The organism is Psychrobacillus sp. NPDC096426 (assembly GCF_044762745.1).
Taxonomy (GTDB): Bacteria; Bacillota; Bacilli; order Bacillales_A; family Planococcaceae; genus Psychrobacillus.
On record NZ_JBIWEX010000014.1, the window covers coordinates 57,672 to 115,342 of the forward strand.

The following is a 57,671-nucleotide window of genomic DNA, read 5'->3' on the forward strand; positions in this document are numbered from 1 at the left end:
CAGACTTCACTAGTCCCTCTTGGTCTCTCATGTGAAGCGCATATGCATAAGGACTTTTTGGAAATAAACCTACCATTTCCTCTGCCGTATGTACAAAGCCGCCTCCATTATTTCGTAGATCTACGATAAATGAAGTTGCTCCTTGCTTTTGGAGAGTCTCTTTTGCTTTCTGCACAAGTGTTGCCCCATCATCTGAAAATGAATTGAGGCCGATGTATCCAACGTTTCCATATAGAAGTTGCTTCGTTACAGCCGGAACAGTGAACTTATTGCGTGTTATCTTGTACGTTTTTGTTAGATTAGTAGTTTTTAACACTTCTAATTGTACCGTCGTTCCTTCTTGACCAGTGATGAGCGAGGATACCTGTTGAACCGACATACCTTTAGTCTTGGAACCATCAACTGATAAAATAATATCGCCAGGCTCTAACCCAGTAAGCGCTGCGGCTGCTCCTTCAAAAGTGCTCACTATTTGAATTCCTTTTTCATGTTCTTCAATTATGACTCCAATACCAGTCGTCGTATTGTTGATAGAGCCAGTGAACGCCTCAAATTCTTCTTTTGTAAAATAAGAAGAATACGGATCCAATTGTCCTATAATGGCATCAATCGAAGACATAGTTTGTAAATTGGAAGGAAGCTCACCCATATAATTTTCACTAACTATTTGTTTCACTTCATCTAACGGCGATGCTGCCGCTTTAAGAGGCATTCCTAACCAGCCAATCACCATTAGCGCTGTTACTAATGCAGTAATCCTCCTCATTCCAATTCCCCTTTCAATCCTATATAAACCTATATTACCTGAAAAACCCTCCATCTGCAGTAATTTCTCCCCACCCTACCAAAATATTGCGCTATTAGGTTTGAATAATTTGTTTGGTTTTAGGGGTAGTTGGTTGTAACTTTTTATTAATTTTCCTTCTTATTCATTAAATCGAGATATTTCCCGGGAAATTTACAGCAAAGGAGTCGAAGAATATGAAAATCGACAAATTTAAAATCATAAAAACACCTATCGTTTTTTTTCGTTAGGTGTTTTTATGTGTTCGTATTATTCAATTGGGAAACCTCCGTTAAATTCTTTGTACTGTTGTAGTTTGCTGAATAAGTTCTCGTCTTTATTAAGCAATGCATAGTCAATCATGCGTTCATAGTTTTTTTGTTCTAATTCTTGTATCACTTCGGCGGCGTTTTCCAAAGATGAAGAGCTCAAATTCATATGCACGTTCTTTTCAATAATCACTTGTAAATGCATATGAATATCTGAAACGAGTAAAAGTTGATAAAGCGGTAGTCGGATAAATCGATTTTCTTTTTGGAATACAAATATTTCTGATAGATTTTCCACTTGTAGCGTTTCAGCATGTACAATGATTTCTTTCCCTTCTACCGGTATGAAGTGAAACAATTCGTCATCTTTTCGAATTGAGAAGTATTGGTATGCGAAAACTAATTTTATCCGATTGCCTTCTCTCTTCGTGTAAAATGGCTTCATTAATTGTACGAGTAACATGTCATCCTCTCCTTATATCGGAATTTTCCGATTATTATTAGTTTATCATATTTTTCATTTTTCGTGTAGTGCATCTTAATGCTTATTCCAGGCTTCCCGCGGCTTACACTCGCTTTTTCTCGGGCAAAGAAAAAAGCAAATGCACATCACATTTGCTTTTTGAGTTTATCATTTTACTAAAATGGCAGTTGGTTCATTTCTTCCTTTCGAATTAGAGAAAAAACCAACCTTTCTTGGACCACATCTGACTGCAAATGTTTGGAGTACTTGTGGTAAAACTTCCGATTCTGTTAGTTCTCCTTTGCTTTCTAAATAGAACGAAAACGTTTCTGTTTCGAAATCTAACTCCAAATCATAAACTGTGAAATCTTCCGCTACAATTTGCTTTATACTTGTTTCTGCTTTTTCGGGATTGCTAATCAAATACTTTAAATTGCTTGTTTTCGCACCAACTAATTTTATTTCTTCTTGTTCCATCGTCGGTTGGTGATTTTGAATACCTAATAAATCAGGTATATGCAACTGTATTTTCTTTATTTTTTACACTTCCTTTCTATCAACTTTATCCCTAATTTTCACATCATTGTAGTAGTATACTAATACCTATATACTATAAAATCTAATGTGATGTATAAAAATCTCCATTTTAGCGATTTTTACTATCTTTCTCTCTTATTTCGATATTCTTGTTTCATTGTATAGGAGGGAATTGTATGGCCTTTTATGAGCGCATTCGCGAGTATCGGGAACAACTGGAAATTACACAAATCGAAGCCTCTAGAAGACTAGGCATTGACCATTCTGTCTTGTCGAAATATGAGCGGGGCGATCTTTCCATACCCATTGAGTTATTACATAAATTTATGGTCGAGTACGGTATACCGGAAAAAGAATTTTTGGAAATGCTGATTGGTACAAGATCAAAAAGGAATAATCCTGGACTTGAAGCTAGGGAAAGTAGAGAACGATATCTTGAGTCCTTTCAAGAAGAATACGTTTCACAGCTGATTCCTCTAAAAGAATTTAGAGAATTAGTAATCGATGTAATAACTGTTTCTCCTGATGAAAAAGAACGTAGACGTCTGCTTCAGCATAAACGGAAAAATCATTAATGCTATGCTTTTACTTGTACTGCCGTGAATGAATTTCACAGTGTTAGAACGAGTAAAAGCTTTTTCTTTTAAAAAATAGACGGTGCGGCTTTAATTCTTCTTCGATTGAACGTATAATGGAAGGAAAGCCTTTTTTCTTAGGAGAGATTCCCTTGACTCTGACTTCTTATCAAAAACTTACCGCGCATTATAAAAAGTATATTGACCAATCGATGGCTACGATTGAAAAGAAACTACATCCCGCTATTTTAGAGGATGAAGAACTTGTTCGACGTGCCGCTTTTTTTGTGCGTAATGGGGCAGTTTCTATTGCAAATTATTTACCGCAGGAACACAAAATCGATTTCACGATTCGTGACGTGAGCAATATTGAAGTATCTTATCACCTTTTACAAGATCATTTTTCCTGCCCTTGTCCGATGCAAAAACCTTGTCGACATATTGTCGCAGCTGTTTTTTATTTGTATCAACAAAATGATTCTTTGTCGACGTGGATTTCACAATGGCGTTCCAATGATGATTTGACACAATTAACGTTATTTAAAGATGAACGTAGTCCCAGAAGCTGGGAGCTGATTGTAGAAAACTTTTTCCGAAAGTTTATTTCCCAATACCCACCTACTAGCTTTTACTTGTTAGAGTTTGCCGTGCATGATCTGAAAGCGCAAATTCGAAAGTCTCGACCTTTTGAAAGGGAATGGCAGCCAATCTATGATGTATATGTGAACCTCTCTATATTAGTTAGAGTTTGGCCGTATTTAGAGCCATTTGCGGATTCTAATATGCGCAATCGTGTTTTTCATTTCCTACATGAGTATGTAGATGAACTCGATGAATATTTGGCACAACTTGCTTCCAAACCGAGAATGTTCGCGGCGGATCCCTTTTACGACGATATGATGAAACGTGTTCGCTCTTTTTATTTTGAAACGGAATCCCTTTTTCGTTTTCGAAAGCACGTGTATTTAGCTTGTTGGGACGCCCTTGTGACAGACAAAGCGACTCGCATTGATGAAGTAAAATATTTAGAGCAGTTAGATAAAACAGATGAAGATATCCCTTTAAATATTGTGTTACCTTATTTTTATCTTACGTTATCGATGACCGATGAGTTGCTTGCAGCAGCCGAGAAGATGGAAACAGAGCAACTACTTGAATGGCTAGAAGTGTGCGAAAAAGCGCTTCAAATGACTAACAAAGATATGGTGAATAACCTTGCAAGAAAGTTATTACCGCATATTTCTTACTATTTAAATGAAGCGATTACCAATCCATCACGTGTCATGCTCATTCGCAGGTTAGAATTATTATTCTCTACGATTCAGCTTGAACCAGAAGAACTGGAAAAGCTATATCAATCATTTGGGCTGTATGGGATACAGTCTTATTCGACTTTGTTGTTAAAAGAGAAGCGTTATCGTGATTGGATGGCGTTACATCAGTCTGCAAATTCATCGCTTGAATACGCAGAGGCTTGTGGACTACCTATTGTCAAAGAAGAAGCTCCAGAAGTATTACTTCCGCTTTATCATCATTATGCAATGCGATTTATCCAAGAAAAAAATCGGTATAGCTATAAACAGGCGGTCCGAATATGGAAAAAGATGAAACAAGTTGCAAAGAAATCGAATGACACGGATTACTGGAATGCATATGTAGATAACGTTCGTGAAAAATACAAAAGACTTCGTGCATTACAACAAGAAATAGAGAAAGGAAACCTGCCTTTATGACCCAGCCTTTATCTATTACAAAAGACTTTTCACTTAACATTCATGCCACTGAAAATGGGTATTTTCATTTAACAACAGCAAGCGCTCCAGCCGAACAATGGGTACCTTCTTTATATATAGACCATCGGGAAAGTTTTTTTGGACTTACCGCGCAATTTGAAGACAATGCACTTATTGCTTCGCCTGTTGAATTAGTTGAACTATTTTCTGGGAAAATACATCCTTTCGTCACTTTTTCCGGTGTAAATGAAGATTCTAACAATTGGTTGCAAACATTTAAAGAAGCAGCAAATGTTTGGGCAAGTCCTGACTTATGGGACCAGCTACAACTTAAAGACAATATATTTGAAGTAAAAGCGCCAATTGACGATCAAGCGAAAGCACTTATTTCGAATGCGGTGACGCAAAAACTTTATCAAGCAGGTCTTGCAATGGAGGATATACCTGCCCTTATCCCGTTTTTCCAGCAAGGCGGATGGCCAATTAAATCGCAAACTACACACCCGAATGTGCTTGTTGCATTACGATTATCAGAACCAGAAGCACTTGATGACACGTGGCTACTTGAGACAGTCGTTCGCGGGAAGAAAAGCAGTGTTTACTGGACACCAGCATATCGTAAAAAGTCACTACCGATCAAAGATGCGTTACCTGATAAATGGGGCGAATTTAGCAATTTTATAGAAGAAATGCAAACGAAAATGTTTTCGCTCATTTCTTCCATTGATCAACGAAATCCGGAAGCATTCTTCTCTTCGACATTATCAGATGAAGAAGTTCGCGTATTCCTCCGAGATGACTTAGTAAAATTACAAGCGCTCGGATTTGAAATTGTCCTTCCTACATGGCTTAAAGCAGTAAAAGAAACGAAAATGCGCGTCAAAACAATTGCGAAAACGGCTAATACGTATAAAACTACTGCCGGTCTAAATGAAATTTTGCAATTTAACTGGAGTTTCTCTTTAAACGGTCAAGAAATAACATCAGAAGATTTTCAGCAACTTGTAAACGAAAACCGTTCGTATATTCAAGCAGGAAATGAATGGTTTCGCATAGATGCCGCTTGGATGCATGAAATCCGCGAGCTAATGAAGAAATCAGAAGACGAAAATTGGACCGTAAAAGAGCTATTATTCCGTGAGATACCGGAAGAAATGGCGTTAATGCTAGATGATGACGAAGAGTCTAATGAGGATCCATTATTCCAGTTTGAAATGCAAAAATCCCTTCAAACGCTAATGGAACAGCTTTCAGAGAAAAAAGGATTTCCTGCAGTCGACGTTTCCGATAACTTATTGACAACGCTTCGTCCTTATCAGCAACTTGGTTTAGAGTGGCTTGTATTCATGCGAAACGAACAATTTGGTGCTTGTTTAGCAGATGATATGGGACTTGGAAAAACGGTACAATTAATTTCTTACTTATTGCATGTACATGAAAATGAAAAGCGAGAAACACCTTCCTTGATCATTTGTCCAACTTCCGTTTTAGGTAACTGGCAAAAAGAGTTGGCAAAGTTTGCGCCTTCTTTAAAAGTTCAAACGCATTATGGTTCTGCTCGTACGAAAGAAATAGATTTATCCGCAGATGTCGTTATTACAACATTCGGGACTGCGATGCAAGATGTGGAGTCACTTGAAGAAATTGTTTGGTCTAGCATTACCCTTGATGAGGCACAAAATATTAAAAACATGCATACGAAGCAGTCTCGCGCTATTCGAAAACTGACTGGTGCACATCATATTGCATTAACAGGTACACCGGTCGAAAACAGACTATCCGAGCTTTGGTCCATTTTCGATTTTATCCATAAAGGATATTTAGGTTCGTTCCGTAAGTTTCAGGAAAACTATATTGTACCGATTGAACGAGATAATTCCGATGCAACGAAACATAAGTTACGGATCAAAATTCAGCCGTTCTTATTAAGAAGAACAAAACAAGATCCAGAACTTCTGCTGAACTTACCCGAAAAACTAGAACAACGCGAATATTGTGCGTTAACTACTGAGCAAGCAGCTTTGTATGAATCGCTTATCCAAGAAACGGTGAGTAAGCTTGACACGCTCACTGGTTTCGAGAAAAAAGGACTCATTTTAAAAATGCTAAGTAAGTTAAAACAACTTTGTAATCATCCTGCACTGTATTTAAAAGAGCCGTTTGATGATGCGGAAGACATGCTCGAACGTTCTGAAAAGCTGGCACAAATCGTGACGCTTGCGGGAGAAATTGCAGCGAGAGGCGAACAATGTCTCATTTTCACTCAATATATTGGCATGGGACATTTATTGCAGCATTGCTTAACTGAATTATATGATGTGGATGCGCCATTTTTAACCGGAAGTATGCCGAAAAATCAGCGTGACCATTTAGTAGAGGCTTTCCAGGCGAAAGAATTTCCTGTTTTCTTACTATCATTAAAAGCTGGTGGAACTGGTTTAAATTTAACGGCTGCTAGCCATGTACTACATGCTGACCGGTGGTGGAATCCCGCTGTCGAAAATCAGGCAACCGACCGTGCCTATCGTATTGGTCAGACGAATTTCGTGCATGTGCATAAATTCATTACGATTGGGACGATTGAAGAAAAGATCGATAAATTACTAGTTGAAAAACAGGCACTATCTGAAGAACTGATCCATTCGAGCCAGTGGATTACAGAAATGTCTGACGCAGATTTAAAAGATTTGTTAACATTGTCGATTTGATTGTTTTCCTAATTAGTTTTTAAAAACCTGACCGTGCTTCTTTCGGTCAGGTTTTCCTCTCTGATTGTTCAAGCAAAGTTTTGCGGTCTTCGCTTTTTACACTGGAAGTTGATTGGATGGTGTAGACGGAAATTCAAAATCGGTTTCATCATTCTTTGGTTGTTCGTGTCCATTTGCCGGTGTGTTAAGTTGTTCTTCTTCGTCTCGTTTTTTAGTCACTAAAAATCGGATGTCCTCCACAACTACTTCTGTTACAAATACTCTTGTACCATCGCCTTTTTCATATGATCTCGTATTTAGCCTACCTGATATCCCAACAAGTGAGCCTTTCCCACAATACTTGACCGTTGTTTCTGCGAGCTTTCCCCAAATCGTGCATAGCACAAAGTCCGCATCATCGTTTTTATATCCTTTATTTACAGCAAGAACAAAACTTGTTTGTAACCTTCCTTCCGATAAATACTTGAGCTGTGGGGCTTTTGTCATTCGTCCGATTATCGAAACTGTGTTCACCTTGTCACCTCCTTTTGTCTCATTGGCAATATCATACTGGCACATAAAATTGTTAGCAAAAGCCAACAATTTTATTTTCATGCGGTTTTATTTGTCAAAATGGCATTTCATATTTTTTCATTCACTCTAATCCCAATCAACCGCTGTATGACGAAAAATCGAAAATGGAATTTTAGCATTTTCACAATTATTTTTTTAAGGATAGATTGCTATGCTATAATGGGTAGTAATTAGTCCTGAAAAAGGTGGATTGTACATGAAAACATTCAAAATGATTTCCGTTGATCTTATTCGTGATAGTAATGAAATGCCGATTACATTGGAGGATGGCATTGTCATCAACCAAGAGAATACAAGTCGGTCATGGATTTTAGAATTATTTATCGATCAGAAATATGAAGCTTTTTTTAACGAATTGAAAACTTCTGGTGAATTGTTTAATGCAAAAGTTGTTATTTCTTATCCAGAAAATGAACCTGCGCATTTTGAAGTTGTCACTTATTCGGTGAAGCAAATCGGGGATTATTTATCGGTGTTATTGCGTGGTACGTTGAAACGTGCGAGAAGAAAATATGCGGAGTCGCTGCTTGCTGATTTAATCGAGGAAGGATTGACTGGCGAGGCGCTTTTATCTAAATTTGAACATGATATGAAAACGAGACCTTCTTTGAAAAGGGATCAATAAGTACAAAAGACACCTTGTTACTAGCTACCTGTAAAGGATAGTATCTTCGAGTTTGTCGTGTTGAGCGGTCTTTTTGTCGCGCTTGGGGTAGTCTTTGTCGTGTTCGAAGTGGATTTTGTCTCGTTCAACCACATACTGTAAGATATATAACTGATTAGGCTGGCAATCATTTTCTTTGATTTTCGCTGCTGGCGGCCTATAAAGTTTCCTAAAACAGAACAAAAGCCGACTCCAAGTTATACCACTTGGAGTCAGCTTTTTTGGTTTTATTTTTTGATGTCTTCTTTAATAATGACTTCTTCGTTTGTCGTATTTGGCTGTCGAATTGTTTCGTTGTTTGGTGTTACTAAACCATTGTTGGTATTTGGTACGATCTCTTCATTTACATTTGGACGTACATTATTTACACCGTTATTGACTCCGTTATTTACTCCATTATGGACTCCATTTGGCCCGACGTTATTGTTGTTAGGCGAAGGCGTATTTACACCTGGATTTGGGACTACTCTGTTCACATTATCTCGAACCTCTTCCATTGGAGTTTCGTTATTATTCGGAACAGTTTTGTGCATATTACATCCTACCAACAAAACAGAACACATAGCAACTACTGGCACGGCTTTTTTGAGCATTAAAAAATTCCTCCTCTCTGGATTATCTTCATCACATCTTTGTGACTTACGATATGTTGTCCAAGAAAAGAAGGAACTATCCCATGGCAATCTTGCCTGTTTTTGCATGTAAACGGACTGTATTTTTAAGCGAATAAAGGAATACTATGATTAAGCGTTTTCCACTACTGGCCCTAATGCAAATAGGATGTCTGCTTCACAAACAAGCTCACCATCTACCGTTGCGATGCCATGTCCTTTACCCATTGCACCACGTAGTCTTGTCAGTTCTACTTCTAGTTTTAATTGATCGCCTGGTTTTACTTGTCGTTTAAAGCGGCAATTATCAATGCCTGTGAAGAAAGCAAGCCTTCCTTTGTTTTCAGGAATTTGTAACACTGCTACTGCTCCAACTTGCGCAAGTGCTTCTACGATTAATACACCTGGCATGACTGGATATCCAGGGAAATGACCATTAAAAAATTGCTCGTTGATCGTTACATTTTTTAACCCTACTGCTCGTTTTCCTTCTTCTAATTCCAGTATACGGTCAATCATTAAAAATGGATAACGATGAGGTAAAAGTGCCTGTACTTGCTCGGTTGTTAACATAGAATCATCCTCCTATTTTCCATCTTTTATATCTAAAATATGCTGGTATGTTTCCCATTTAAGTGCATCTGTTGTTGTTCCATCACCTAAAACGCTATACCCTACAATTAGTCCCGCTGCGGCTGCTCCAGTAAAAAGAACGATACATAATAGTATACGCAGCCAAATGGGGAACATACGAATTTGTACCCAATATGTTTTTTTAGATGCCGTCGTTTGCTCTTGTTCTCTTTCTAATCGTCGCTGTCGTCTGCCAGAGATTTTTACTTCTTCTGTCATAAACCTAACTCCTTATGGAAATGATTATCTTATTCCATTGATGAGACCCATCATTTGGTCTGCTATTGTTATGGAACGCGCATTGAATTGATAGGATCGTTGTGCCGTCATTAAATCGGTCATTTCCTTTGATATATCCACATTTGACATTTCAAGTACTTGGTTTGCTAATGCAATATCGCCTCGAGCTGCTCCTTGGAGATTCGTCATGACGTCTCCTGCATTGACGCCTAGTTCAGCTAAATTTGTAGGCATCCTAATATATGTCGAAGAAATTTGTTCCATTAACTGCGGTTTTTGTAACACAGATACTGCTAGTTCACGCTGAACTGTTGCTCCATCTGGGTATGTTGCAGTAAGGATACCTGTTTCATTGACCGAGAATCGTGAAACATTTGCTGGTATCGTAATTGCTTGTCCCGCACTATCTGCTACTGGATATCCATCGCCATTTACGAGCATTAACTGGCCATTTTCAAGAGGTGATACATAAAACGCTCCTTGGCGTGTATATGCCGTTTGCTGTCCATTTTCGCCATCTGGCATAAGAACATTAAAGTATTGCTTTGGTTCTTGAAAAGCAAAATCTAAGTCACGATCAGTAGATTGCAAGCTTCCTTGTTTCCAGTTCATCTGCACTTGTGCAAGGGATGCGCCTACTCCATAACGAATTCCTACAGGTGATTGTCTTTCTGCTGTATCCAGTTTATCGTTCGTATATTGTTGGTAAAGTAACTCTTGAAACTTGACATCTTTTGTTTTGTAGCCATGCGTGTTTGCGTTGGAAAGGTTATTTCCGATAACATCTAGCTGGCTTTGTAGCTGAGACATCGTGTTTGTTGCCGTAATCATTGTACGTAGCATGTATGTTGACCTCCTAAACGGTTATTGTTTACCCACAGCGCCTTTCCTGTCGGTGGCCTGCAGGATGTAGGCCATACAGTCGTTGCGAAATGTTTTTTATTTTGCGACGAGCTTTGCGCAGGAGCACCGCGATGTCGCGAACATAGACTGTATTCCTCTAAAATAGGCGCTTCCGCATTTCTTTTTAGTTCACGCGTCCTACTTCGTTTACTGCTTTTTGCATGCTTTGGTCGTATGCTTGCAGTACTTTTTGGTTTGCTTCAAATGCGCGGTATGCGGTTAAAAGATCCGTCATCGTTTTTTGGGCATCGACGTTGGAACGTTCAATATACCCTTGTTGCATAGAGAAGCTCACGTTTGCTGTATCAAAAGCAGATGGTAAGTTCGTTCCGTCCGCTGTTTGGAATAAGCCGTTATCTTGCTTTTTCAATGTATCTGGCTGCGCTGCGAATGAAACACCGATTTGCGCTACAGAAGCATCATTCACAAAAATCTGTCCGTCGTCAGTAACTCGAAAATCATCATTTTGCAGTTGGATCGGCTCTCCGTTATTATCCAACACATACAACCCTTGGGCATTCGTTAAAAAGCCTGCTGGATCTAACGTGAAATTACCGTTCCGAGTGTATGCTTCGCCTTCTACTGGATGCTGCAAACGATAAAAAATGGCACCAGTTTGACCAGTTTCCCCGTCTACTGGAAGTGCTCCATCGATTAAAGCAATATCCGTATTCAACTCTGTTTGCTGCAATTGGCCTTGTGTTAAAAGGGCAATTGTTTCTTGCATATATACACCTGTACTAAGTCCACCGATTTCAGCTGCATACTTCCCGTGTATAGCATTTTCTGTTGGTATTTTAGTAGGTCCAAGTCGAGACATGAGCATGTCTGGGAAAGAACGAATCGTCGATTGATCGGCTTTGTATCCTGGTGTATTGGCATTTGCCATATTATTTGTCAGCAACTCTGTTCTACGCTGTTGCGCAATCATTCCAGATGCAACTGTATGAAATCCACGAAACATGAGAAAGCCTCCACTCTGATTATTTGTTTAGCTAGCGTCTAGTTATTTTATCAATATTGTCTAACATCAATCCGGTTCCAATTGCGACACAATCCATTGGTGCTTCTGCAACAAATACTGGCACTTTCAATTCTTCCATCAGTAGATGATCCATGCCATGTAAAAGCGCTCCTCCACCAGTTATGATGACACCGCGATCGATAATATCGGCGGATAATTCAGGTGGTGTTTTTTCAAGCACATTTTTGGCAGCTTGTACAATAACGGAAACAGATTCACGTAATGCTTTTTCTATTTCTTCTGATTGAATCGTGATCGTTCTTGGAAGTCCTGTTACCATATCACGTCCGCGAATATCCATTTCTTCCTGGCGGCTATCTGGGAAGACCGTTCCAATCTCTATTTTAATATTTTCTGCTGTACGTTCCCCTATTAACAGCTTATATTCTTTTTTAATATATTGAAGAATATCGTTATCAAAAACATCCCCAGCAATTTTTATAGACTCGCTTGTTACAATATCTCCCATTGATAGTACTGCAACATCTGTCGTACCACCACCAATATCTACAACCATATTACCGCTCGGTTGGAATATATCCATGCCAGCACCGATTGCTGCTACTTTTGGTTCTTCTTCTAAGTATACTTTTTTACCGCCAGATTTTTCTGCGGCTTCACGGATTGCTTTTTGTTCGACACTTGTAATGTTTGTTGGACAACAAATTAATATACGTGGCTTGGACAGAAACCCTTTTACGTTCAATCTATTAATGAAATACTTGAGCATGGCTTCTGTTATATCAAAATCGGCAATTACACCGTCTTTAAGGGGTCTAATAGCTACGATGTTACCTGGTGTTCTCCCCACCATTTGTCGGGCTTCCTCGCCTACTGCAAGTACTTTTTTTGTACTTTTATCTATCGCTACAACGGAAGGTTCGTTTAACACAATCCCTTTTCCTTTTACATGAATTAATACGTTCGCAGTACCTAAATCTATACCAATATCCTTTGCAAACATTAACAGTGTTTCTCCTTCCCTGTTAGAACCTTTTTATATGTATATTTCCATATGTCTCTAACTTATAATTTTATCATAGTTTTGTCAGAATTACACTTTTTTTAGTAACGTATTATGTAGAAATTGAGGGAATTGACTGAAGGAAACCAATTCAGGTATAAGAGCAACCAATTGAGCAGGGGCAGCAACGAGATTTCTTGTGAAATCAACTAATTTGTGCGCGAAAGCAACCAAATTAGGAAATCTCTTTTCTCCCTGCGACAAATCTTTAGTTGCATCTCAATCAACAAGAAAAAGCCGTGATTTTACAAATCACGACCTTTCCTATCTTCCTTTTTTGATTTCCATTTTCTTTTCGTAGCTTCTCCACCTCGCAAATGCCTGACCGATTTATGATACGCAAGAATTTCTTTCACTTCTTTTGCAAGCTGCGGATCTACTAAATGAAGTCTTTCCGTTAAGTCCTTATGAACGGTACTTTTGGAATGACCGGTTGTGCTCGCGATGGCACGGACAGTTTTTTTCGTTTCAATGACCATTTCACCTAAACGTATACATCTATGACGAATCGTTTCGTGCACCAACTCTTCCTTTCGTTAGTAAAGGAACACTTTTCATCACTTTATGCATACGTATAAGTTATTATGAATTTAAAAAGCTAGTAATGATTCCGGATTTACAAGTACACCGTTGTCGAGTATTTCAAATTGTAAATGGACGCCTGCTGTTGGGTTCCATTCATTTTCCGTTGCAGTTGCAAGGGCTTGACCTTGTTCTACTTCGTCTCCAACTTTTACTAGAATGCCAGTGACTGAGCGATATTTCGTTTGCATTCCATTTGCATGTGAAATCACAATTTCATCACCTACAAATGGATCTAGATTAACTGCTTCTACTTTTCCACTCATTGCAGCTACTACTTCGAACGGTTCACTATTCATAGATAGAGATACGCCTGTGCTTGCTACGTATGTTTGATTGAATACGAGCAATGATTTTTCACGAGTCGTTTCATCGGCTTCCATGTCGTAATAGTGTTGTACAACCTCTACTTTATCAAACAGTGCTTCATCGAAAGGATATTTCATGTTTTCTGCTTGAGCGTTCGTTTCGATTGTTACTTTTTCGGTTTTACTACCAGCTTCGGTCCATGCTGCATCTTCCGCTGAATCAGTGTTAACATAGACATTGTACCCCCAAATCATCCCTACAAATGCTACCGCAAAACCTGTGTAGACTAGTGGCCAAAACCATGGCTTTTTCGGATTGGTCTTCGTCTTCTTCTGAGAAGGCTTGTTTGATTGTTCTTCTCTCATTTTCATCACCTCAATTGCATTGTTGGCAAATCAAGGAGATTTTAAACATGCTGAAAAACTTTTTATTTCTGTTCCTGTATAATAGTGCAATAAAATGTCGTGAGCGCTTGCGTGATCGTTCGCAAGTACCTCTGCCCCGTACTGGCTCATCCCTACCCCATGCCCGTATCCAACAGTGTTTACTACCACTTTATCATTCTGGAAAGTTACCGTGAAATCGGTGGATGGTAGTCCAAGTAACGCTCGGACTTCTCTGCCTGTCCATATTTTGCCGCTCATTTGAATCGACTCTATTCGATTTGTATCTGTCCTCGTAACTTGAAAACTAGTTGGTATGTTAGCAGACCACTTAATACCAAAAGCCTTAGCCCATTCCTTATGGGTAAACTCAAATTGCTTTTTTACATTCGAAGCGTATTGTTCTTCTGCCTCACTCGGCACCGAAACTAAATATGGAATTGAGTTGCCACTGTAATTTTCCGCGCTTTCCGTCTGGCCATTACTCGAAGAAAAAAACATCGCCGTAATCAGCTGATTTTTGTAAACGATAATTTCCCCTTCTGTAGCCGCAACGACTTTTTGAAGCTTGTCCTCATATGCGGTAAATGAGGCCCCCCATTTTTTCTTACGCTCTTCTTCCGTTGCATAAACTTGCTTTTGCACTGTTTTGTCGATTGACTTTTTCCCATAGTTTGTTTCTCTTAGCACATACGTCCTTGCCGCAATGGATTGCGCCTTTAATGCTTCTTCATGGAAGGAAATAGGCATTTCTGCAGCTACAACCCCTAGTACGTATGTTTCAAGAGGAATTTTCTCCTTGACCCCTTCCACTTCTATTAGTATTGGGCAGTCTATTTCTAGTGCTTTTTCGACTTCTGGTGCAGGCTTTGTGTCATGCTTTTCTTTGATCAATAAAAATGGTAATAGCAAGAGTCCAATAAATAGGATTAGTAATAGGATATTTTGTTTCATGGGACAACTATATGCGAGGGAGGGAGTTCTCATGAGTGGATTTTTTTGTAGAATAGCAGTTTCGTGGGATTATTATCCATTATTTAACGGAATATATCTATGGGAAACCAATTTAGTGATGAGAGCAACCATTTTGAAGACGAAAGCAATCAATTCCATCACTAGAGCAACTACTTTATGTAGGAAAGCAACCAACATAATAAAAATTATTGCAAAATTGATATTTGATGCTTTATTTCAATCCAAAATGCAATTTTCACTTCATTTCTTCCAAAAAGCAATACTAAAACGCTATTTCCGTCATTTTTAGTTTGTATGTAGATTATGCTAAGCTATTTGCGAGGTGATATAATGATAGCCAAAAAATATACTGCTTCCCTTTATGTAGAAGCATTGCATGCTCTATATAAAAGAATGCCTAAAAGTCATTTAAAATTTTCTAAGATACAAGAAGAATACTATCAAACAGTGGCCGGTGATATTGGAGAGGAAGCTGTGATGAAAGTGATAGAGCAGCTAGATTTGCCCTATAAATTTTACATTTTTCATAATGTTTTATTGTACTCGGAAACTCTTTTTCAAATGGATATACTAATCATTACCCAGTACTACGCGTTAATTTTAGAAGTCAAAAACATTAAAGGCGAAATTACATTTACAGATCAGCAAATGATTAGAACGCTTACGACAAACGAAACACATGCTTTTGACAATCCATTTCTACAATTAGAAGAATACGAAAACCAATTGAAACGGTTATTTCAAGCAAATCATATTTCATTACCTATCTTTAGTGCCGTCGCTTTCGCCTTTACTTCTAGCATTATTAAAGTCCCCCCCAAAAATAAAACTATATTATTTCGAAGAGGAATCAAGCCTTATATACGAAATATCCAAGCTACCCCTAGCCTTTTATCACACGCCCAGTTAGAAAGCTTAAAGTGTTTACTTTTAAAAGATAATATCGAATTTCAACCATTTCCATTAACCAATCATTTTAATATTGATCCCAACTCACTTCAAAAAGGTGTTGAATGTGTGCAATGTGGATTGATTGGTATGAAAAAAGTAATTCGAAATTGGTATTGCCCAAGATGCAAATCCTCACATCGTCATGCACATGAATCCGCATTAAAAGATTATTTTCTCGTTTACAAGAGCACAATAACTAACCTGGAATGTCAACAATTTTTACATCTGAACAATAAGTATGAAGCAACAAAAATATTAAACAATCCCATGCTAATCAAAACTGGACAATCCCGAAGTAGAAAATATACTATGAAATTTGATAATTAATGTGTACTGGGAGGAAACCAAGTAGGAGTGCCTCCGAAATCGGATGCTTACCTACTAAAAAGTGGCAATGGGAAACCAATCCACTGTGTAGGCAACCAATTATCCTAGCTAGGCAACCAGTTCCCTCGTGAGAGCAACCAATTTCCTGACGAAAGCAACCAACTAAAAATAACAAGTCCAAAGTTGCTATGCCTTTGAAATCGGGTGCTCTCTCACAAAAAATGGCAATGGGAAACCAATCCGACTGTGTAAGTGACCATTCTTCCTAGCTTGGCAACCAATTCCCTCGTGAGAGCAATCAATTCGCTAGCGAAAGCAATCAAACACAAAAAGCACTATACACGAATACATGCATAGTGCTTTTCATATAGTATTATACGAGCTGTATTGCTTTTTCAGGGCTTTCAGTACCGATTCGTTCGATGTCTGCACCAAGTGCTGCGAGCTTTTTGTCGAAGTCCACATAACCGCGATCTAAATGATATAGTTCGGTTACACGAGTAATACCATCTGCAACTAGACCAGCGATAATTAATGCTGCCGCTGCCCGTAAGTCTGTAGCGCCAACTTCTGCACCTTGCAGTTTAGATGGTGACTCCATAATTACAGAACGCCCTTCGATTTTCATATTGCCATTCATACGACGGAATTCTTCCACATGCATGAAACGATTTTCAAAAACGGTTTCTGTAATGATGCCAGTGCCGTGCGCCGTCATCATTAATGCCATCATTTGTGATTGCATATCCGTTGGGAAACCAGGGTGTGGCATTGTTTTAATATCTACAGACTTTAAATCGCCTTTCGCTTTTACACGAAGACCTTGTTCTTCTTCTGTAATTTCAACACCCATTTCTTGCATTTTCGAAATAAGCGCAGTCATATGTTCAGGTACAGCATTTTCAATTACTACGTCGCCTTTTGTGATCGCTGCCGCAACCATAAATGTTCCCGCTTCAATACGATCTGGGATAATATGATGTTCTGTACCATGAAGTTCCGCGGCACCTTCGATACGAATAGTATCCGTACCAGCACCACGCACATTTCCACCCATTTCGTTGATAAAGTTAGCTAAATCGACAATTTCCGGTTCTTTTGCGGCGTTCTCAATAATAGTAGTACCTTCTGCAAGAGCTGCAGCTGTCATAATGTTTTCCGTTGCACCAACGCTTGGTACATCTAGATAAATTTTGGCTCCTTGTAATCGACCATTTGTTTTTGCTTCAACAAAGCCCTGACCGAAAGAAATTTCAGCACCCATTGCCTCAAAACCTTTTAAATGTTGGTCAATTGGACGCGATCCAATCGCACAACCACCTGGAAGTGCAACACGTGCGAATCCATTGCGCGCTAAAATTGGTCCCATTACAAGTATAGAAGCACGCATTTTACGCACATACTCAAATTGAGCTTCACTCGAAAGTCTTTTTTGTGAGTCAATAATCACTTCGTTTTTCTCAGGGCTATATACTACTTCTGTATTTAAGCTTTTTAAAACCTCGTTTATTGTCAAAACATCTGCAAGTGTCGGCACATCTTTAATAACGTTTTTTCCATTGGTTGCGAGTAATGCTGCTGCAAGCACTGGTAGGACTGCATTTTTTGCGCCCTCTACTCGAACTTTTCCGTTTAACGTTTGGCCACCTTTAACAATGATTTTATCCACTTCGTTCCCTCCGCGTTCTTATCCTCATTTGCTTTATATAAAAGAAAAATATGTATGATGTCATATTTGGGTATTCAAAACAATATTCATCATACAATGTAATTCAACTATATACAAGCATCAAAAACACTATTTTCAATGTCTATTTCAGTATATTTTCTTATTTTATTATACGTAATACCCAGGCTTTTCGTGTAGATAATTTTTAATTACCCCACAGATCTTTTCACAAAACCTATTCCACGAAATATTTCCCAGGAAATACGAGCAGATTCTACATGCTCATACAAACTTATCCATTATTTGCATGAGCATATAGGATCTGTTTTAATTAAATAAAAACTGTAGTTGATCCGACCAGGCAGTGAGATTCAAGAAAAAGTTTGCGACTGTTGACCCAATTGTAATACTAGCCAAAATGAATAATAGTTGTGCTTGAAATACATGGTGCTTTTTAATTATTCTGTCCAGCATGAGTGCCTGTAATGCATAAAAAGAAATTCCGATAAAAAAAATATTAGCTAAAATTGCAAGTACCGCTTGTTCGCTATTTAATAAACCCATTTTTCATCGTCCTCCATTTTTATCAATTTAAAGTAAGGAAAAAGCTTCTAAAAATTCACTTATCTTATTTGTATTCCGAAGTTTACAATAATCACATCTAATTACTTATTAAAGAAAAAACGGGCAGAACTTGATCTGCCCGTTCCTTATAGCTAAATATAGTTAAATGTTACCCTCATAAACGTTGATACGATTCATCGCACGTTTCAAAGAAAGTTCAGCACGACTAGCGTCTAATGCATCTTCTTTGCCTTGAAGACGTTGTTCTGCACGTTTCATCGATTCTTTAGCACGAGCTACATCGATATTAGAAGCAACTTCAGCAGATTGTGTTAGAATCGAAACCTTTTCAGGACGAACTTCTACAAAACCGCCGTTTACTGCTACGTACTCGGATTTTCCATCTTTTTTCAGTTTAACAGCACCTATAACAAGTGGTGCAACTGTTGGAATATGCCCAGGTAAAATACCGATTTCACCGGATGCTGTTTTAGCGATGATCATGTCGACTTCAGAATCGTATACCGGGCCGTCGGGAGTGACAATATTGACTGTAAGTGTCTTCATATTTTTACCTCCTGGTCCGATTTATTATACTTCTACGCCCATGCTTTTCGCTTTTTCCACTACTTCTTCAATGCGTCCAACTAGACGGAAAGCATCTTCTGGTAGGTGGTCATATTGTCCTTCAAGAATTTGTTTAAATCCTTGAACTGTTTCTTTAACTGGAACGTATGAACCTTTTTGACCAGTAAATTGTTCCGCAACATGGAAGTTTTGAGATAGGTAGAACTGAATACGACGTGCACGGTTAACCGTTAATTTGTCATCGTCCCCTAATTCATCCATACCTAAGATTGCAATGATATCTTGTAGCTCTCTGTAGCGTTGTAAAGTGTATTGTACTTGACGTGCTACATCATAATGCTCTTGTCCTACGATTTCTGGTGAAAGCGCACGAGAAGAAGAAGCTAAAGGATCTACCGCTGGGTAAATACCCATCTCAGATAATTTACGCTCTAGGTTTGTTGTTGCATCTAAGTGAGCAAATGTTGTTGCTGGAGCTGGATCCGTATAGTCATCGGCTGGTACATAGATCGCTTGGATAGATGTAACCGAACCAGTATTTGTAGACGTGATACGCTCTTGTAATTGACCCATTTCAGTTGCAAGTGTTGGTTGGTAACCAGCTGCAGAAGGCATACGACCTAATAGTGCTGATACTTCCGAACCTGCTTGTGTGAAACGGAAAATGTTATCGATGAATAATAGTACGTCTGCACCTTGTTCATCACGGAAATATTCAGCCATTGTAAGACCAGTTAAAGCAACACGCATACGTGCACCAGGTGGCTCATTCATTTGACCGAATACCATTGCTGTTTTCTTAATAACGCCAGAATCGCTCATCTCATGGAATAAGTCGTTTCCTTCACGTGTACGCTCACCAACACCAGCGAATACCGAAATACCACCGTGTTCTTGTGCGATATTGTTGATTAGTTCTTGGATAAGAACTGTTTTCCCTACACCGGCACCGCCGAATAGACCGATCTTACCACCTTTAATATATGGAGCGAGTAAGTCTACTACTTTAATACCTGTTTCAAGAATTTCAACTTCTGTTGAAAGATTTTCGAATGTTGGAGCTGAGCGGTGAATTGGATCACGACGATCATTCACTGAAATTTCTTCTCCTAAGTCGATAACTTCACCCAATACGTTAAATACACGTCCTAGTGTTACGTCACCAACTGGAACAGAAATCGCTGCACCAGCATCAATTACTTCCGTACCGCGCTTAAGACCATCAGTAGATGCCATAGCAATAGTACGAACTGCGTCATCTCCTAAGTGTAACGCTACTTCTAACGTTAACGTAGTAGGAGCTTCGTTTGGACGTTCAATCGCTACAGTTAAAGCGTTATAAATAGCTGGTAATTGGCCATTGTCAAACTTAACGTCAACAACTGGACCCATTACTTGTAGTACTTGTCCTTTGTTCACTACTGTTCCCTCCTGTCTTACTTTTCTTTCATTGACTATTCAAGAGCCGCTGCACCGCCGACAATTTCCGTAATTTCTTGCGTAATTGCTGCTTGTCGTGCTCGGTTATAAACTAATGTTAAGTTACCAATTAAGTCAGTTGCGTTGTCTGTTGCAGATTTCATCGCGGACATACGCATAGCATGTTCACTTGCTTTACCATCGAGTAATGCACCAAAAATTAGGCTTTCCGCATATTGTGGAAGTAACACTTCTAGAATCGCTTCAGCTGAAGGATCGAATTCATAAGAAGCAGTTGTGCCTGTTTCTACTGCAAGATCCGTAAGTGGCAGTACCTTTTTCTCTGTAACTTCACTAGAGATGGCACTGACAAAGTGGTTATAGTACATATAAAGTTCATCATATGTACCATCCGTGAACATACCAACAGCTCTGCGCGCTATTTCTTTAATATCAGAAAAAGCAGGTTGATCTGGTAAACCTATTACATCTCCGATTACATTCGAACCACGTTTCACGAAGAAGTCACGTCCCATACGACCAATTGCTAAGATAACATACTCGTCTTTGGAAGAATGTCGCTCCGCTATTGCATTAGATGCTGCGCGGATAATATTACTATTATACGCACCAGCTAAGCCACGATCTGCCGTAATAACAAGATATGCAGTCTTTTTCACAGGACGAGAAGTTAGCATTGGATGCGCTCCGTCGCTTGTTCCTGTTGCAATTGCACCTACTACTTCTTGAATTTTAGACATGTAAGGAACGTATGCTTTTGCATTTTCCTCCGCACGGTTCAATTTAGAAGCTGAAACCATTTGCATAGCTTTCGTAATCTGACTTGTTTTCTTGGTTGACGTAATTTTACCTTTAATATCGCGTAATGATGCCACTGGTATTTCACCACCTTATCGTTTTTTTTCACTTAGACTTTAGAATTACTCAGATTTAGCGAAAGTCTTTTTAAATGCATTTATTGCATTTGACATATCTTCATCTGAAGGAAGATCTTTAGTCGTACGAATATGATCTAAAACGTTCGTGTGGTTTGAATCTAACCAGCTATGAAGCTCCGTTTCAAAACGAGTAACATCTTTTACTGGAATATCATCTAAATGGCCACGAGTAAGTGCGTATAAAATCATAACTTGTTTTTCTACTTTAATAGGGTTATTCAAGTCTTGTTTTAATACTTCTACTGTACGCATACCACGGTTAAGTTTTGCTTGAGTTGCAGCGTCAAGATCTGATCCAAATTGAGAGAATGCTTCTAGTTCACGGTATGCAGCTAGGTCTAGACGAAGTGTACCCGCAACTTTTTTCATTGCCTTAATTTGAGCTGAACCACCTACACGAGATACGGATAAACCAGCGTTGATGGCTGGACGTACACCCGAGAAGAATAGGTCAGATTGTAAGAAGATTTGACCATCTGTAATGGAAATAACGTTTGTTGGAATATAAGCAGAAATATCTCCCGCTTGTGTTTCAACGAACGGTAATGCAGTGATTGAACCTGCACCAAGTGTTTCATTTAGCTTCGCAGCACGCTCTAGTAAACGGCTGTGTAAGTAGAATACATCCCCTGGATATGCTTCACGACCTGGAGGACGACGAAGAAGTAATGAAAGTTCACGGTAAGCAGCTGCTTGTTTAGATAAATCATCATAAACGATTAACACGTGCTTGCCTTCGAACATAAACTCTTCTGCCATTGTTACACCAGCATAAGGTGCTAAGTATAATAATGGAGCCGGTTGTGATGCAGATGCAGTCACAACGATTGTGTAGTCTAAAGCACCTTTTTTTCGAAGTGTTTCTACTACGTTACGTACAGTCGATTCTTTTTGACCGATTGCAACGTAAACACAGATCATGTCTTGGTCTGCTTGGTTAAGAATTGTATCGATTGCTACAGTCGTTTTACCTGTTTGACGGTCACCAATGATTAACTCACGTTGACCACGTCCGATTGGAACAAGTGCATCAATCGCTTTAATACCTGTTTGAAGTGGTTCATGTACAGATTTACGTGCCATAACCCCTTGTGCAGGACTTTCGATTGGACGAGATTTTGTTGTTGCGATAGGACCTAGTCCGTCAACTGGTTGGCCAAGTGGATTAACAACACGACCAATCAATTCTTTCCCAACAGGAACTTCCATAATACGGCCAGTTCGACGTACTTCATCGCCTTCTTTAATGTCAGTGTATGGTCCAAGGATAACGATACCAACGTTGTTCGCTTCCAAGTTTTGTGCCATACCTAGTACACCAGTTGAGAATTCTAAAAGTTCTCCAGCCATGACGTTGTCGAGGCCATGAGCAAGGGCAATACCGTCACCAATTTTGATAACTGTACCAACATCGCTAACTTTCATCTCAGATTCATAGTTCTCAATCTGCTGTTTAATCAAGACACTGATTTCTTCAGCTTTGATGCTCATGTATGTCACCTCTCAAAATTCATAATATTAACCGATCAAATTACGTTTTAAACGATCTAGCTTCATGCTAAGACTGCTGTCGTAAATGCGGTTTCCGATTTGAACACGCATTCCACCAATGATTGATGGATCTACTATGTTTTGAATACGTAAAGAATGTTTTCCGACATTTTTCGCGAATGCAGATGAAACGTTTGCACGCTCTTCTTCTGTTAACTCACGAGTTGTATATACTTTCGCGTCAGCAATACCTTGTGCTTCGTTCGAAAGTGCCATAAATTCAGTAATAATGCTAGATACTTCGCCTAATCTTTTCTTATCAATCAACACTAAAAGCGTTTGAATGACGATCGGATTAGCATCACTGAAAATTTCACGAATTAACGACTTTTTCTTATCTAGAGATAGCTTCGGGGAAGTGAATAAAGTCTTCACTTCTTGGTTGCCGTTCCAAACAAGTTTCAGTTCACGTAAATCATTTTCTACTGATGGAAGTTCGTTTTTTTGTTGTGCTAGTTCGAATAAAGCGATTGCGTATCGTTTTGCTGCAGTTGAATTACTCAATTAACTTCGCCTGCCTTCGCAATCGTTGCCTCGATTAGCGCACGATTATCTTCTTCCGAAACTTCTTTTTCAAGAACTTTCGACGCTGCAAGTACAGAAAGTGAAACTACTTCTTGTCGTACCGCTGCAATCGCTCTTTCTTTTTCTGTATCGATTTCACGGATAGCAGATTCTTTTAAACGCGCAGCTTCAGAACGAGCAGTCGTAATAATTTCTTCACGAGATGCTTCTCCTTGCTTCTTCGCATTTTCGACAATCGCTAATGCTTCCGTACGTGCTTCTTTAAGTAAGTCACGTTGTTCTTCGAGTAAACGCTGTGATTCCCCGCGGCTATTTTCAGCTGCTTCGATCTCACTTGCGATCAACTCTTCACGTTGAGTCATAATCCCCATAAGTGGACCCCATGCTACTTTCTTCAAAAGAGCCATAAGTAATAAGAAGAAGAATAGTGTAGCGATGATATCCCAAATGTTTAACCCGGCGCCACTAGCACCAAGGATAAGGTAATCAAAAGACACGATTGTTTCACTCCTTTCAAACGCTATTAAGAGATCTTACTTTTATAATGTAAACATTTCATCATTGTTTTCTAAATTCATAAAGAGAATGGCGGATAAGTTTCCGCCATTATATATAGACTTGTCTATGTTTATTATTTGTTTAATACGATGAACGCGATAACTGCAGCGATGATTGGAATCGCCTCAACTAATGCTACCCCGATGAACATAACTGTTTGTAAAGCTCCACGTGCTTCTGGTTGACGAGCGATACCTTCTACTGTTTTTGAAACGATTAAACCATTACCAATACCTGCACCAAGTGCACCTAAACCGATTGCTATAGCTGCTGCTAAAAGACCAACTGAACCTACCATTGTTTAATTTCCTCCTTGGAATGTTGTTTTGTTTTTATTTATTTCTGCTTAAAATTAAAGCAGTTATATTAATGGTCTGTCGACACTTTGTGCGACATATAAACCATCGTTAACATTACGAAAATGAACGCTTGGATTCCACCTATAAATAAGGAGAAACCTTGCCATGCCATTGCTGGAATAATTGCTCCAACAAAGCCGAAAATGCCAGATGTTGCTAATCCTGCAAGTAGTCCGAGTAGAACTTCCCCTGCGTAGATGTTACCGTAAAGACGAAGACCGAGTGTCAACGTATTTGCGAATTCTTCAATAATTTTTAAAGGTAATAGGAATGGAAGCGGCTTCAAGAAGTCTTTTCCATATTCTTTTGAACCTTTCATTTTAATACCGTAATAGTGCGTTAATAAAAGAATCATTACTGCTAATGTCATTGTTACTGTTGGATCTGCTGTTGGGGATTTCCACCAAAGCACCCCATCATACGAAATGGAAAACGGAAGTCCTAATACGTTCGCTACAGCGATAAACATGATTAATGTAATTCCAAGAATATGGAATCGTCCACCAGTTTGCCAGTCGAAGTTACTTTTAATGATGCCTTTCACGAAGTCCATTATCCACTCCATGAAGTTTTGCATACCAGTTGGCTTCAGTTTCAAGTTTCTTGTCGCAATGTATGCGATCAAAAATACGATGAGTGTAGTAACTGCAAGCATTAATATGTTGGACCAGTTACCATGCATCCCTAGAAACACAAATTCTGGATTTTTATGTTCCACGATTCATTCACCTCTCTTTCACATACTCATTACTGATTTCTTGCATGAAACATAATACGTTCTACAACAAGCAGAACATAGGGAATCATTAAACCGATAACCGTGCTAATAAGATGAATATACTCTGGAAGGGCAAGGGCAATTGCAACTGCTGCAATACCTGATCCAAAGCGGAAGGCTGTACCTAAACCTGCTCGTCCTTTTTCACCTGATAACACACGATCAAATTTCTCCATTCTACGAGTTAGAATCCAGAAATTATACAGACCAAATAACGAACCTAGTGCTAAGCCTGCAAAAATTGTCGAATATTGGGTGAATCCCCAACCTAGCGCACATACTGCGAGCAAAAAAAATATGTATCTCTTTTGCTTCGTAAAAATACGTTGCATTTCTAGCATTGTTCTTTAGTCTCCTGAATCATATTTTCGAATGGTAGTAATAAGCGCCGTTACACAAGTCAAAAGACCTAGTAGTAAGCATATTACTAAAAAAACTGGAGTGGTTCCATATGTTTTATCTATCCACATTCCTGTGAATATTCCTATTAATATAGAACCTACAAGCTGTGAGAGAATCGCCGAATATAATGCTATCCCTTGTAACGGACGTCTTGTCTGACGCATAAAAAAATCCCCATGTTTTCCTTATTAAGTAAAAACTGTGAATCTAGTAGAAAGTTGTTACGACAAGTGTTTCGAGCATGAAACCCCTATCATTATATCCTTTGTAAGCATACAATAGGGGAAATTTTATGTCAATTGGTATCAGTGAAAAACTTCACAAATACTTCTTATTTGACATAGTATCGACAAATTTAAAAAATTGTGAAAAATGCTTGCTTGTCAACGGATGTTTTTTATGCACAAGCAAGCATTTTCAAGGCAGGATTTACTTTGTTCCGAATAAACGGTCACCAGCGTCTCCTAAACCTGGTACGATATAACCATGATCATTTAACTTTTCATCAAGCGCAGCTATATATATATCTACATCTGGATGGGCTTTTTGTAATGCTTCTACACCTTCTGGAGCTGCGATTAAACACATAAACTTAATGCTTGTTGCTCCGCGTGTTTTAAGTGAATTTACTGCTTCGATTGCAGAACCACCTGTTGCAAGCATAGGATCTACTAAAATGAAATCACGTTCTGCAACATCTGCTGGAAGCTTCACGTAATATTCTACAGGTTGTAATGTTTTTGGATCTCTGTATAGTCCAACATGTCCAACTTTTGCAGCCGGGATTAATTTTAAAATACCATCAACCATCCCGATACCAGCACGTAAAATTGGAACGATTCCAATTTTCTTACCAGCTAACACTTTAGATTTAGTTGTTTGTACTGGTGTTTTTACTTCTGTTTCTTCTAATGGCAGATCACGTGTAATTTCAAAAGCCATTAGAGTAGCCACTTCATCCACAAGTTCGCGGAATTCTTTTGTTCCCGTCTCAATATTGCGGATATATGTGAGTTTGTGTTGAATAAGTGGGTGGTCAAATACGAAAACTTTCGGCATATTTTTGTCTCCTTCGTGGTTTTATTTCAAATTCTATTAATTATAACAAAAAACGCAGGAAACATACTACTAATACCATGTCTTAATATTGCGTCTATTCATTGTGGTGTCATTGGTTTGTAAAAATTAATTGTTGATTGGTCTATATTGTAGAAATAGCACAGTGTAAGTGTTCTTTAACTACTCACAAATGATAGTTTGCGCTTTATAGGAATAATGCATTAAGGAAGTTACGACCAGGATTTCCGCTGCAGGGCGGACGCTTTCCGCCGCCCTTCCGCTCCAATCCACGAAAATTGCTAGATAGTCAGAGTCACTGTTTTTAAATTCAATCTTATGTAGTATTTTCTTGAAAATAAAATCCAATAAATAGGTAATATCAATCAATCAGTTATTTAAAACAATCAGTTCTATTTGGAAAGCGACTAAATTAGCAAGAAAGCTACCAATTCTTAAAACAACAAGTTTACTTTGAGTGAGACAACGATGAATACAAGATGTTATTCCAATAAATAGTTGAATTAAACGAACTTTATTCTAGTAAATATCCGTTTATTTTGAGGCAGCATATTCTAATTAGGTTTAATGAATATTGCGTAGTGGACTTGATAAATTTAAATCTCTGATTAATGTAGATGCCAAATTAGCAAGAATTTCCCATTGATTGAAGCGGAAGGCGGCGACTCCGGCGGGATCAAGTGAGAAAGATGAGACTTCACAACGTACGCGAAGCGGCGGTGAAGGCTCATCGCTCACCCCGCGGAAAGCGTCCGCCTGCAGCGAAAATCATAGCTGTACCTATTAGAGCTTTTATGACGCATTACCTTATGTTGTTGACAGAAAGTTATCTGCAAACCATATATTTTATAGTTTCCTAAAATATGAAAACAAGCTACCTTCTTTTTTCAACAGGTAGCTTGTCTTTATATTACTCTATTAATTATATAATGGGAATTTTTCTGTTAAAGCTGCAACACGTTCTTTTGCTTCTTGAATCACTTCTGCGTCTTCGTGGTTTTTCAATAGTTTTGCAATGATGGATGCAATTTCTTTCATTTCCTCTTCTTTAAATCCACGAGTTGTTACAGCAGGTGTTCCTAAACGGACGCCAGAAGTAATAAATGGACTTTGTGTTTCATATGGGATTGTATTTTTGTTTACTGTAATTCCTACTTCATCTAATACATGCTCAGCAACTTTACCTGTAAGATCAATTGCAGAAACATCTACTAGCATTACATGATTATCTGTACCACCTGATACGATACGCAGACCTTCTGCTACTAAACTATCTGCTAAAGTCTTAGCATTAGCGATTACTTGCGCTTGGTATTCTTTAAATTCTGGTTGTTGCGCTTCACCAAATGCAACTGCTTTTGCCGCGATAACATGCATTAATGGACCACCTTGAATTCCAGGGAAAATTGTTTTATCAATTTTCTTCGCGAATTCTTCTGTTGTTAAGATCAACCCTCCACGTGGTCCACGCAATGTTTTATGCGTTGTGGACGTAACGAAATGAGCATGTGGAACTGGGTTTGGATGAAGACCTGCCGCTACTAACCCCGCGATATGCGCCATATCTACAAATAGGTACGCTCCGATTTCATCCGCAATTTCACGGAATTTAGCAAAGTCGATTGTACGTGAGTACGCACTTGCACCAGCAACGATCATTTTCGGTTTATGTTCTAATGCTTTTGCACGAACATCTTCATAGTCGATTGTTTCGTTTTCTTTATCAACACCATACTCGATAAAGTTATATTGGATACCACTAAAGTTTACAGGGGAACCATGCGTTAAATGCCCACCATGTGACAAGTTCATCCCTAAAATCGTGTCACCTGGTTGTAATGCAGTCATGTAAACAGCCATATTCGCCTGTGAACCTGAATGAGGTTGCACATTTGCATGTTCTGCACCGAAAATTTCTTTCAAACGATCACGAGCAATATTTTCTACAACGTCGACATGCTCACAACCACCATAGTAGCGTTTACCAGGATAGCCTTCTGCGTATTTATTCGTTAAAACAGAACCTTGTGCTTCCATCACTGCTTCGGACACGAAGTTTTCAGATGCGATTAACTCAATATTTGTTTGTTGACGTTTTTTCTCTGCAAGTATTGCCTCGTATACCGCTGAATCTTGTGCTAAAATTTTCTCCATTCTCATTTCCTCCTCTGAACTCATCCGTAAAATGCACGTTCTCCACCAATTAGTTTCGGACGTGTGTTGGCAATCGTCACGACTGCTTCCCCAATTTGTTTCGTGGACACGCGAATTGGAACAGCTACAGGCTGTAACTGCATACCAATAAGGGTTTGTCCTATATCAATGCCGGCACGTGCTTGTACATGCTCGACTACGACTGGGTCTTGGAATTTCGTGTACGCATAAGCAGACATGGAGCCACCTGCACGAACAACTGGAATAACTGAAACTTCCGAGTATCGATACAGCTTTTGCGTTTTTCTTTCCATTGTAAGGGCACGGTTAATATGCTCGCATCCTTGAAAAGCAATATGCACTTTATTGCGCAAAGCAAATGCTTGTATTGGTCCATATAAAACCTCTGCCACTTCTAAACCACCGGCAGTCCCAATTTTTTTACCTATAATTTCTGAGGTTGAACAACCTATAACCAAAAGATCATCTTCATGAAAGTCGATTTGCTGCTCCACTTCTAGGAGAAGCTGTTCTATTTGCTCTTTCCACAAATCTTTTGCTTCCATCTGAAAATCCCCTTCTTCCTCAGTTTTCTAGTGCTGTAATTTTTTCTACTCGGCGTGTGTGTCGTCCACCTTCAAAATCTTGTGCAAGCCAAGTTGCAACGATTTCTCGTGCAAGTCCTGGTCCTATTACTCGTTCTCCCATTGCAAGCACGTTCGAGTCGTTATGGCATCTTGTAGCTTTTGCTGAAAATACATCATGAACTAATGCACATCTAATCCCTTTTACTTTGTTTGCTGCGATAGACATGCCGATGCCTGTACCACATATTAAAATACCACGGTCAAACTTCCCACTTACTACGCCTTCTGTAACTGGTACTGCGTAGTCTGGATAGTCAACAGAATCGTCACTCGTTGGACCAAAATCTTCATAAGAAAGTCCGAGCTCTTCTAGTTGTTGCATAATTTCCTTGCGAAGATTATTTCCGCCGTGATCAGAAGAAATTGCAATTTTCAATTTGTTCCCTCTTTTCTGTTTTAGTACTCCTATTCATCATACCATTTATCTGCAAAAAAAAATACAATTCACGCAAAGTGAATTGTATTAAAAAAGTCTATTTTGACGAATTTCTGTCAAATTGCGAAATAACCTTGAATAATTCTTCTGATTGTTCCTTTAATCCGAACGATAGGCGATCAATTTGCTCAATCGATCGTGCTTGTTCATCTGTCGCACTTCTTACTTCTTCTGCTCCGGCAGATGTTTCTTCTGCAATCGCAGCCACTTCTTGGGATTGACGGGCGGTGTTTTCAATATTCGTTAATTGGTTTTCTACTAATGAAGAAATTTCTACAACAGATTCTGCCATATCATGGATTTTAAGTGACATTCCTTCTACGGCCTCGTTCGTTTCAGAAACACGTTTTGCTTCTCCTACCGCAAAGTTTACTTGGTTAGTCATTTGATGGACAACCGTTTGGACATCTGTTTGAATAGCGATGATTAATTCCGAAATGCCTTGTACAGCTTTGCCACTCTCATCTGCTAGTTTACGCACTTCTTCTGCTACAACCGCAAAACCTTTTCCATGTTCCCCAGCTCGAGCAGCTTCGATCGATGCATTTAATGCAAGTAAATTCGTTTGAGCTGCAATATCTCCAACTAGTTGAATAATATTCTCCACTTTCCCGGCGTTTACTTCTAGCTGTTTTACATTCACTAAAGCTGCTTCACTTCCAGAAGCAACTTGTTGTATGCCATTTACTAGAGATTGAATGACTTCGGTCGTTTGCGCTAAACCACGGATCATTTCCCTTGACTGTATATTTGATTTTTCTGCACGCATATTTACTTCCGAAGCTAACATACGAACATCTTCTACAGACTCCACCGTTTCTTGTACAGCGACAGCCGAGTGTTCAGCCCCTTCAGAAATTTGGGCAATCGTTTGGGCAATTGCTTCAGCCTGCTCAGAAGCAACGGAAGATTGTTGCGATAATTGTTGCACCGTATTATTGGTTTTCTCAAAGTTATCTTCAATACTCTGAACCATCTCTCTTAAATTGACAAGCATCGCTTGAAATGCGATCGAAACGGACTGGATTTCATCTTTTGATTTTGGTACTTCCACATCTACACCAATTTTACCTTCCGATGCATGCGTCGCAACCTTTTCCAAATTAAATAATGGTTTAATAATTAATCCACTGAAGAAATATGCAAGTAGCCCGGACCAGAAAATTCCTAATGCGTACATACCAATTTCAAAACTAAGCGATTTTGTTGTACTTTCAAAAATTAAAGGCTGGATAAAGTTAATAAACACTGCACTCGTTGTGTATGTAACTAATGCCAAAACCGTAACAAATAAAACAATCTTCTTTTGAATTCCAAATGAGTACCGCTTCTTTTCTGTTGTCATTCTAATCCTCCTGGAGTTTTTTCACTAGTTCGTCTGTAAGTGTTTGTAGCTCTTGGAACGTGCGCTCATATGTACGTAAATCTCCTCCATATGGATCTGACACATCATATGGACTTTTTGGTGTCACATATTCTTTGTACATATAAACTTTGGAAATAGCTTGTGGAAATGCATAAATAATCGATTGCTTATGGGATGCTGTCATCGTAAGAACGAGATCCGCCCAGTCGATTAATGATTCTTTCATAGCAGCCGACTCATGAGTAAAAGGTATGCTTTCTTTTTCTAAGACCATTTGACCATACCGAGACATTTCTCCTCCATCCATCGCATAAATACCTGCGGAACGGACGTTTATATTCTCTATATTTCGAGCCTTTAATATCGCTTCTGCCATTGGACTTCGACACGTATTTCCCGTACAAACAAACAAAATATTCATCGTTACATTTCCTCATCTCTAGTATATATTATTTAGCTACAAATATTTTTGTAAATTGTTAAATATTTCGTAAAGTTATAATACCTAATATTAATATGGCGATTCCCGCCAGTTTCATAATATACCCTCTGTTCAGAAAAGCATGTTTATAAATCACTTTCTGCGCAATAAATACTGACAAATAGGAAAATATGCCCGAACTTATAATGAATAGCATTTTTTCTACTTTAAGCATACCAAATGAAATACTTACTGAAAAGGTATCCATGCTGGCAACTACCGCTAGTAGATATGGTGAAAGAAGCGGTGCTTGTTTAGGTGATCTCGCTAAAATCATTTGTAATCCAACAAGTGTTAGTAAAAATCCAGATAAATAAGGACTCGCATATTGTAAATAATTTTGCACCAAAGCTCCAGCATAATAACCGATTAACGGAAACAACATATGTAAAGATGCCACCCACGCTGCCAATGTGAAAATTTGCTTCCGATATAATACGAGCGAAAACAAGATCAGTACATCTACTGACATTAATCCACCCGCTACTATTTCACGCCACAAAAAAATCTCCCCCGTCCGTTTGCATAATTAAATGTATGCAAACGGACGAGCGAGAATACACCCGGATAACGAAGGATTTAGGGCTCCGGTGTTCGATTTCTGATTATTCATTCCCACAAAACACGCTGTACTAGATCTCAAACCAATTACCATTAGACGCCTTTTCCAGTCTATTCATAATAGCCGTACCGACACCTTGTTTCGAAAATATTGGGACTAATATAATATCAGCATCTGTTTCATCACAGGTTCTAAGTGCCTCATATAACAAGTGAGCAGCATCTTCTAGTTGGTGTTCTTGTCCTAATGAAAAATAGTAGTTCGCATTCGTAAGTAGAAACTGTTCTGTCGCAATTAGCGCCACTTTCTTCTCATCATTATGTATTTGTTTAATCGCCTGTTGTACTTTTTCGGTTGATGCTTCGATTAAATAGACGGGAGCATCCGGTGCATAATGTGCATACTTCATGCCTGGTGCACGGGGTGCTTCTACATTATCTGTAAGTTTAGACTCGTTAACCTGTCCGATTACTTTTTCTAGCATCTCTTTCGTTACTCCACCTGGGCGTAATATCGTGGGTACTTCTGTCGTAAAATCCAAAACCGTTGACTCTAATCCGATTCCAGTTGCACCACCATCTAAAATAAGAGGGATTTTCCCGTTTAAATCATGATAGACATGCTTCGCTTTCGTTGGACTAGGTTTTCCACTTCTATTTGCACTTGGAGCAGCAACCGGTTGTTTTAAACGTCTAAGTAATTCGAGCGCTACAGGATGATCCGGCATGCGAACGCCAACCGTATTTAATCCAGCTGTTACATTTTTAGCAAGTGAATCGTTTTTAATAGGTAATACAAGCGTCAGTGCTCCCGGCCAAAATTTGTCCATACATGTTTCAGCTAAATTCGGAACATTTTGTGTAAACGCGGCTAATTCTTCTTTTGCCCCTATATGCACAATGAGTGGATTATCTTGCGGTCTGCCTTTTGCTTCGAAAATTTTGGATACAGCAGATTCACTCGTCGCAATAGCACCTAGCCCATAAACAGTTTCTGTCGGAAAAGCAACTGTTTCCCCTGCACTTAATAACTCCACAGCTTGTGTATAACTAAATTCTTTTTCCGATAAGTTATCCACACTCGCAATTTCTGTTTTCATGTAGAATTTTCTCCTTTCTTTCTACTTTGTCCACAATTTGTTGATAACTTTCTGAATTTTGTGGATAGTCATGTGGAAAACTTCTTTTTTAACCATTCCCACACCCAAAATTTCGGCTTTTCTTCTTTTTCTAGTTCTTCTTTGTAACAAACCTTTGGAAATAAAGAGCACCACCAGTTATCTCCACGTGCATGTCCAATAGAGATGACGATTGACTCTACATTTGTTTGGGAAGTAATCCCGTCATTCCATACTTTAGGTGGAAATAAAGCCATTCCTGTGGATATATGAATCTCTTCATTTAATTTTTCTGACAACTTATCCACAGCTTGTTCTAATTCGCTATATGTTTGTTGCTGATTTTGATTATATTTGAGTAAGATAGGTTCGATTGCATTTTTTACTTCTTCTTTTATTTGTTGATCTTGGATTGTGTTACTATTGGCAATTAATCGAAAGCGCATTCCTTCCGCTACTTCTCCTTGTGGAAAAAGAAAAAATAAACAAAATTGAATGATTAGTAACATCCAGACAAAGAAAATAACTGCATCTATTTGCCCGCCAAGCCGTGGTGCTTTTTTTATCTCGTAATCTGGTAACATGTAACATTCCTCCCTTAGGAACATTGTTACCAATAGATTCATAACTTATTCATCAATTGTGCAAAAAACAAATCTATTTTTTTGATTTATATCTTTTACAATTTCCACAGTAGCAGTTGGAAAAGCAGTTTGAAGCATTTTTTGTACAGCAGGTCCTTGTGCATATCCTATCTCAAAACCTATGAAACTAGGAATATTCATCATTTGCGGCAGCTGTTCCGCCATTTTTCGGTACAATTGCAATCCATTTTCTTCGGCAAATAAAGCAAGATGGGGTTCAAAATCTAGCACTGTATCGGTCATAAATTCTGCTTCTTCATTTCCTATATAAGGTGGATTTGATAAGACGATATCCCATTTTTCATTTGCAATTGGGGCAAGTAAATCCCCTTGTTTGAATATAATCTTTGCTTCTAGCCGTTGTGCATTTTGTTTCGCTACTTCCAATGCTTCGTGGGAAATATCCGTTGCCGTAACATTTGCAGCTGGTATTTCTTTTTTGATCGTGATGGCAATTGCACCGCTACCAGTCCCGATATCCGCAACTTTCGGTGTAAATTGTGCACGGAATAGTTTTTTCGTACGTTTTTTTACTTCTTCTATTAACTCTTCCGTTTCCGGGCGAGGTATTAACACATGTTCATTCACTAAAAAATTCCGGTCATAAAATGTTTCTTGTCCGATAATGTATTGGAATGGGCGTCCTGTTGCATGCTCTTCTACGTAAGACCAAAATGTTTCAAAATCTTCTGTGGATATGTCCTCATATAAGTCTTGCATTAGTTGTGAATAACTTTTTCCTAAGACATGTTGCAATAAAAAACGAGCGACTCCTTGTTCCCGATTATTCGCCTCTAAAAAAGAAGAAGCCCGGGTTAGGGCCTCATAATTTGTTCTACACATTCGTATCATTCATTCTTTCTAATTTTTCGGCTTGATCTTCTACGATTAACGCATTCACGATCTCATCCATTTTACCTTCTAAAATTTGGTCAAGTTTTTGAATTGTCAAACCAATACGATGGTCAGTTACGCGGTTTTGCGGATAATTATATGTGCGAATGCGCTCGGATCTGTCTCCCGTACCAACAGCAGATTTTCGTACCGCATCATATTCCGCTTGCGCTTCTTGCAAGAATTTATCTGCAACACGAGCACGTAGTATTTTCATCGCTTTTTCTCTGTTTTTGATTTGTGATTTTTCATCTTGCATCGATACAGTAATTCCAGTTGGTAAATGGGTCATACGTACAGCGGACATCGTTGTATTAACGGATTGTCCACCCGCTCCTGAAGACGCAAATGTATCGACACGGATGTCTTTTTCATGAATATCTACATCTACTTCCTCTACTTCCGGAAGCACTGCAACTGTTGCTGTTGACGTGTGAATACGTCCACCAGACTCTGTTTCTGGAACACGTTGTACACGATGTGCGCCATTTTCGTATTTCATTTTGGAATAGGCGTTGTTCCCATTAATCATGAAAATGATTTCTTTGAATCCACCAAGTCCAGTTGGAGAAGAATCCATCACTTCAATTTTCCAGTTTTGAGATTCTGCATAGCGACTATACATACGGAAGAGATTTCCTGCAAATAGTGCAGCCTCGTCTCCACCTGCTGCTCCTCGAATTTCCATAATAACGTTTTTATCATCGTTTGGATCTTTTGGGATCAATAAAACACGTAGCCGCTCTTCTAATTCCTCGATTTGCGAATCAAGCTCATTCACTTCTTCTTTTACCATGTCGCGCATATCTGCATCTAGCTTATCTTCTAGCATAAGCTTCGCATCTTGGAGTTGACTCTTTACTTCTTTGTATTCGCGATATACATCGACTGTATCTTGCAAATCGGATTGTTCTTTCGAATATTGTCTCAACTTTTTTGTGTCATTTACTACATCCGGGTCGCTGAGTAATTCATTTAATTTATCATAACGATCTTCCACCGATTGTAATCGATCAAACATCGACCTCACCTCGTTCGTTTAAGTCTATCTCCTTATTATAAAGAAAAAGTGCAGTCCTTGCTACTTTTTCTGTACTATTGTTGCATGATACGCATTAAACTTTAGCATTTTGCACGCGAAAGCAACAAGTTTTCATTAGAAGGTGTTAATCATATTTCGATAACACCTAAAAAAATGCACTTACCCCAACCAGGTAAGTGCATTTTTTACTTATAATGGTGGGTTGGCATGGCATTTGCGGCATACAGGATAGTAAGAATCATTGCCACCTATGTGAATTTGCTCACCGGTATATATTGGCTTTCCATTCTCATCCACGCGTAAGTTCATAATCGCCTTTTTATGGCAGAACCAACAAATTGTTTTCATCTCTTCGATTTTGTCTGCATAAATGAGCATGTATCGGCTACCTTCAAACATTTCATTTTGAAAGTCATTTTTTAATCCAAATCCCATTACAGGAATATTTAGTTCGTCGACTATTTGCGTTAATTGTAAAACATGCTCTTTACTCAAAAATTGTACTTCGTCTATTAATACGCAGTATGGTGCTGGCAAGTGAGCTTTTACTAGTTCGAATAAATTTGTCTCATCATAAACAGCCGTAGCTTCTCTTTTTAGGCCAATTCTACTTGAAATGTGGCCGACTTCATCTCGTGTATCTATAGCTGGTGTGAAAATAAGTACAGGTTTGTTTTGTTCTTCATAATTATGGGCAACTTTTAGAATTTCTATCGATTTTCCGCTATTCATTGCGCCATATTTATAAAATAATTGTGCCATTGGGATTCTTCTCCTTATGTAACGCATATTCGTATGTTTTTTCCTCTATCTATTTATATCATAAGGTAGCTATCACTGAAACTTAAAAATATATTTTCTCATCTCTTATCGGACTTTTCCTAAAAATAACTAGGTGTGAACTAAAATGCAAAATATCTTCTACAAATAAAAATACCTGTAAAGCACAATGTGCTTTACAGGTATTTTGTTATTAGTTTTCTTCTTTGATACCGTATTTTTTGTTGAAGCGATCAACACGGCCATCCGCAGCTGCGAATTTTTGACGTCCAGTATAGAATGGGTGACATTCATTACAGAACTCGACTTTAATGTCTGATTTCACAGAACCTGTTGTGAATGTGTTACCACATGAACATGTTACTGTTGCTTCTTTGTAATCGGGATGAATTCCTGCTTTCATCTCTATCTCTCCTCTCGCCCTGAACCATCTGGAACAGAGTTGGTTATGAAACTGATACCTTACACGATCCGATTGATGTCAATCGCATATGTAGCAGAAATGTGTGATGTTACGTTAAATATAGTATCATCTTTACCATTCACTTGCAACTATTTTATATTATCCTATTGATTTCGTTTCAGGCGGACGCTTTCCGCGGGGGGAGCGATGAGCCATCACCGACGCTACGCGTTCGCCTTCGATGGCTCATCTTTCTCAACAGTGGAACGGGGGCTAAGAGCACCACATTGTGTGGCAACGCCTTCGTGACCAACTTCCTGTTGGCCTCCGCTGGAGTCGCCGCCTTACACTACAATCAAATAAAATGAGTTAACATAAATTGCTAAATTAACACAGCGTTATTTTAAAGCGTTACTTTTCCACTTCTGTGTGCTTTCATTTCTTCTGCTAGTTGCTCAAAGAACGCTTCGTTTGTTTTCGTTTGACGTAGTTTTTTCAAGAAACGCTCTGCAAAATCCGAAGAGTCGGAAAATGTTTTGCGGATTGCCCATAGTTTGTCAAGCTGATCTTTTGGAATAAGTAGCTCTTCTTTTCTTGTTCCGGATCTGCGAATATCAATGGCAGGGAAAATTCGACGTTCTGCGAGGCTTCTATCTAAGTGAAGTTCTAAGTTACCTGTTCCTTTGAATTCCTCATAAATTACCTCATCCATACGTGAACCTGTATCAACTAAAGCTGTAGCAAGAATTGTCAAGCTGCCACCTTCTTCAATATTACGCGCTGCACCGAAAAATCGTTTTGGTCGGTGGAATGCGGCAGGGTCAATACCACCAGACAATGTACGACCACTTGGTGGGATGACTAAATTGTATGCACGAGCTAGTCTTGTAATCGAATCCATTAAAATAATTACATCACGCTTATGTTCTACTAATCGCATCGCTCTTTCTAACACTAGCTCTGCCACTTTTACGTGGTTTTCTGGTACTTCATCAAATGTGGAGCTTACGACATCTGCTTTAACAGAGCGCTCGATATCTGTTACTTCCTCAGGACGTTCATCTATTAATAGCACAATTAGTTCTGCATTTGGGTGATTGGTCGTAATAGCATTTGCAATTTCTTTTATTAATAATGTTTTACCTGCTTTTGGAGGAGCAACGATTAATCCACGTTGTCCATATCCAACTGGTGCTACTAAATCCATTATGCGAGTTGATAGTTTTTCAGGAACCGTTTCTAATTTAATATGACGGTCTGGGTATAGTGGAGTAAGTCCTGGGAAATGCACACGTTCTTTTGCGATTTCTGGATCTTCCCCATTTACTAATTCTACATGTAAAAGACCATAGTAACGCTCACTCTCTTTTGGAGGTCTTACTTTTCCTGTTACTTTATCTCCGTTACGTAAATCAAATCTTCTAATTTGAGAAGCAGAAATATAAATATCCTCGGAACTAGGTGAATAGTTAATCGGACGTAAGAATCCGAAACCTTCTTGCTGAATAATTTCTAAAACGCCTTCCATGAAGAAGAAACCTTCTTGTTCGGCACGCGATTTTAATATAGCAAAAATAAGTTCTTTTTTTGTTAATTTACTATAAGCAGCCACTTTATATTTACGTGCAAGTGTATAAAGCTCCTTTAGCGTCATGTTTTCTAATTCATTTATTGTCGTTTGTGTCATCGGCAACGCACCACTCTTTATTATATTTTGTTGTGAAGTCTTTTTTCGGATTTAAATAGGAATGAAGTTTATATGAGGATACCCGGTGCATATTGACCGGGTATACTTAAGAGAAGTTTCACTTATAGAACTAAATTCGGTTTTTTGTTTAAGCTATGGCGTCCTTCTACAAAACGAATTGTACCTGATTTTGCACGCATTACGATTGAATGTGTTGAACCAAAAGCTCCTTTAAATTGTACACCACGAAGAAGTTCTCCATCTGTCACTCCTGTTGCTGCAAAAATTGCATCGTCGCCTCTAACTAAGTCTTCCATGCGTAATATTTTGTTTACGTCGAGACCCATCTTAATACAGCGAGCTAGTTCTGCTTCATCTTGTGGTACAAGTTTCCCTTGAATTTCCCCGCCTAAACATTTTAATCCAACAGCAGAGATTACTCCTTCTGGAGCTCCACCCATGCCGAATAAAATATCTACGCCTGTGTTATCAAATGCTGTATTAATAGCTCCTGCTACATCGCCATCATTAATTAACTTGATGCGAGCACCAGCAGCTCTAATTTCATCGATAATTTTTTGATGACGTGGACGACCTAAAATCGTTGCCACTACATCTTGGATATCTTTGTTTTTTGCACGTGCTACTGCTCTTAAGTTATCTATTACTGGTGCATTTATATCCACTTGACCAACTGCTTCGGGACCTACAGCTAGTTTGTCCATATACATATCTGGAGCGTGAAGTAGATTTCCACGATCTGCAATTGCAAGTACTGCTAGTGCATTCCAACCACCAGAAGCTACGATATTTGTACCTTCTAAAGGATCTACCGCTACGTCTACTTGAGGTCCTCCAGTTCCAAGACCAAGCTTTTCTCCGATATATAACATCGGTGCTTCGTCCATTTCCCCTTCCCCAATTACAACGACACCTTCCATTGGAATTGTGTCGAAAACTGTACGCATTGCAGTAGTTGCTGCATCGTCTGCTTCATTTTTTAATCCGCGTCCCATCCAACGTGCTGATGCGATTGCTGCTGCTTCTGTTACACGGACTAGTTCCATTGATAAACTACGTTCCATCTATTATATGCCTCCCGTTTTACGGTAAATAAAATCCGGTCTATGTTTCTTCCTGTATCATTGTAGCATATTTTATGAGAAAAACGGAAGCACCTATGTTCTAGCTAGGAGGCGGGTTTATTCGTTATTTACTTCTACTTCTTTTATCGTTACCCGGCGAATGTCTGCTCCAAGTCCTTGCAGTTTTTCGATGATGGAGCTGTATCCGCGTTCAATATGAAAAATATCTTGAATTTCCGTTTCTCCATTTGCGAGTAAGCCGGCAATAACGAGTGCCGCTCCTGCTCTTAAATCACTAGCACGAACCATTGCAGCTTCTAACTTTACTGGTCCTGTAATAATGGCGGTTCTTCCATCGACGCGTCCATTTGCGTTCATACGGCGAAGTTCATCAATTTGTTTAAACCGGGCGGAATAGATACTATCCGTAATAACCGATGTTCCAGTAGCTTGCGTCATTAATACGGAGAATGGTTGTTGTAAATCGGTCGGAAAACCTGGATAAACAAGCGTTTTTACATCTACTGCGTGCAAGTGCGTGGACTTTGGAATGAAAATCTTCTCTTCGTATTCCTCTACTTTCACACCCATTTCCCGCAGCTTAGCCGTTAAAGCTTCTACATGGAATGGAATGACATTATCGATCGTAACACCATCTCCTGCAACTGCTGCCATGATCATAAATGTCCCAGCTTCAATGCGGTCTGGAATAATTGTATGCTTGGTACCATGCAATTCTTTGACCCCATCAATACGTATGACATTCGTACCAGCACCTTTAATGTTTGCCCCCATATTAGATAGTAGAGTTGCTACATCAATGATTTCTGGTTCTTTCGCAGCGTTTTCGATGATCGTTCTGCCTTTTGCAAGTACTGCAGCAAGCATAATATTAATCGTTGCCCCAACACTTACGACGTCTAAATAGATTTTTGAACCGACTAATTCTTCCGAGCGCAAGTAAATGGCACCGTGTTCATTGGATACTGTAGCACCTAAAGCTTCGAATCCTTTAATATGCTGATCAATTGGACGTGGGCCAAGATGGCAACCACCTGGAAGTCCGATTGCTGCTTTTTTAAATCTTCCAAGTAAGACACCCATTAAATAGTAGGAAGCACGCAATTTTTTAATATTGCCATTCGGGAGCGGTATATCGACTACAGTTGTTGGGTCGATGGTCATAGTACCGTTTTCAAACGTAACCTTCGCTCCGAGTTCTTCTAAAATTTCTTTCAACGTCCATACATCTAAAATTTCTGGTAACCCTTCTATGGTAACAGGCGAATTTGCTAATAAGGAAGCAGGAATTAATGCAACTGCACTATTTTTTGCTCCATTTACTTTAATCGTACCTTTTAGGCGTTTTCCACCTTTTATTTTATAGACTTCCATACGTTTCTCCTTCGACTTGTTACTCGCTTTTACGATTGTTCCAATCCGCTAGAAACCCTTCAATCCCTTTGTCCGTTAAGGGATGGTTAAATAATTGCTTTAATACTTTAAATGGTGTTGTAGAAATATGCGCACCGTTTAACGCAGCATCTGTAATATGCTGTGGATGTCTGATGGAAGCCGCAATAATTTCAGTATCGATTTGATGAATCTCGAAGATTTGCGCAATTTTCGCGATTAACTCCATACCATCATGTCCAATGTCATCTAAACGCCCTAAAAATGGAGATACGTATGTAGCACCCGCACGAGCTGCAAGTAATGCTTGGTTCGCACTGAAAATAAGCGTTACATTTGTTTTAATGTTTTCCTTTGTGAATACCGCACACGCTTTTAACCCTTCCGGCGTCATCGGTAGCTTTACCGTAATATTTGGTGCAATTGCAGCAAGTTCTCTACCTTCTTTAATCATCCCTTCTGCATCTAGTGCAATTACTTCTGCACTAACGGAACCGTCCACAAGTGTAGTAATTTCGCGAAGTCGATCATGAAAAGAAATATTTTCTTTTGCAACAAGCGATGGATTTGTTGTAACACCGGATAAAATCCCCCATGCGTGTGCTTCTTTTATTTCGTCAAAGTTAGCTGTATCGATAAAAAATTTCATAATTTATTATTTCCTCCTCATGATTTGAAAAGCGCAAGCGCCTATTTTAAAAGTATACAATCTAAGTTCGCGACATCGTTGTCGCAACTACTGCATGACCTGCATCCTACAGGCCTCCGACGGGCAAATGGAGAAGTGGTAGGTCTGCACAAAGTGCGCCGCATCGCGCGGGCCAAGGAGGCATTTCCTCAGCCAATACAAGCGATTTTGTTTGCGACGAGCTTGCGCAGGAGCGGCTTTTTCACATTTGACCCCGAGAGGCTAGGCGCTAGAGCTAGATAGACAATAAGTAGAAAACTTATACTTTCTTGTCTTTAAAAAATAGGAGAAGGTCCTTTAGATGAACACTTCTCCAATATAGTTGTTATGTTTCGTGATTACGCTTTGTTTGAGCTTCCAAATTCACGCATTTTGCCGATGACTGTTGTTTTAATCGCATCGCGTGCTGGAGTCAAATATTTACGTGGATCATATTGCGCTTCATTTTCTGCTAAATACGCACGGATAGCTTTTGTAGCAGCAATTTGGTTTTCTGTATTCACATTAATCTTCGCTGTTCCAAGCGAGATAGCACGTGTAATATCATGCGTCGGAATTCCTGTTCCACCATGCAATACTAATGGAAGTTCTGCAAGTTGCGAGATTTCTTCCATTTCTTTGAACCCTAAATTTGGCTCTCCTTTGTATGGACCGTGAACAGAACCTAATGCAGGTGCTAAACAGTCAATTGCCGTACGTTTTACAAGCTCTGCGCATTCTGCTGGATCTGCATAAATAACACCATCTGCCACTACGTCATCTTCTTGACCTCCAACTGTGCCAAGCTCTGCTTCTACAGAAACGTTATGTGCATGTGCGTATTCTACCACTTTCGATGTAATTTCTACGTTTTCTTCAAAAGGATGATGGGATGCATCTATCATAACGGATGTAAATCCTGCGTCAATTGCCGCTTTACATTTTTCAAAACTAGAACCATGATCTAAGTGAATAGCCACTGGTACTGTTGTTTGGTAGTCTGCCATTAGACCTTTTACCATATGAACTACTGTTGTAAACCCGCCCATATATTTTGCTGCACCTTCGGAAACGCCTAAAATAACTGGAGACTTTTCTTCTTCAGCAGCTTGTAAAATAGCTTGTGTGAATTCTAAATTGTTAATATTGAATTGTCCTACTGCGTAGCCTTCTTTTTTCCCTTTTTCAAGCATTTCTTTCATCGATACTAAAGCCATTTAAATGGGCCTCCTCTATTCGCTTTTTCATACTTTATGTTTACCTTATATCTTTTTCATCATATCAAAAAAAGGCGATGTTTTCCACTGCCTGCTCGAGGGGCTTTTTATTTCAATAAATTAGTCACAGCGTCGCGTACTTCAAATATATCAAACGGTTTTGTAAAATAAAGCGAGGCACCTAAATCCGTTGCTACTTGTATTAAGTTTAGTTCCCCATATGCGGTCATCATCATGACAGGTAAATCAGGCCACTTTTCTTTCAGCTTTTTTAAAATTTGAATACCATCCATCCCCGGAATCTTCATATCTAATAATACACCGTCAAGTTGCCCGGCATTTGCAATTTCTAATGCTTCAAAACCATTTGCTGCTAAACTTACTTCGTATTTTACTTGTGAAAAAACTTCTTTTAAGAGCATTCGTATCCCTAGTTGATCGTCTACAATTAAAATGTGTTTCATGATGAACAAACCCCTTTTTTGAATTTCCCACTTTCATACTACTATTCGATACATTCCATCCTATTCCTTCTTTATTCCTAATATTTTTTCCAATTATTATTTGAAAAGGAAGAAAGGAGACGTAATTTTGCTTTTCCTATATAATAAAACCGAGGTGAATAGAGAATGAAAATGTTAACAACACAACTCACTGGGCTTCTTCAACGTATTGCAACTTCGGAGGAAGAGAACATAGAAGAAACTGCTCGACTATTAGCGCAAGCTGCAGCTAGGGAAGGAAGCATTTATTTTGCAACGTTTGGAGAAATGACAAGTATCGCTGTAAATGCACAATTTGCTGCTGAGCCTTTCCCTAGTATGAAAAGTTGGACACCAGCCGTTCAGCTTACAAGCGCGGATCGCGTTTGGATCATCGTTCGATCTGCTGAAAATGAAGAGGCATTAGCACTTGCCGAACATTTAAGTGAATTATTTATCCCATTTAGTGTACTTGCTGCAGAACCTGCAAGTGAAGAGAATCAGCTAGCGAATTTTGCCTATACATATATTTCATTGAAATTAACGAAAGGTTTGCTTCCTGCTGAGGATGGTTCCCGCATTGTGTTGCCGTATGCAATGGGGGCAATGTTTGTATACGAAGCGGTGAAGATGAAGCTTGATGAAATGCTTTTAGGTGAATAAGCTTATTAGAAATGCCCAAAGAGATTTCTTTGGGCGTTTTTTGTTTTGTCGTGTTGGGGGGTGAGTTAGTCGCTTTCGTGCTTGGTTTTGTCGTGTTCACTAGCAATTTAGTCTTGATTAGCCATTTATTTCCTAATAATACGACAAAAAAGCAGCTCGACGATGTCGAACTGCTTCTTATATATTATTCTCCTACAGACGCTTTGATGAACTCACGGAATAGTGGTTGTGGACGTCGTGGACGAGACACAAATTCCGGATGGAACTGAGAAGCTACGAAGAATGGGTGCTCTGGAAGCTCGATGATTTCGATTAAGCGACCATCTGGGCTTGTACCAGAGAACACGAATCCTGCTGCTTCAAATTGTTCGCGGTATTCGTTGTTGAATTCGTAACGGTGGCGATGGCGTTCGTATACAAGTTCTTCGCCATAAGCTTGGTGTGCTTTTGAACCCGGCGTAAGTTTACATGGGAATAGTCCTAATCTAAGTGTTCCACCTAAGTCTTCCACGTCTTTTTGTTCTGGCAATAAATCGATAATTGGATGCGCAGTAGTTGGATCTAGCTCAGATGAATGCGCACCTTGCAATTCTAAAATAGAACGTGCAAATTCCACTGTTGCAAGCTGCATTCCTAAACAAATGCCTAGGAAAGGTACGTTGTTTTCACGAGCAAATTTAGTTGCAGAGATTTTCCCCTCTACACCGCGGTCTCCGAATCCACCTGGAACAAGGATGCCGTCCACATCAGAAAGAATTTCTGCTACATTTGCATCGTTCACTTCTTCTGCGTTCACCCATTTTACTTCTACGTCTGCATCGAATTTATATCCTGCATGTTTCATCGCTTCTACAACGGAAATGTATGCATCTTGAAGTTCAACGTATTTACCAACTAAACCGATACGCACTGTTTTCGATAGTGATTTCACTTGATCCACTAATACTTTCCAGTCTGTCATATCTGCTTCTTTTGTATTCAGTTGGAAGTGATCTACAACGATTTGGTCTAAATTTTGCGCTTGAAGATTTAATGGGATTTCGTATAATGAATCCGCATCGATACATTCAATTACTTCTTCTGGTTTGATATCACAGAAAAGCCCGATTTTGTCTTTCATATCTTGAGGAACTGGCATTTCCGAACGAAGTACAATCACGTTTGGTTGAATACCAAGGCTACGTAATTCTTTTACACTATGTTGTGTTGGCTTTGTTTTCATCTCACCAGCAGCTTTTATAAATGGAACTAATGTACAGTGAATGTACATCACATTGTTGCTACCTACGTCACGTTTCATTTGACGAATGGTTTCTAAGAATGGAAGAGATTCGATGTCTCCAACCGTTCCACCGATTTCTGTGATGACGATATCTGCATGCGTTTCTTTTGCAGCTAAGAATAGACGTTGTTTAATCTCATTTGTAATATGTGGGATTACTTGCACGGTCGCACCGTTATAATCACCACGACGTTCTTTTCTTAAAACGGAAGAGTACACTTTCCCTGTTGTAATATTGGAGTATTTATTTAAATTAATATCCATAAAACGCTCGTAATGACCTAAGTCTAAATCTGTTTCTGCGCCATCATCTGTGACGAAAACTTCCCCGTGCTGATATGGACTCATTGTCCCTGGGTCTAAGTTAATATATGGATCGAATTTTTGAACCGTTACATTTAAACCTCTGTTTTTCAATAAACGGCCAAGTGATGCTGCCGTAATTCCTTTACCTAATGAAGATACAACCCCACCAGTAACAAAAATAAATTTAGTCAAAATTTGTTCCTCCTCAAGTAATAATTAGTTCTACAATAACAAAAAAGCGCCCCGCCTGCTAATTTGGCAGGGGAGCGCATATGCACATGAGTAATGTCTCTTTAAAAAGAGCCCAATAGAATCTTATAGCGATTAGAAGAAGAAGTCAAGAATTATTCTTCGTCTTCCTCTTCTTCATCCAATTCTTCGTCATCGATAATGTCGAAGTCTTCTTCGTCCTCATCGATTAGGTCCTCTTCAATTTCTTCATCGATATCTTCTTCAAAGTCAACTACTACTTCTTCATCTTCATCGTCTTCATCTTCAATGAACTCGTCGAATTCTTCCTCAAATACGATTTCATCTTCATCTAGATCTTCTAAATCATCATCATCTTCTACTGCTTTTGCTTTCTTTTTACGCACTTTAACAGTTGGAGCAGTTTCTTCTTCAATTTGTTCGACTGGGTACCATTCTCTTAGTCCCCATTGGTTTTCGGCAATTGCTAAAAAGCGACCGTCAATATTCATATCTGTGTAGAATTGTGGTTTACGAGCAGCCATTTCTTCATCCGTAAATCCGTTTAGTTTTTGAATTTCATCAAATAGATCTGTTAATGTTAATGCATTTTTCTTATCTTCTAAAATCGCAAATCCTAAATCTATTAGCGATTCTTCTTGTAGTTGTGCTGTTGTCATTTCACGAAAATTCAAATCGTGCACGTCCTTTCTATGTCCGTTTGCATACTTCCCATTATATACAAACCATTATGATATATGCTACCGTCATTTATTCTTTTTGAAAAGGGAAAATTTTGCACCTGCCAATAAAAATAAGTGAAAAGAAAGCAGGAGTAATGGAATAGATGCCAGTCTTCTATTATACAGAAAAATAGTGAGTAGTAGGAGTATAATAATTATCATTATATGAATCGATTTTTTCACGCCTATTCTCCTCTACTACGTAATCAACTTATTTCATTATACAAAAAAGTGTCCCGATAATACATCGAGACACTAAATTTTTTTTCTAACTTGTTGTCACTTGGATTTCCGCTTCAGGCGGACGCTTTCCGCTACAAACAATCAAGAATTGCTAATTGATTAATTTTAAGCAAAATCCTATCAAAAAATATATAGCGTATATGTCACTTACATATTTCTTCGGTACTGCCCGCCGACTTCGTAAAGTGCGTTTGTAATTTGTCCTAGGCTTGCTTTTTGGACTGTGGACATGAGCTCTTCGAAGATGTTGCCGCCTGTTACTGCCACTTGCTTCAGCTTAGCAAGTGCAATGCTCGCTTCTGTTGCATGCTTCTCTTGGAAGTTTCGGAGATTTGTAATTTGCGATTCTTTTTCTTCGGTTGTTGCACGGGCAAGTTCCATATTATCAATGTCCTCCGCAGTTGCAGGATTCGGATTTAAGTATGTGTTCACCCCGATAATCGGTAGCTCGCCGGTATGTTTTTTCATCTCGTAGTACATTGATTCTTCTTGGATTTTGCCACGTTGGTACTGTGTTTCCATTGCACCGAGTACTCCACCGCGATCATTAATCCGATCAAACTCGGATAGTACGGCTTCTTCTACTAAATCTGTCAGTTCCTCAATGATGAAAGCACCTTGCAGCGGGTTTTCGTTTTTTGATAATCCATGTTCTTTTGTAATGATCATTTGAATGGCCATCGCACGTCGAACCGATTCCTCTGTTGGTGTTGTAATCGCTTCGTCATATGCATTTGTATGAAGAGAATTACAGTTATCTTGCAGCGCCATCAATGCTTGAAGTGTTGTACGAATATCATTAAAATCGATTTCTTGGGCATGCAAGCTGCGACCAGAAGTTTGTACATGATACTTCAGTTTTTGGCTTCGTTCATTTGCACCATATTTGTCTCGCATTACAACTGCCCAAATACGACGAGCAACTCGACCGATTACGGTATATTCAGGATCCAAGCCGTTCGAGAAAAAGAATGATAAGTTTGGTGCAAAATCATCGATATGCATACCACGACTTAAATAATATTCCACATAAGTGAAACCATTGGAAAGCGTAAATGCAAGCTGCGAAATTGGATTAGCACCTGCTTCTGCAATATGATATCCAGAAATGGAAACTGAATAATAGTTACGAACTTTTTGGTCGATAAAATATTGTTGGATATCGCCCATCATACGAAGAGCAAATTCTGTAGAGAAAATGCATGTGTTTTGCCCTTGGTCTTCTTTTAAAATATCTGCTTGCACCGTTCCACGAACTACTTGCAAAGTTTTCGTTTTCACTTCTGTAAATTCTTCCACAGTTAATGTGCGACCAATTTCTTCTTCTCTAATCCGCACTTGCTGATCAATTGCCGTGTTCATGAACATCGCTAAAATGATTGGTGCGGGTCCATTAATCGTCATCGATACAGAGGTCGACGGTGCACATAAATCAAAACCATCATATAGCTTTTTCATATCATCTAACGTACAAACGCTTACCCCAGATTCTCCTACTTTCCCAAAAATATCTGGGCGGTGATCCGGATCTTCTCCGTATAAAGTTACGGAGTCAAACGCTGTAGATAGACGTTTGGCATTATCATCTTTGGACAAATAATGAAAACGACGATTTGTCCGTTCTGGCGTACCTTCTCCTGCAAATTGACGTTTTGGGTCTTCTCCTTCTCGTTTGAACGGAAAAACCCCCGCTGTATATGGGAATGATCCTGGTACATTTTCTTTATATACCCATCTTAAAATTTCCCCGTAATCGACGAATTTCGGAAGGACTACTTTGGGTATTTTCAGACCGGATAAGCTTTCTGTACGAAGGATAGTACGGATTTCTTTATCGCGTACTTTCGTGACAAATTCATCCCCAGCATAAGCAGCTTTTAAAGCGGACCAGTTTTCTAGTATTCGTTTGGATTCTGCTGTTAATTCGTCACGCACGCCTAAAGCAAGTGATTCCAGAGAATGTACTAGTGCGTCATCCGCTGCTTTTTCTTTTACTGCTTCAATGGCACCTTCTAATTGGAACAATCTTCGCGCAAAAGCTACTTGCTCTTCCGACTTTTTATGGTAACCACGCACCGCATCTGTTATTTCGCGTAAATAGTAACGACGCTCATTTGGAATGATGACATTTTGTTTTTGCGTTTTCACAAATTGTTCGTATGATGTTTCCCAGTCAGTGCCTGTTTTTTCATTTAATACACCGATTAATGCTGCAAATAAAGAATTCGTTCCTTTATCATTAAATTGACTTGCAATAGTCCCATAAACTGGCATTGTATCTAAATCATCATGCCATAATTCGCGGCTTCGTTGATATTGCTTTTGTACTTGGCGAAGCGCGTCTTCTGAGCCTTTTCGTTCGAATTTGTTGATCACGATTAAATCAGCGTAGTCAATCATATCAATTTTTTCAAGTTGAGACGGTGCACCGAACTCGCTTGTCATCACATACATCGAAACATCCGATACGTTTGCAATTTCAGCGTCCCCTTGTCCTATACCACTTGTTTCCACAATGATTAAATCAAAACCTGCTACTTTCACGACATCTAAGACATCTGAAAGTGCACCAGATAATTCTGTACGAGATCCGCGTGTTGCTAGACTTCGCATAAATACTCGTTTATTGAAAATGGCATTCATCCGAATACGGTCACCAAGAAGCGCGCCACCTGTTTTTTGCTTCGTTGGATCAATAGAAAGAACTGCAATTTTTTTGTTTGGCAGATCATGTAGGAATCGGCGAATTAATTCGTCCGTTAATGAACTTTTTCCTGCTCCACCAGTCCCTGTAATACCAAGCACTGGTGTACCTTTTGAAATACGTTTCGCATGTTCAATCATTGCTTTCGCTTCTGCATCTCCCGTTTGATGCGCTTCCTCTGCAACAGTGATTAAATGCGCAAGCAATTCTGTATTTTCCGTTGAAGCGGTCTCGATTTCCTTGTTTGCACCCGCCACTTTAGTAGGCACATCACATGATTGTAGTATTTGATTGATCATTCCTTGGAGACCGAGTTTTCGACCATCTTCTGGAGAGAAAATACCGGATATTCCGTATTCTTGCAGTTCTTTTATTTCTTTTGGAATGATTACTCCGCCGCCGCCACCAAATATTTGAATATGAGGTGCACCACGTTCCACGAGTAAATCCTTCATATATTTAAAATACTCTACATGTCCCCCTTGGTAAGAAGAAATCGCAATCCCCTGTACGTCTTCTTGTATCGCCGCATTGACGACTTCTTCAACAGAACGATTATGACCTAAGTGAATCACTTCTGCCCCGCTCCCCTGTAAAATACGACGCATAATATTAATCGATGCGTCATGCCCATCAAAAAGACTCGATGCTGTGACAAAACGAACATGATTTTTTGGACGATATACTTCTACAGAAGACATGTTGCTCCCCCTTTGTTTAATAACCATTTACTGTCCCATCCCCTTCAGTACAAACTGTATTTGCAATTCAGTAAATTGTTCGAGCGAATATTCTTTGCCGAGCGCCCATCTTCTAAACGCCCACATTTGCCCTTGTACGACAAGTGTATGAGCGTACAGGTTAATTTGTGTATCCGTTAGCTCAAGTTCCCCAGCTTGTTTACAGCCAACAAGAATCTTTTGGAAAATCTCAACCATTTCTAATTCTTTTGTGAGTACGTATTGCAGTGCATTTTTTGGTAAAGATTTTGTTTCTTGATACATGACAACGAACTCATCCTGCATATCGTCAATGACCCCATAATAGTGACGGATCGCAGTTTTTAAGCCTTGGATCGTTCCATTTTGCAGCGAAATTTGCGATAGTTTATGATGCACTTCATGGTAAATACTATCGCAAACTAAATAGAGTAGATCTTCCTTTGTCCGAATGTATTCGTACAATGTTCCGATACTAAAGCCGGCTTCTTTTGCAATTTCCCTTGTTGTCGTTCGGTGAAAGCCTTTTTGTTTGAATAACGTAACACCCGCACGAATCATTTGGTGACGTCGTTTTTCAATGAGACTTTCATCTTTAATAGATGTTAGTACTTCATGCTTTTTTTCCATAATCATCCATTACTTCGTCAACATACGAGAAATAACAAGTCGTTGAATTTCTTGCGTTCCCTCGTATATTTGAGTAATTTTCGCATCGCGCATAAAGCGTTCCACTGGATAATCTTTTGTATAGCCATATCCCCCGAACACTTGCACAGCTTCTGTTGTTACTTTCATCGCTGTATCTCCAGCCATTAATTTTGCCATAGCGGATTCTTTCCCGTAAGGTAGCCCATTAGACTCTAGCCATGCTGCTTGATATGTTAGTAATCGTGATGCTTCTGTGCTAGTCGCCATATCTGCAAGTTTGAAGGATACGCCTTGGTTTGCAACGATTGGCTTACCGAATTGTACGCGCTCCTTTGCATACCCTACTGCTGCATCTAGTGCACCTTGTGCGATTCCGACTGCTTGAGCAGCGATTCCGTTACGCCCTCCATCCAATGTTTTCATCGCGATGATAAAGCCTTCTCCTTCTTCCCCAAGAAGGTTTTCTTTTGGTACACGACAATTATCAAAAATAATTTCCGTTGTAGGAGATGAGCGAATACCAAGTTTCTTTTCTTTTTTCCCTACCGAGAATCCTGGGAAATCAGCTTCAATGATAAAAGCACTCGTTCCTTTATGCTTCGATTCTGGATCTGTTACTGCAAATACAACGTAAATATCTGCAACACCACCATTTGTTATGAAGATTTTAGATCCGTTTAACACATAGTGATCGCCATCCAATTTAGCGGTTGTTTTCATGCCACCAGCATCTGAACCTGATCCAGCTTCTGTTAAACCGTAACCACCGATTTTAGTGCCTTCTGCCATTGGACGAAGATATTTTTGTTTCTGTTCTTCATTGCCGTATTTAAAAATCGGCCATCCCGCAAGTGATGTATGTGCAGAAAGTGTTACTCCTGTTGAAGCACAAACACGTGATAGTTCTTCCACCGCGATGCAATATGCTAGATAGTCAGAACCGATTCCACCGTATTCTTCCGGCCAAGGGATTCCTGTTAATCCGAGCTCCGCCATTTTGTCGAAAATGGCGCGATCAAAGCGTTCTTCTTCGTCACGCTCAGCTGCTGTTGGTGCTACTTCATTTTCTGCAAAATCACGTACCATTTTACGAATCATTTCATGTTCTTCTGAAAGTTGAAAGTTCATTGTCATTCCCGCCCCTTTTTGGTAGTTTTACTTAGTTTGTCGCGTTCGGCGTTGCTTTTGTCGCGTTCGTATCCTATTTTGTCGGGTTCAGCGTTGCTTTTGTCGCGTTCGCCGTTGGTTTTGTCGCATTTAGCCATTTATTGGTATATATTTCAATTTGTTAAATGTTTACTAATGACGATTCGTTGGATTTCGCTTGTGCCTTCGTAGATTTCCGTTATTTTGGCGTCTCGGAAATAGCGTTCTACTGGATAGTCTTCTGTGTAGCCATATCCGCCGAATACTTGCACTGCTTCTATAGCGACATCAACTGCTGTTTTCGAAGCAAATAGTTTCGCCATTGATGCTTCTTTTCCGCAAGGAAGTCCTTGATCGCGAAGGCTTGCTGCCCGGTATACAAGGAGTCTTGCCGCTTCTACTGCAGTCCCCATATCTGCTAGTTTAAAGCCTATTCCTTGGTTCGCAGCAATTGGTTTACCGAATTGAATACGTTCTTTAGAATACGCGACTGCCGCCTCAAAGGCTGCTTCTGCAATACCAAGCGCTTGCGTTGCGATTCCAATTCGACCGGTATTCAAGTTCGCCATTGCTATTTTAAAACCGTCGCCTTCTTCGCCGAGTCGATTTGCTACAGGAATTTTCATGTCCTCAAATGTAAGCTGAACTGTTCTAGAACCGTGCAACCCCATCTTCTCTTCATCTTTTCCGACGATAAATCCTGGCGTATCCTTTTCTACGATAAATGCCGTGATTCCTTTTGAACCTTGCGAAGGATCTGTCGAAGCAAAAACGATGTTCACTTCTGCTTCTCCACCATTTGTTATAAAAACTTTTGAACCATTTAACACATAATGGTCCTCTTTCTTGACAGCTTTTGTTTTCAGTGCGCCTGCGTCGGATCCTGCAGATGGTTCCGTTAAGCAAAAGGCTCCTAAGTATTCACCAGTTGCTAGCTTCGGAATGTATTTATTTTTTTGTTCTTCATTGCCAAAATAGAGAATTGGATTTGTTCCAACAGAAGTGTGCACAGAAAGAATGGCCCCTACAACTGCACTTACTTTTGAAAGCTCATTAATCGCAATGACGTAGCTTATAAAATCCATTTCGGAGCCACCGTACTTTTCAGGAACGGTTATTCCCATTAGCCCAAGTTCTCCCATTTTTTGAATGATTTCACGAGGAAACTCTCCTTGCTCCATTCGTTCTATAAAAGGTTCAATTTCCGTTTTAGCAAAATCCCTGACCATGTTGCGCATCATAAGTTGTTCTTCAGTAAACTTTAGCTCCATCTTATTTTCCCCTTTATTCGTATATATAGAAGCCCCTACCAGATTTCTTCCCTAACCAGCCAGCTTTTACGTATTTTCTAAGAAGTGGACATGGACGATATTTACTATCTCCAAACCCTTCATGTAAAATTTCCATAATGTATAAACAAGTATCTAAACCGATAAAGTCCGCAAGTTGAAGTGGACCCATTGGGTGATTCATCCCGAGTTTCATCACATCGTCGATTGCTTCTTTTGATGCAACGCCTTCATAAAGCGTGTAAATTGCTTCGTTAATCATTGGCATTAATATGCGGTTAGAGACGAAGCCTGGGAAATCATTTACTTCGACTGGTACTTTGCTTAACTTGTTCGTCATATCTTCAATTGCTGTATATACTTCATCTGATGTTGCTAGACCTCTAATAATTTCTACTAGTTTCATTACTGGAACCGGATTCATAAAATGCATCCCAATTACTTGTTCTGGACGATTTGTTGCAGCCGCAATTTCGGTAATAGGTAGCGATGAAGTGTTTGTTGCTAAAATCGTATGCTTTGGTGTAATTTCATCTAGTTGTTTGAAAATAGATTGCTTGATTTCCATATTTTCAACCGCTGCTTCTATGACGATGTCTACATCTTGAGCGTCTTCGATGGAAAGCGATTTCGTAATATTATTTAGTACTGCTTGCTTCTCATCTTCTGTCATGCGACCTTTTTCCACATTACGTGAAAGATTTTTTGTAATTGTTTGAAGCCCGCGTTCGTAGAATTGTTCTTCCCTGTCATTTAGCTTCACTTCAAATCCTGCCTGTGCACACACTTGAGCAATCCCTGCTCCCATTTGACCGGCACCGATTACCATTACTTTTTGGATTGTCATGCGTTACTTCCCCCTGTTTTTGGAACTTCGATCATTATTGCGTCACCTTGCCCGCCACCTGAACAAATTGCTGCAATACCAATACCACCACCACGGCGTTTTAATTCATACGCAAGTGTTAGAATGATGCGTGCTCCAGATGCTCCAATTGGATGACCAAGTGCTACTGCTCCGCCATTTACATTCACTTTTTCTTCATCCAAGCCTGCGATTTGACTACTAACTAGTGCTACCGCTGCAAATGCTTCATTGATTTCAAATAAATCAATATCTGCTAGGCTTTTTCCAGTTTTATCAAGAATTTTATTAATGACAATACCCGGAGTTTGTGGAAAGTTTTCTGGTTCAATCGAGATTTCCGCGTGTCCAATCACGTATGCAAGTGGCTCTTTGCCAAGTTCTTTTGCTTTTTCTTCATTTGTTAAAACAATCGCACAAGCCCCGTCATTGACCCCTGGAGCATTTCCTGCTGTAATCGTCCCATCACTACCAAACGCTGGTTTCAATTTAGCAAGTGAATCGATTGATGTATCACGTCGTGGTGCTTCGTCATCTTTTACGACAACTGGATCTCCTTTTCGCTGAGGGATTTCAACCGCTACGATTTCCTCCGCCAAAATCCCATTGTCGATTGCTTTTAATGCAAGGTTATGACTTCTATACGACCATTCATCTTGTTTCTCACGTGATAACTCAAAAGTTTGAGCAGTAGAGTTACCATACGTTCCCATATGCACTTTTTTCGGATGAAATGCACAAGAAAGTCCGTCATAAATCATGCCATCCACCATTTGAGCGTCACCCATGCGAAGCCCAAATCGACCTTTTGGTAAGTAATAAGGTGCATTAGACATCGATTCCATTCCACCTGCAACGATTATTTCTTCGTCGCCAAGTCGAATTAATTGATCCGCTAAAGTCACACTTCTCATACCAGAAGCACATACTTTATTAATCGTTTCCGTTTTCACCGACCAAGGAATCCCCGCTTTTGTCGCCGCTTGTCTAGAAGGAATTTGTCCTTGCCCTGCTTGCAAAACAGTCCCCATTATTACTTCATCTACATCTGCAGCAATGACACCTGCGCGAATTAATGCTTCTTTTATCGCTATTCCCCCAAGATCTGAAGCGGTTAAACTACTAAGCGCTCCACCGAACTTACCAAAAGCTGTACGTGCCCCATCTAAAATAACTGTTTTTGTCAACATAGCCACCCCTTTTTTGTATGCGCTTTCACCAACTATAAAATAAAAAATCAAGTTGACTGAACGCTCGCTCAATTTGACTTGTTAGAAAAAGGGAGTATGATCTACTCCCTCTACTGTTACCTCTAGTTTACGAAACTATCTAACTATTTGCAATAAAAATATGTCTATTTATTGAACAACTTGTTCCAACTCTTTCTCTTCTGCCGATGGTGTGAATTCACCGAAAATAGATTTCTCCAGTAGTTCAGCAATATCGTAAGTGCCAACTTTTTCTTCTACTTCTTTCGCCTTTGTGCCATCGGATAACATCGTTAAGCAGTATGGGCAACCAGATGAAATAATCGTTGGATTTACTTCTAACGCTTGTTCTGTTCGAGCAACGTTAATGCGGTTTCCTACATGTTCTTCCATCCACATTAGTCCGCCTCCTGCTCCACAGCACATGCCTGTCTCACGGTTACGATTCATTTCCACTAATTTCACACCAGGAATTGCTTTTAATACTTCTCGTGGTGCGTCATATACATCGTTGTATCGACCTAAATAACAAGAATCATGGAATGTAATTGTCTCTTCCACTGCGTATTGCGGTTTTAAGCGACCTTGTTGCACCAAATCGTACAGCATTTCTGTATGGTGAAGTACTTCCCCGTTCCAGCCGAAATCACTGTATTCATTTTTAAAGATATTATATGCATGTGGATCAATTGTGACAATTTTTGTTACACCAGCTTTTTCAAATTCTGAAATATTCGATGTTGCTAGCTCTTGGAATAAAAATTCGTTTCCTAGACGACGTGGTGTGTCACCAGAGTTCTTTTCTTTATTGCCAAGAATCGCAAACTTCACTCCCGCTTCGTTCATCAAGTGTGCGAATGCTAATGCGATTTTTTGGGAACGATTATCGAATGATCCCATTGACCCAACCCAGAATAAGTATTCAAATTCTTCTCCAGCTTTAGATACTTCTTTCACCGTTGGAATATGAACATCTGGACGAGCATCTCTCCAGTTTTCTTTTTCTTTACGGTTTAAGCCCCATGGATTTCCTTGACGCTCAATATTCGTCATCGCGCGTTGTGCATCTGGATCCATTTTTCCTTCTGTCATTACTAAGTAACGGCGGAGGTCGATAATTTTATCGACATGCTCATTCATAACTGGACATTGGTCTTCGCAGTTACGGCAAGTCGTACATGCCCAAATTTCTTCTTCGGTAATAACGTCACCGATTAGGGATGGGCTATAAATGTCTTCAATGATTGCCCCTTCTGCTCCAGCAGCCATTGCAAGTTGGTTACCTCTTGTTCCTTGGAATGCAAGTGCCGGCACCCAAGGTTTTGCCTTCGTTTCAACAGCTCCCGTGAAAGTTAAATGGTCACGGAGCTTAGTAATTAAGTCCATTGGCGACAGCATTTTACCTGTTCCCGTCGCTGGACACATATTTGTACAACGACCACATTCTACACATGCGTAGAAGTCAATCATTTGTGCTTGCGTAAATTCATGAATGTTCCCAACACCAAACGATGGCATTGCCTCTTCGTCCGACTCTTCATCTTCTTCCTCTTCGAAATTAATAGGACGTAGTTTCCCTACATTGTCTAAACGATGGAAGTAAACGTTCGCAGGACCAGTAATTAAATGGAAATGCTTCGATTGTGGGACGTATACTAAAAATGTTAATAAGAATAGTAAGTGCGCCCACCACATGATATAGAAAACAGTTGCTGCAGCTGCAGTTGGCAATATTCCAAAAATTGTTGCTACAGCTGATGCGATTGGCTCTGACCAAGTTGCTGCATGGTCGTGCCAAATCATTCCCATACCATTACCAACTAGAACAGAAACCATCAAACCACCGATGAAAATAAGAACTAGTCCACT

60 protein-coding genes (2 of these 60 cut by a window edge) are annotated in these 57,671 nt (G+C 39.4%); 7 read left to right on the plus strand and 53 right to left on the minus strand.

The window, feature by feature from the left end:
* The 3 genes from ACIQYS_RS12970 to ACIQYS_RS12980 all read right to left on the minus strand — a co-directional run.
* A protein-coding gene (locus ACIQYS_RS12970) for a S41 family peptidase (protein ID WP_402980434.1) crosses the window boundary here: on the minus strand, positions 1 to 766 show its 5' portion. It extends 614 nt beyond the left edge of the window; the window shows 766 of its 1,380 coding nt (coding positions 1-766); its start codon is at positions 764 to 766; its stop codon lies off the left edge, out of view.
* 288 nt (positions 767 to 1,054) lie between these two features.
* Positions 1,055 to 1,516 (minus strand): transcriptional regulator, encoded by a 462-nt coding sequence (locus ACIQYS_RS12975; protein WP_402980437.1) that lies wholly within the window; start codon positions 1,514 to 1,516, stop codon positions 1,055 to 1,057.
* A 168-nt stretch (positions 1,517 to 1,684) separates the two neighbouring features.
* Positions 1,685 to 2,038, minus strand: a complete 354-nt coding sequence (locus tag ACIQYS_RS12980) for a hypothetical protein (RefSeq protein ID WP_402980440.1) — start codon at positions 2,036 to 2,038, stop codon at positions 1,685 to 1,687.
* Positions 2,039 to 2,229: 191 nt separating this feature from the next.
* Between ACIQYS_RS12980 and ACIQYS_RS12985 the strand changes: the two genes are divergently transcribed.
* The 3 genes from ACIQYS_RS12985 (at position 2,230) to ACIQYS_RS12995 (ending at position 7,069) form a co-directional block, all read left to right on the plus strand.
* On the plus strand, positions 2,230 to 2,628 hold the full coding sequence (locus ACIQYS_RS12985) for a helix-turn-helix domain-containing protein (protein WP_402980443.1): 399 nt from the start codon (positions 2,230 to 2,232) through the stop codon (positions 2,626 to 2,628).
* A 152-nt stretch (positions 2,629 to 2,780) separates the two neighbouring features.
* Positions 2,781 to 4,361, plus strand: a complete 1,581-nt coding sequence (locus ACIQYS_RS12990) for a hypothetical protein (protein WP_402980448.1) — start codon at positions 2,781 to 2,783, stop codon at positions 4,359 to 4,361.
* Positions 4,358 to 7,069 carry a DEAD/DEAH box helicase gene (locus tag ACIQYS_RS12995; protein ID WP_402980452.1) on the plus strand — a complete coding sequence of 904 codons (2,712 nt, stop codon included), beginning with the start codon at positions 4,358 to 4,360 and terminating at the stop codon, positions 7,067 to 7,069. The genes ACIQYS_RS12990 and ACIQYS_RS12995 overlap by 4 nt, the downstream gene beginning before the upstream one ends.
* Before the next feature lie 96 nt (positions 7,070 to 7,165).
* On the opposite strand, the gene ACIQYS_RS13000 is transcribed toward ACIQYS_RS12995, so the two are convergent.
* Positions 7,166 to 7,582, minus strand: a complete 417-nt coding sequence (locus tag ACIQYS_RS13000) for a single-stranded DNA-binding protein (RefSeq protein WP_402980455.1) — start codon at positions 7,580 to 7,582, stop codon at positions 7,166 to 7,168.
* 256 nt (positions 7,583 to 7,838) lie between these two features.
* On the opposite strand from ACIQYS_RS13000, the gene ACIQYS_RS13005 reads away from it, so the two are divergent.
* Positions 7,839 to 8,267 (plus strand): YwpF family protein, encoded by a 429-nt coding sequence (locus ACIQYS_RS13005; protein WP_402980458.1) that lies wholly within the window; start codon positions 7,839 to 7,841, stop codon positions 8,265 to 8,267.
* A gap of 266 nt (positions 8,268 to 8,533) precedes the next feature.
* Here ACIQYS_RS13005 and ACIQYS_RS13010 read toward each other — a convergent pair whose 3' ends face one another.
* The 9 genes from ACIQYS_RS13010 to spoIID all read right to left on the minus strand — a co-directional run bounded on the left by ACIQYS_RS13010 (position 8,534) and on the right by spoIID (position 14,969).
* Positions 8,534 to 8,899, minus strand: a complete 366-nt coding sequence (locus tag ACIQYS_RS13010) for a hypothetical protein (protein ID WP_402980462.1) — start codon at positions 8,897 to 8,899, stop codon at positions 8,534 to 8,536.
* 150 nt (positions 8,900 to 9,049) lie between these two features.
* A complete protein-coding gene (fabZ, locus tag ACIQYS_RS13015; protein WP_402980465.1) occupies positions 9,050 to 9,490 on the minus strand; it encodes a 3-hydroxyacyl-ACP dehydratase FabZ in 441 nt (146 codons plus the stop codon).
* 12 nt (positions 9,491 to 9,502) lie between these two features.
* On the minus strand, positions 9,503 to 9,769 hold the full coding sequence (locus tag ACIQYS_RS13020) for a DNA-directed RNA polymerase subunit beta (protein ID WP_402980468.1): 267 nt from the start codon (positions 9,767 to 9,769) through the stop codon (positions 9,503 to 9,505).
* Positions 9,770 to 9,793: 24 nt separating this feature from the next.
* A complete protein-coding gene (locus tag ACIQYS_RS13025) occupies positions 9,794 to 10,633 on the minus strand; it encodes a flagellar hook-basal body protein (protein WP_402980471.1) in 840 nt (279 codons plus the stop codon).
* 184 nt (positions 10,634 to 10,817) lie between these two features.
* The gene (locus ACIQYS_RS13030) at positions 10,818 to 11,657 is read right to left on the minus strand and encodes a flagellar hook-basal body protein (RefSeq protein ID WP_402980474.1); all 840 of its coding nucleotides are present in this window, start codon (positions 11,655 to 11,657) and stop codon (positions 10,818 to 10,820) included.
* Between the two features lie 31 nt (positions 11,658 to 11,688).
* The gene (gene mreB, locus ACIQYS_RS13035; RefSeq protein ID WP_402980477.1) at positions 11,689 to 12,681 is read right to left on the minus strand and encodes a rod shape-determining protein; all 993 of its coding nucleotides are present in this window, start codon (positions 12,679 to 12,681) and stop codon (positions 11,689 to 11,691) included.
* 305 nt (positions 12,682 to 12,986) lie between these two features.
* Positions 12,987 to 13,262: a sporulation transcriptional regulator SpoIIID gene (locus tag ACIQYS_RS13040; protein ID WP_142537915.1), complete on the minus strand. Its 276-nt coding sequence runs from the start codon at positions 13,260 to 13,262 to the stop codon at positions 12,987 to 12,989.
* 69 nt (positions 13,263 to 13,331) lie between these two features.
* Positions 13,332 to 13,997, minus strand: coding sequence for a peptidoglycan DD-metalloendopeptidase family protein (locus tag ACIQYS_RS13045; protein ID WP_402980480.1), 666 nt, complete (start codon positions 13,995 to 13,997; stop codon positions 13,332 to 13,334).
* Positions 13,998 to 14,027: 30 nt separating this feature from the next.
* Positions 14,028 to 14,969 (minus strand): stage II sporulation protein D, encoded by a 942-nt coding sequence (spoIID, locus tag ACIQYS_RS13050; protein ID WP_402980483.1) that lies wholly within the window; start codon positions 14,967 to 14,969, stop codon positions 14,028 to 14,030.
* A gap of 31 nt (positions 14,970 to 15,000) precedes the next feature.
* Between spoIID and ACIQYS_RS13055 the strand changes: the two genes are divergently transcribed.
* Together ACIQYS_RS13055 and ACIQYS_RS13060 are read left to right on the plus strand one after the other, a co-directional pair.
* Positions 15,001 to 15,279, plus strand: coding sequence for a hypothetical protein (locus tag ACIQYS_RS13055; protein WP_402980486.1), 279 nt, complete (start codon positions 15,001 to 15,003; stop codon positions 15,277 to 15,279).
* A 41-nt stretch (positions 15,280 to 15,320) separates the two neighbouring features.
* A complete protein-coding gene (locus ACIQYS_RS13060; RefSeq protein WP_402980489.1) occupies positions 15,321 to 16,268 on the plus strand; it encodes a nuclease-related domain-containing protein in 948 nt (315 codons plus the stop codon).
* 373 nt (positions 16,269 to 16,641) lie between these two features.
* Here ACIQYS_RS13060 and murA read toward each other — a convergent pair whose 3' ends face one another.
* The 31 genes from murA to ACIQYS_RS13215 form a co-directional block, all read right to left on the minus strand.
* Positions 16,642 to 17,937 carry a UDP-N-acetylglucosamine 1-carboxyvinyltransferase gene (murA, locus tag ACIQYS_RS13065; protein WP_402980491.1) on the minus strand — a complete coding sequence of 432 codons (1,296 nt, stop codon included), beginning with the start codon at positions 17,935 to 17,937 and terminating at the stop codon, positions 16,642 to 16,644.
* 327 nt (positions 17,938 to 18,264) lie between these two features.
* On the minus strand, positions 18,265 to 18,501 hold the full coding sequence (locus ACIQYS_RS13070; protein ID WP_402980494.1) for a DUF1146 family protein: 237 nt from the start codon (positions 18,499 to 18,501) through the stop codon (positions 18,265 to 18,267).
* A gap of 162 nt (positions 18,502 to 18,663) precedes the next feature.
* Positions 18,664 to 19,068: a F0F1 ATP synthase subunit epsilon gene (locus tag ACIQYS_RS13075; protein ID WP_402980497.1), complete on the minus strand. Its 405-nt coding sequence runs from the start codon at positions 19,066 to 19,068 to the stop codon at positions 18,664 to 18,666.
* Between the two features lie 24 nt (positions 19,069 to 19,092).
* On the minus strand, positions 19,093 to 20,508 hold the full coding sequence (gene atpD / locus ACIQYS_RS13080; RefSeq protein WP_402980500.1) for a F0F1 ATP synthase subunit beta: 1,416 nt from the start codon (positions 20,506 to 20,508) through the stop codon (positions 19,093 to 19,095).
* A gap of 35 nt (positions 20,509 to 20,543) precedes the next feature.
* Positions 20,544 to 21,404: an ATP synthase F1 subunit gamma gene (atpG, locus tag ACIQYS_RS13085; protein WP_402980503.1), complete on the minus strand. Its 861-nt coding sequence runs from the start codon at positions 21,402 to 21,404 to the stop codon at positions 20,544 to 20,546.
* 45 nt (positions 21,405 to 21,449) lie between these two features.
* Positions 21,450 to 22,958, minus strand: coding sequence for a F0F1 ATP synthase subunit alpha (atpA, locus tag ACIQYS_RS13090; protein WP_402980506.1), 1,509 nt, complete (start codon positions 22,956 to 22,958; stop codon positions 21,450 to 21,452).
* 27 nt (positions 22,959 to 22,985) lie between these two features.
* Positions 22,986 to 23,522, minus strand: a complete 537-nt coding sequence (locus ACIQYS_RS13095) for a F0F1 ATP synthase subunit delta (protein WP_402980509.1) — start codon at positions 23,520 to 23,522, stop codon at positions 22,986 to 22,988.
* A complete protein-coding gene (atpF, locus tag ACIQYS_RS13100; protein ID WP_402980513.1) occupies positions 23,519 to 24,040 on the minus strand; it encodes a F0F1 ATP synthase subunit B in 522 nt (173 codons plus the stop codon). Before atpF ends, ACIQYS_RS13095 begins: the two co-directional genes overlap by 4 nt.
* A 134-nt stretch (positions 24,041 to 24,174) precedes the next feature.
* A complete protein-coding gene (gene atpE / locus ACIQYS_RS13105; RefSeq protein ID WP_053590520.1) occupies positions 24,175 to 24,399 on the minus strand; it encodes a F0F1 ATP synthase subunit C in 225 nt (74 codons plus the stop codon).
* 68 nt (positions 24,400 to 24,467) lie between these two features.
* Positions 24,468 to 25,178 carry a F0F1 ATP synthase subunit A gene (gene atpB, locus ACIQYS_RS13110; protein ID WP_402980516.1) on the minus strand — a complete coding sequence of 237 codons (711 nt, stop codon included), beginning with the start codon at positions 25,176 to 25,178 and terminating at the stop codon, positions 24,468 to 24,470.
* A 29-nt stretch (positions 25,179 to 25,207) separates the two neighbouring features.
* The gene (locus ACIQYS_RS13115) at positions 25,208 to 25,579 is read right to left on the minus strand and encodes an ATP synthase subunit I (RefSeq protein ID WP_402980519.1); all 372 of its coding nucleotides are present in this window, start codon (positions 25,577 to 25,579) and stop codon (positions 25,208 to 25,210) included.
* A 6-nt stretch (positions 25,580 to 25,585) separates the two neighbouring features.
* On the minus strand, positions 25,586 to 25,804 hold the full coding sequence (locus ACIQYS_RS13120) for an AtpZ/AtpI family protein (RefSeq protein WP_402980522.1): 219 nt from the start codon (positions 25,802 to 25,804) through the stop codon (positions 25,586 to 25,588).
* Between the two features lie 265 nt (positions 25,805 to 26,069).
* Complete coding sequence (upp, locus tag ACIQYS_RS13125) at positions 26,070 to 26,699, minus strand: uracil phosphoribosyltransferase (protein WP_402980525.1); 630 nt, start codon at positions 26,697 to 26,699, stop codon at positions 26,070 to 26,072.
* A gap of 936 nt (positions 26,700 to 27,635) precedes the next feature.
* On the minus strand, positions 27,636 to 28,871 hold the full coding sequence (gene glyA / locus ACIQYS_RS13130) for a serine hydroxymethyltransferase (protein WP_402980528.1): 1,236 nt from the start codon (positions 28,869 to 28,871) through the stop codon (positions 27,636 to 27,638).
* A 20-nt stretch (positions 28,872 to 28,891) separates the two neighbouring features.
* The gene (locus ACIQYS_RS13135) at positions 28,892 to 29,437 is read right to left on the minus strand and encodes a TIGR01440 family protein (protein WP_402980531.1); all 546 of its coding nucleotides are present in this window, start codon (positions 29,435 to 29,437) and stop codon (positions 28,892 to 28,894) included.
* A gap of 19 nt (positions 29,438 to 29,456) precedes the next feature.
* Positions 29,457 to 29,894 carry a ribose 5-phosphate isomerase B gene (gene rpiB, locus ACIQYS_RS13140; protein WP_402980534.1) on the minus strand — a complete coding sequence of 146 codons (438 nt, stop codon included), beginning with the start codon at positions 29,892 to 29,894 and terminating at the stop codon, positions 29,457 to 29,459.
* A 97-nt stretch (positions 29,895 to 29,991) separates the two neighbouring features.
* On the minus strand, positions 29,992 to 31,299 hold the full coding sequence (locus ACIQYS_RS13145; protein WP_402980537.1) for a methyl-accepting chemotaxis protein: 1,308 nt from the start codon (positions 31,297 to 31,299) through the stop codon (positions 29,992 to 29,994).
* A 1-nt stretch (position 31,300) separates the two neighbouring features.
* Positions 31,301 to 31,741 carry a low molecular weight protein arginine phosphatase gene (locus ACIQYS_RS13150; protein WP_402980540.1) on the minus strand — a complete coding sequence of 147 codons (441 nt, stop codon included), beginning with the start codon at positions 31,739 to 31,741 and terminating at the stop codon, positions 31,301 to 31,303.
* Between the two features lie 58 nt (positions 31,742 to 31,799).
* Complete coding sequence (locus ACIQYS_RS13155; protein WP_402980544.1) at positions 31,800 to 32,303, minus strand: manganese efflux pump; 504 nt, start codon at positions 32,301 to 32,303, stop codon at positions 31,800 to 31,802.
* A gap of 130 nt (positions 32,304 to 32,433) precedes the next feature.
* Positions 32,434 to 33,462: an L-threonylcarbamoyladenylate synthase gene (locus ACIQYS_RS13160; protein ID WP_402980547.1), complete on the minus strand. Its 1,029-nt coding sequence runs from the start codon at positions 33,460 to 33,462 to the stop codon at positions 32,434 to 32,436.
* A gap of 68 nt (positions 33,463 to 33,530) precedes the next feature.
* Positions 33,531 to 34,064 carry a stage II sporulation protein R gene (locus ACIQYS_RS13165; RefSeq protein WP_402980550.1) on the minus strand — a complete coding sequence of 178 codons (534 nt, stop codon included), beginning with the start codon at positions 34,062 to 34,064 and terminating at the stop codon, positions 33,531 to 33,533.
* A gap of 45 nt (positions 34,065 to 34,109) precedes the next feature.
* A complete protein-coding gene (gene prmC / locus ACIQYS_RS13170) occupies positions 34,110 to 34,967 on the minus strand; it encodes a peptide chain release factor N(5)-glutamine methyltransferase (RefSeq protein ID WP_402980553.1) in 858 nt (285 codons plus the stop codon).
* On the minus strand, positions 34,960 to 36,039 hold the full coding sequence (gene prfA, locus ACIQYS_RS13175) for a peptide chain release factor 1 (RefSeq protein WP_402980556.1): 1,080 nt from the start codon (positions 36,037 to 36,039) through the stop codon (positions 34,960 to 34,962). Before prfA ends, prmC begins: the two co-directional genes overlap by 8 nt.
* A gap of 210 nt (positions 36,040 to 36,249) precedes the next feature.
* Positions 36,250 to 36,822 carry a thymidine kinase gene (locus ACIQYS_RS13180; RefSeq protein ID WP_402980559.1) on the minus strand — a complete coding sequence of 191 codons (573 nt, stop codon included), beginning with the start codon at positions 36,820 to 36,822 and terminating at the stop codon, positions 36,250 to 36,252.
* A gap of 211 nt (positions 36,823 to 37,033) precedes the next feature.
* Positions 37,034 to 37,243 (minus strand): 50S ribosomal protein L31, encoded by a 210-nt coding sequence (gene rpmE / locus ACIQYS_RS13185; RefSeq protein ID WP_142537942.1) that lies wholly within the window; start codon positions 37,241 to 37,243, stop codon positions 37,034 to 37,036.
* Between the two features lie 403 nt (positions 37,244 to 37,646).
* On the minus strand, positions 37,647 to 38,930 hold the full coding sequence (rho, locus tag ACIQYS_RS13190) for a transcription termination factor Rho (protein ID WP_402980564.1): 1,284 nt from the start codon (positions 38,928 to 38,930) through the stop codon (positions 37,647 to 37,649).
* Between the two features lie 122 nt (positions 38,931 to 39,052).
* Complete coding sequence (gene glpX, locus ACIQYS_RS13195) at positions 39,053 to 40,015, minus strand: class II fructose-bisphosphatase (RefSeq protein WP_402980567.1); 963 nt, start codon at positions 40,013 to 40,015, stop codon at positions 39,053 to 39,055.
* Between the two features lie 117 nt (positions 40,016 to 40,132).
* The gene (locus tag ACIQYS_RS13200) at positions 40,133 to 41,410 is read right to left on the minus strand and encodes a UDP-N-acetylglucosamine 1-carboxyvinyltransferase (RefSeq protein WP_402980570.1); all 1,278 of its coding nucleotides are present in this window, start codon (positions 41,408 to 41,410) and stop codon (positions 40,133 to 40,135) included.
* A gap of 19 nt (positions 41,411 to 41,429) precedes the next feature.
* Entirely contained in the window at positions 41,430 to 42,077 is a 648-nt protein-coding gene (gene fsa, locus ACIQYS_RS13205) for a fructose-6-phosphate aldolase (protein ID WP_402980573.1), read from the minus strand.
* A 377-nt stretch (positions 42,078 to 42,454) separates the two neighbouring features.
* A complete protein-coding gene (locus ACIQYS_RS13210) occupies positions 42,455 to 43,312 on the minus strand; it encodes a class II fructose-bisphosphate aldolase (protein ID WP_402980575.1) in 858 nt (285 codons plus the stop codon).
* 107 nt (positions 43,313 to 43,419) lie between these two features.
* On the minus strand, positions 43,420 to 43,776 hold the full coding sequence (locus ACIQYS_RS13215) for a response regulator (RefSeq protein ID WP_402980578.1): 357 nt from the start codon (positions 43,774 to 43,776) through the stop codon (positions 43,420 to 43,422).
* Positions 43,777 to 43,941: 165 nt separating this feature from the next.
* Between ACIQYS_RS13215 and ACIQYS_RS13220 the strand changes: the two genes are divergently transcribed.
* The gene (locus ACIQYS_RS13220) at positions 43,942 to 44,457 is read left to right on the plus strand and encodes a DUF2529 family protein (protein ID WP_402980581.1); all 516 of its coding nucleotides are present in this window, start codon (positions 43,942 to 43,944) and stop codon (positions 44,455 to 44,457) included.
* Positions 44,458 to 44,641: 184 nt separating this feature from the next.
* Here ACIQYS_RS13220 and ACIQYS_RS13225 read toward each other — a convergent pair whose 3' ends face one another.
* The 9 genes from ACIQYS_RS13225 to ACIQYS_RS13265 all read right to left on the minus strand — a co-directional run.
* On the minus strand, positions 44,642 to 46,237 hold the full coding sequence (locus tag ACIQYS_RS13225) for a CTP synthase (protein WP_402980584.1): 1,596 nt from the start codon (positions 46,235 to 46,237) through the stop codon (positions 44,642 to 44,644).
* Positions 46,238 to 46,389: 152 nt separating this feature from the next.
* Positions 46,390 to 46,929: a DNA-directed RNA polymerase subunit delta gene (rpoE, locus tag ACIQYS_RS13230; RefSeq protein ID WP_402980587.1), complete on the minus strand. Its 540-nt coding sequence runs from the start codon at positions 46,927 to 46,929 to the stop codon at positions 46,390 to 46,392.
* Between the two features lie 438 nt (positions 46,930 to 47,367).
* A complete protein-coding gene (gene icmF, locus ACIQYS_RS13235) occupies positions 47,368 to 50,625 on the minus strand; it encodes a fused isobutyryl-CoA mutase/GTPase IcmF (RefSeq protein WP_402980590.1) in 3,258 nt (1,085 codons plus the stop codon).
* A gap of 27 nt (positions 50,626 to 50,652) precedes the next feature.
* Positions 50,653 to 51,273 (minus strand): TetR/AcrR family transcriptional regulator, encoded by a 621-nt coding sequence (locus ACIQYS_RS13240; protein ID WP_402980620.1) that lies wholly within the window; start codon positions 51,271 to 51,273, stop codon positions 50,653 to 50,655.
* 9 nt (positions 51,274 to 51,282) lie between these two features.
* The gene (locus ACIQYS_RS13245) at positions 51,283 to 52,422 is read right to left on the minus strand and encodes an acyl-CoA dehydrogenase (RefSeq protein WP_402980593.1); all 1,140 of its coding nucleotides are present in this window, start codon (positions 52,420 to 52,422) and stop codon (positions 51,283 to 51,285) included.
* A 152-nt stretch (positions 52,423 to 52,574) separates the two neighbouring features.
* Positions 52,575 to 53,711: an acyl-CoA dehydrogenase gene (locus ACIQYS_RS13250; RefSeq protein WP_402980596.1), complete on the minus strand. Its 1,137-nt coding sequence runs from the start codon at positions 53,709 to 53,711 to the stop codon at positions 52,575 to 52,577.
* A 13-nt stretch (positions 53,712 to 53,724) separates the two neighbouring features.
* Positions 53,725 to 54,576 carry a 3-hydroxybutyryl-CoA dehydrogenase gene (locus ACIQYS_RS13255; protein ID WP_402980599.1) on the minus strand — a complete coding sequence of 284 codons (852 nt, stop codon included), beginning with the start codon at positions 54,574 to 54,576 and terminating at the stop codon, positions 53,725 to 53,727.
* The gene (locus tag ACIQYS_RS13260; protein WP_402980602.1) at positions 54,573 to 55,781 is read right to left on the minus strand and encodes an acetyl-CoA C-acetyltransferase; all 1,209 of its coding nucleotides are present in this window, start codon (positions 55,779 to 55,781) and stop codon (positions 54,573 to 54,575) included. The genes ACIQYS_RS13255 and ACIQYS_RS13260 overlap by 4 nt, the downstream gene beginning before the upstream one ends.
* Positions 55,782 to 55,952: 171 nt before the next feature.
* A protein-coding gene (locus ACIQYS_RS13265) for a heterodisulfide reductase-related iron-sulfur binding cluster (RefSeq protein WP_402980605.1) crosses the window boundary here: on the minus strand, positions 55,953 to 57,671 show its 3' portion. It continues 435 nt past the right edge of the window; the window shows 1,719 of its 2,154 coding nt (coding positions 436-2,154); the start codon falls outside the window, past its right edge; it ends in the stop codon at positions 55,953 to 55,955.

Coding starts and splice junctions, on each gene's coding strand:
- ACIQYS_RS13215 (WP_402980578.1), bottom strand. CDS start 43,776: ATGAAACACATTTTAATTGTAGACGATCAACTAGGGATACGAATGCTC.
- ACIQYS_RS13005 (WP_402980458.1), top strand. CDS start 7,839: ATGAAAACATTCAAAATGATTTCCGTTGATCTTATTCGTGATAGTAAT.
- rho (WP_402980564.1), bottom strand. CDS start 38,930: ATGACACAAACGACAATAAATGAATTAGAAAACATGACGCTAAAGGAG.
- ACIQYS_RS13075 (WP_402980497.1), bottom strand. CDS start 19,068: ATGAAGACACTTACAGTCAATATTGTCACTCCCGACGGCCCGGTATAC.
- ACIQYS_RS13055 (WP_402980486.1), top strand. CDS start 15,001: ATGAGTGGATTTTTTTGTAGAATAGCAGTTTCGTGGGATTATTATCCA.
- ACIQYS_RS13025 (WP_402980471.1), bottom strand. CDS start 10,633: ATGCTACGTACAATGATTACGGCAACAAACACGATGTCTCAGCTACAA.
- ACIQYS_RS12995 (WP_402980452.1), top strand. CDS start 4,358: ATGACCCAGCCTTTATCTATTACAAAAGACTTTTCACTTAACATTCAT.
- ACIQYS_RS13220 (WP_402980581.1), top strand. CDS start 43,942: ATGAAAATGTTAACAACACAACTCACTGGGCTTCTTCAACGTATTGCA.
- ACIQYS_RS13180 (WP_402980559.1), bottom strand. CDS start 36,822: ATGGCACAATTATTTTATAAATATGGCGCAATGAATAGCGGAAAATCG.
- upp (WP_402980525.1), bottom strand. CDS start 26,699: ATGCCGAAAGTTTTCGTATTTGACCACCCACTTATTCAACACAAACTC.
- ACIQYS_RS13115 (WP_402980519.1), bottom strand. CDS start 25,579: ATGCTAGAAATGCAACGTATTTTTACGAAGCAAAAGAGATACATATTT.
- fsa (WP_402980573.1), bottom strand. CDS start 42,077: ATGAAATTTTTTATCGATACAGCTAACTTTGACGAAATAAAAGAAGCA.
- fabZ (WP_402980465.1), bottom strand. CDS start 9,490: ATGTTAACAACCGAGCAAGTACAGGCACTTTTACCTCATCGTTATCCA.
- ACIQYS_RS13070 (WP_402980494.1), bottom strand. CDS start 18,501: ATGGGTTTATTAAATAGCGAACAAGCGGTACTTGCAATTTTAGCTAAT.
- ACIQYS_RS13120 (WP_402980522.1), bottom strand. CDS start 25,804: ATGCGTCAGACAAGACGTCCGTTACAAGGGATAGCATTATATTCGGCG.
- atpE (WP_053590520.1), bottom strand. CDS start 24,399: ATGGTAGGTTCAGTTGGTCTTTTAGCAGCAGCTATAGCAATCGGTTTA.
- ACIQYS_RS13060 (WP_402980489.1), top strand. CDS start 15,321: ATGATAGCCAAAAAATATACTGCTTCCCTTTATGTAGAAGCATTGCAT.
- spoIID (WP_402980483.1), bottom strand. CDS start 14,969: ATGAAACAAAATATCCTATTACTAATCCTATTTATTGGACTCTTGCTA.
- ACIQYS_RS13010 (WP_402980462.1), bottom strand. CDS start 8,899: ATGCTCAAAAAAGCCGTGCCAGTAGTTGCTATGTGTTCTGTTTTGTTG.
- glyA (WP_402980528.1), bottom strand. CDS start 28,871: ATGGAGAAAATTTTAGCACAAGATTCAGCGGTATACGAGGCAATACTT.
- rpmE (WP_142537942.1), bottom strand. CDS start 37,243: ATGAAAGCAGGAATTCATCCCGATTACAAAGAAGCAACAGTAACATGT.
- ACIQYS_RS12985 (WP_402980443.1), top strand. CDS start 2,230: ATGGCCTTTTATGAGCGCATTCGCGAGTATCGGGAACAACTGGAAATT.
- ACIQYS_RS13200 (WP_402980570.1), bottom strand. CDS start 41,410: ATGGAAGTCTATAAAATAAAAGGTGGAAAACGCCTAAAAGGTACGATT.
- ACIQYS_RS13020 (WP_402980468.1), bottom strand. CDS start 9,769: ATGACAGAAGAAGTAAAAATCTCTGGCAGACGACAGCGACGATTAGAA.
- ACIQYS_RS13250 (WP_402980596.1), bottom strand. CDS start 53,711: ATGGAGCTAAAGTTTACTGAAGAACAACTTATGATGCGCAACATGGTC.
- ACIQYS_RS13240 (WP_402980620.1), bottom strand. CDS start 51,273: ATGGAAAAAAAGCATGAAGTACTAACATCTATTAAAGATGAAAGTCTC.
- ACIQYS_RS13030 (WP_402980474.1), bottom strand. CDS start 11,657: ATGTTTCGTGGATTTCATACAGTTGCATCTGGAATGATTGCGCAACAG.
- atpA (WP_402980506.1), bottom strand. CDS start 22,958: ATGAGCATCAAAGCTGAAGAAATCAGTGTCTTGATTAAACAGCAGATT.
- ACIQYS_RS13165 (WP_402980550.1), bottom strand. CDS start 34,064: ATGTTACCAGATTACGAGATAAAAAAAGCACCACGGCTTGGCGGGCAA.
- ACIQYS_RS13135 (WP_402980531.1), bottom strand. CDS start 29,437: ATGGAAGCAAAAGATTTGTGGAAAGAGCAAATAGAACAGCTTCTCCTA.
- ACIQYS_RS13210 (WP_402980575.1), bottom strand. CDS start 43,312: ATGGCTTTAGTATCGATGAAAGAAATGCTTGAAAAAGGGAAAAAAGAA.
- ACIQYS_RS12975 (WP_402980437.1), bottom strand. CDS start 1,516: ATGTTACTCGTACAATTAATGAAGCCATTTTACACGAAGAGAGAAGGC.
- ACIQYS_RS13255 (WP_402980599.1), bottom strand. CDS start 54,576: ATGACAATCCAAAAAGTAATGGTAATCGGTGCCGGTCAAATGGGAGCA.
- ACIQYS_RS13045 (WP_402980480.1), bottom strand. CDS start 13,997: ATGAGAGAAGAACAATCAAACAAGCCTTCTCAGAAGAAGACGAAGACC.
- mreB (WP_402980477.1), bottom strand. CDS start 12,681: ATGTTTGCAAAGGATATTGGTATAGATTTAGGTACTGCGAACGTATTA.
- icmF (WP_402980590.1), bottom strand. CDS start 50,625: ATGTCTTCTGTAGAAGTATATCGTCCAAAAAATCATGTTCGTTTTGTC.
- glpX (WP_402980567.1), bottom strand. CDS start 40,015: ATGGAACGTAGTTTATCAATGGAACTAGTCCGTGTAACAGAAGCAGCA.
- prmC (WP_402980553.1), bottom strand. CDS start 34,967: ATGTGTAGAACAAATTATGAGGCCCTAACCCGGGCTTCTTCTTTTTTA.
- ACIQYS_RS13150 (WP_402980540.1), bottom strand. CDS start 31,741: ATGAATATTTTGTTTGTTTGTACGGGAAATACGTGTCGAAGTCCAATG.
- ACIQYS_RS13245 (WP_402980593.1), bottom strand. CDS start 52,422: ATGAACTTTCAACTTTCAGAAGAACATGAAATGATTCGTAAAATGGTA.
- prfA (WP_402980556.1), bottom strand. CDS start 36,039: ATGTTTGATCGATTACAATCGGTGGAAGATCGTTATGATAAATTAAAT.
- ACIQYS_RS13145 (WP_402980537.1), bottom strand. CDS start 31,299: ATGACAACAGAAAAGAAGCGGTACTCATTTGGAATTCAAAAGAAGATT.
- ACIQYS_RS13160 (WP_402980547.1), bottom strand. CDS start 33,462: ATGAAAACAGAAATTGCGAGTGTGGATAACTTATCGGAAAAAGAATTT.